The 55,954-nt window shown below is 70.6% G+C and carries 58 protein-coding genes (1 of these 58 only partly in view); 30 read left to right on the top strand and 28 right to left on the bottom strand.

From position 1 onward, the window contains the following. From KCH48_RS29430 to KCH48_RS29460, 7 genes are all read right to left on the bottom strand, one after another. Positions 1-174: the start of a nucleobase:cation symporter-2 family protein gene (locus KCH48_RS29430; RefSeq protein ID WP_246886067.1), read on the bottom strand. 1,209 nt of this gene lie to the left of the window's left edge; 174 of the gene's 1,383 nt are visible here — the first part of the coding sequence; it begins with the start codon at positions 172-174; its stop codon lies beyond the left edge, outside the window. A 13-nt stretch (positions 175-187) separates the two neighbouring features. Next, positions 188-1,186 carry an isopenicillin N synthase family oxygenase gene (locus KCH48_RS29435; protein ID WP_246886068.1) on the bottom strand — a complete coding sequence of 333 codons (999 nt, stop codon included), beginning with the start codon at positions 1,184-1,186 and terminating at the stop codon, positions 188-190. 332 nt (positions 1,187-1,518) lie between these two features. Continuing rightward, on the bottom strand, positions 1,519-2,142 hold the full coding sequence (locus tag KCH48_RS29440; RefSeq protein WP_210577936.1) for a TetR/AcrR family transcriptional regulator: 624 nt from the start codon (positions 2,140-2,142) through the stop codon (positions 1,519-1,521). A gap of 17 nt (positions 2,143-2,159) precedes the next feature. Next, positions 2,160-2,840, bottom strand: coding sequence for a response regulator transcription factor (locus tag KCH48_RS29445; protein WP_210577937.1), 681 nt, complete (start codon positions 2,838-2,840; stop codon positions 2,160-2,162). 87 nt (positions 2,841-2,927) lie between these two features. Next, positions 2,928-4,634 (bottom strand): sensor histidine kinase, encoded by a 1,707-nt coding sequence (locus KCH48_RS29450; RefSeq protein ID WP_374104725.1) that lies wholly within the window; start codon positions 4,632-4,634, stop codon positions 2,928-2,930. A gap of 227 nt (positions 4,635-4,861) precedes the next feature. After that, on the bottom strand, positions 4,862-6,550 hold the full coding sequence (locus KCH48_RS29455) for a bifunctional 3'-5' exonuclease/DNA polymerase (RefSeq protein ID WP_210577938.1): 1,689 nt from the start codon (positions 6,548-6,550) through the stop codon (positions 4,862-4,864). Positions 6,551-6,616: 66 nt separating this feature from the next. After that, complete coding sequence (locus tag KCH48_RS29460; RefSeq protein WP_210577939.1) at positions 6,617-7,384, bottom strand: Clp protease N-terminal domain-containing protein; 768 nt, start codon at positions 7,382-7,384, stop codon at positions 6,617-6,619. Positions 7,385-7,477: 93 nt separating this feature from the next. Here KCH48_RS29460 and KCH48_RS29465 point away from each other — a divergent pair, with 93 nt between their 5' ends. Then, complete coding sequence (locus KCH48_RS29465) at positions 7,478-8,578, top strand: DUF2786 domain-containing protein (RefSeq protein ID WP_307840979.1); 1,101 nt, start codon at positions 7,478-7,480, stop codon at positions 8,576-8,578. Positions 8,579-8,583: 5 nt separating this feature from the next. Here the strand turns inward: KCH48_RS29465 and KCH48_RS29470 are convergent, their stop codons facing one another. From KCH48_RS29470 to rpmB, 4 genes are all read right to left on the bottom strand, one after another. Further along, positions 8,584-9,126 carry a DUF4232 domain-containing protein gene (locus KCH48_RS29470; RefSeq protein WP_210577941.1) on the bottom strand — a complete coding sequence of 181 codons (543 nt, stop codon included), beginning with the start codon at positions 9,124-9,126 and terminating at the stop codon, positions 8,584-8,586. A gap of 95 nt (positions 9,127-9,221) precedes the next feature. Beyond that, positions 9,222-9,698 (bottom strand): hypothetical protein, encoded by a 477-nt coding sequence (locus tag KCH48_RS29475; protein WP_210577942.1) that lies wholly within the window; start codon positions 9,696-9,698, stop codon positions 9,222-9,224. Between the two features lie 73 nt (positions 9,699-9,771). Next, entirely contained in the window at positions 9,772-10,077 is a 306-nt protein-coding gene (gene rpsN, locus KCH48_RS29480) for a 30S ribosomal protein S14 (RefSeq protein WP_210577943.1), read from the bottom strand. Beyond that, positions 10,077-10,313: a 50S ribosomal protein L28 gene (gene rpmB, locus KCH48_RS29485; protein ID WP_210577944.1), complete on the bottom strand. Its 237-nt coding sequence runs from the start codon at positions 10,311-10,313 to the stop codon at positions 10,077-10,079. Before rpmB ends, rpsN begins: the two co-directional genes overlap by 1 nt. A gap of 62 nt (positions 10,314-10,375) precedes the next feature. On the opposite strand from rpmB, the gene rpmG reads away from it, so the two are divergent. From rpmG to KCH48_RS29510, 5 genes are all read left to right on the top strand, one after another. Beyond that, complete coding sequence (gene rpmG / locus KCH48_RS29490) at positions 10,376-10,540, top strand: 50S ribosomal protein L33 (RefSeq protein WP_003999141.1); 165 nt, start codon at positions 10,376-10,378, stop codon at positions 10,538-10,540. An 8-nt stretch (positions 10,541-10,548) separates the two neighbouring features. Beyond that, positions 10,549-10,797: a type B 50S ribosomal protein L31 gene (locus tag KCH48_RS29495; RefSeq protein ID WP_210577945.1), complete on the top strand. Its 249-nt coding sequence runs from the start codon at positions 10,549-10,551 to the stop codon at positions 10,795-10,797. Then, on the top strand, positions 10,797-12,008 hold the full coding sequence (locus KCH48_RS29500) for a GTP-binding protein (protein ID WP_210577946.1): 1,212 nt from the start codon (positions 10,797-10,799) through the stop codon (positions 12,006-12,008). Before KCH48_RS29495 ends, KCH48_RS29500 begins: the two co-directional genes overlap by 1 nt. Positions 12,009-12,014: 6 nt before the next feature. After that, on the top strand, positions 12,015-12,248 hold the full coding sequence (rpsR, locus tag KCH48_RS29505) for a 30S ribosomal protein S18 (protein WP_210577947.1): 234 nt from the start codon (positions 12,015-12,017) through the stop codon (positions 12,246-12,248). Between the two features lie 353 nt (positions 12,249-12,601). After that, on the top strand, positions 12,602-12,868 hold the full coding sequence (locus tag KCH48_RS29510) for a DUF397 domain-containing protein (protein ID WP_210577948.1): 267 nt from the start codon (positions 12,602-12,604) through the stop codon (positions 12,866-12,868). A gap of 116 nt (positions 12,869-12,984) precedes the next feature. On the opposite strand, the gene KCH48_RS29515 is transcribed toward KCH48_RS29510, so the two are convergent. Further along, a complete protein-coding gene (locus KCH48_RS29515) occupies positions 12,985-13,467 on the bottom strand; it encodes an ATP-binding protein (protein ID WP_246886070.1) in 483 nt (160 codons plus the stop codon). Between the two features lie 358 nt (positions 13,468-13,825). On the opposite strand from KCH48_RS29515, the gene KCH48_RS29520 reads away from it, so the two are divergent. The 5 genes from KCH48_RS29520 (at position 13,826) to KCH48_RS29540 (ending at position 18,671) form a co-directional block, all read left to right on the top strand. Next, positions 13,826-14,650, top strand: a complete 825-nt coding sequence (locus KCH48_RS29520) for a helix-turn-helix transcriptional regulator (protein ID WP_210578028.1) — start codon at positions 13,826-13,828, stop codon at positions 14,648-14,650. An 89-nt stretch (positions 14,651-14,739) separates the two neighbouring features. Further along, positions 14,740-16,200, top strand: a complete 1,461-nt coding sequence (locus KCH48_RS29525; protein WP_210577950.1) for an aldehyde dehydrogenase family protein — start codon at positions 14,740-14,742, stop codon at positions 16,198-16,200. 47 nt (positions 16,201-16,247) lie between these two features. Continuing rightward, the gene (locus KCH48_RS29530) at positions 16,248-16,889 is read left to right on the top strand and encodes a PadR family transcriptional regulator (protein WP_210577951.1); all 642 of its coding nucleotides are present in this window, start codon (positions 16,248-16,250) and stop codon (positions 16,887-16,889) included. A 73-nt stretch (positions 16,890-16,962) separates the two neighbouring features. Further along, a complete protein-coding gene (locus KCH48_RS29535; RefSeq protein WP_210577952.1) occupies positions 16,963-17,913 on the top strand; it encodes an ATP-binding cassette domain-containing protein in 951 nt (316 codons plus the stop codon). Then, entirely contained in the window at positions 17,910-18,671 is a 762-nt protein-coding gene (locus KCH48_RS29540; RefSeq protein ID WP_210577953.1) for an ABC transporter permease, read from the top strand. The genes KCH48_RS29535 and KCH48_RS29540 overlap by 4 nt, the downstream gene beginning before the upstream one ends. Positions 18,672-18,780: 109 nt before the next feature. Here KCH48_RS29540 and KCH48_RS29545 read toward each other — a convergent pair whose 3' ends face one another. Both KCH48_RS29545 and KCH48_RS29550 read right to left on the bottom strand, forming a co-directional pair. Further along, positions 18,781-20,175 (bottom strand): glutamate decarboxylase, encoded by a 1,395-nt coding sequence (locus KCH48_RS29545; protein WP_210577954.1) that lies wholly within the window; start codon positions 20,173-20,175, stop codon positions 18,781-18,783. Between the two features lie 41 nt (positions 20,176-20,216). After that, a complete protein-coding gene (locus tag KCH48_RS29550) occupies positions 20,217-20,831 on the bottom strand; it encodes a Uma2 family endonuclease (protein WP_210577955.1) in 615 nt (204 codons plus the stop codon). 183 nt (positions 20,832-21,014) lie between these two features. On the opposite strand from KCH48_RS29550, the gene KCH48_RS29555 reads away from it, so the two are divergent. Further along, positions 21,015-21,776, top strand: a complete 762-nt coding sequence (locus tag KCH48_RS29555) for a MerR family transcriptional regulator (protein ID WP_210577956.1) — start codon at positions 21,015-21,017, stop codon at positions 21,774-21,776. 21 nt (positions 21,777-21,797) lie between these two features. On the opposite strand, the gene KCH48_RS29560 is transcribed toward KCH48_RS29555, so the two are convergent. Continuing rightward, the gene (locus KCH48_RS29560) at positions 21,798-22,163 is read right to left on the bottom strand and encodes a YbjQ family protein (RefSeq protein WP_210577957.1); all 366 of its coding nucleotides are present in this window, start codon (positions 22,161-22,163) and stop codon (positions 21,798-21,800) included. Between the two features lie 137 nt (positions 22,164-22,300). On the opposite strand from KCH48_RS29560, the gene KCH48_RS29565 reads away from it, so the two are divergent. Then, positions 22,301-23,152 (top strand): DedA family protein, encoded by an 852-nt coding sequence (locus tag KCH48_RS29565; protein ID WP_210577958.1) that lies wholly within the window; start codon positions 22,301-22,303, stop codon positions 23,150-23,152. A 106-nt stretch (positions 23,153-23,258) separates the two neighbouring features. Here KCH48_RS29565 and KCH48_RS29570 read toward each other — a convergent pair whose 3' ends face one another. Continuing rightward, the gene (locus KCH48_RS29570; protein WP_210577959.1) at positions 23,259-24,926 is read right to left on the bottom strand and encodes a threonine/serine exporter ThrE family protein; all 1,668 of its coding nucleotides are present in this window, start codon (positions 24,924-24,926) and stop codon (positions 23,259-23,261) included. 100 nt (positions 24,927-25,026) lie between these two features. Then, the gene (locus tag KCH48_RS29575) at positions 25,027-25,518 is read right to left on the bottom strand and encodes an inorganic diphosphatase (RefSeq protein ID WP_210578029.1); all 492 of its coding nucleotides are present in this window, start codon (positions 25,516-25,518) and stop codon (positions 25,027-25,029) included. Positions 25,519-25,597: 79 nt separating this feature from the next. Between KCH48_RS29575 and dacB the strand changes: the two genes are divergently transcribed. The 6 genes from dacB (at position 25,598) to folE (ending at position 33,246) form a co-directional block, all read left to right on the top strand. Continuing rightward, a complete protein-coding gene (gene dacB / locus KCH48_RS29580) occupies positions 25,598-27,214 on the top strand; it encodes a D-alanyl-D-alanine carboxypeptidase/D-alanyl-D-alanine-endopeptidase (RefSeq protein ID WP_307840981.1) in 1,617 nt (538 codons plus the stop codon). 63 nt (positions 27,215-27,277) lie between these two features. Further along, positions 27,278-28,402: a zinc-dependent metalloprotease gene (locus KCH48_RS29585; RefSeq protein WP_210577960.1), complete on the top strand. Its 1,125-nt coding sequence runs from the start codon at positions 27,278-27,280 to the stop codon at positions 28,400-28,402. A 210-nt stretch (positions 28,403-28,612) separates the two neighbouring features. Continuing rightward, positions 28,613-29,689 (top strand): tRNA lysidine(34) synthetase TilS, encoded by a 1,077-nt coding sequence (gene tilS / locus KCH48_RS29590; protein ID WP_210577961.1) that lies wholly within the window; start codon positions 28,613-28,615, stop codon positions 29,687-29,689. 50 nt (positions 29,690-29,739) lie between these two features. Next, positions 29,740-30,300 carry a hypoxanthine phosphoribosyltransferase gene (hpt, locus tag KCH48_RS29595; RefSeq protein WP_210578031.1) on the top strand — a complete coding sequence of 187 codons (561 nt, stop codon included), beginning with the start codon at positions 29,740-29,742 and terminating at the stop codon, positions 30,298-30,300. A 184-nt stretch (positions 30,301-30,484) separates the two neighbouring features. Continuing rightward, positions 30,485-32,521, top strand: a complete 2,037-nt coding sequence (ftsH, locus tag KCH48_RS29600) for an ATP-dependent zinc metalloprotease FtsH (RefSeq protein WP_210578032.1) — start codon at positions 30,485-30,487, stop codon at positions 32,519-32,521. A gap of 119 nt (positions 32,522-32,640) precedes the next feature. Next, complete coding sequence (folE, locus tag KCH48_RS29605) at positions 32,641-33,246, top strand: GTP cyclohydrolase I FolE (protein ID WP_210577962.1); 606 nt, start codon at positions 32,641-32,643, stop codon at positions 33,244-33,246. Between the two features lie 9 nt (positions 33,247-33,255). Here folE and KCH48_RS29610 read toward each other — a convergent pair whose 3' ends face one another. From KCH48_RS29610 to KCH48_RS29635, 6 genes are all read right to left on the bottom strand, one after another. Beyond that, positions 33,256-33,747, bottom strand: a complete 492-nt coding sequence (locus KCH48_RS29610; protein ID WP_210577963.1) for a DUF3180 domain-containing protein — start codon at positions 33,745-33,747, stop codon at positions 33,256-33,258. Positions 33,748-33,836: 89 nt separating this feature from the next. Next, entirely contained in the window at positions 33,837-34,448 is a 612-nt protein-coding gene (gene folK / locus KCH48_RS29615) for a 2-amino-4-hydroxy-6-hydroxymethyldihydropteridine diphosphokinase (protein WP_210577964.1), read from the bottom strand. Beyond that, positions 34,445-34,804 (bottom strand): dihydroneopterin aldolase, encoded by a 360-nt coding sequence (folB, locus tag KCH48_RS29620; RefSeq protein WP_210577965.1) that lies wholly within the window; start codon positions 34,802-34,804, stop codon positions 34,445-34,447. The genes folK and folB overlap by 4 nt, the downstream gene beginning before the upstream one ends. 258 nt (positions 34,805-35,062) lie before the next feature. Continuing rightward, the gene (locus tag KCH48_RS29625; protein ID WP_210577966.1) at positions 35,063-35,566 is read right to left on the bottom strand and encodes a nuclear transport factor 2 family protein; all 504 of its coding nucleotides are present in this window, start codon (positions 35,564-35,566) and stop codon (positions 35,063-35,065) included. Further along, the gene (gene folP / locus KCH48_RS29630; protein WP_210577967.1) at positions 35,563-36,465 is read right to left on the bottom strand and encodes a dihydropteroate synthase; all 903 of its coding nucleotides are present in this window, start codon (positions 36,463-36,465) and stop codon (positions 35,563-35,565) included. Before folP ends, KCH48_RS29625 begins: the two co-directional genes overlap by 4 nt. A gap of 91 nt (positions 36,466-36,556) precedes the next feature. Beyond that, a complete protein-coding gene (locus KCH48_RS29635; protein ID WP_210577968.1) occupies positions 36,557-38,368 on the bottom strand; it encodes a phosphatidylglycerol lysyltransferase domain-containing protein in 1,812 nt (603 codons plus the stop codon). Positions 38,369-38,600: 232 nt separating this feature from the next. Between KCH48_RS29635 and KCH48_RS29640 the strand changes: the two genes are divergently transcribed. Continuing rightward, positions 38,601-39,728, top strand: coding sequence for an esterase family protein (locus KCH48_RS29640; RefSeq protein ID WP_210577969.1), 1,128 nt, complete (start codon positions 38,601-38,603; stop codon positions 39,726-39,728). A gap of 97 nt (positions 39,729-39,825) precedes the next feature. Then, positions 39,826-41,109: a hypothetical protein gene (locus KCH48_RS29645; RefSeq protein ID WP_210577970.1), complete on the top strand. Its 1,284-nt coding sequence runs from the start codon at positions 39,826-39,828 to the stop codon at positions 41,107-41,109. A gap of 22 nt (positions 41,110-41,131) precedes the next feature. Here KCH48_RS29645 and KCH48_RS29650 read toward each other — a convergent pair whose 3' ends face one another. Together KCH48_RS29650 and KCH48_RS29655 are read right to left on the bottom strand one after the other, a co-directional pair. After that, positions 41,132-42,460, bottom strand: a complete 1,329-nt coding sequence (locus tag KCH48_RS29650) for a PH domain-containing protein (protein ID WP_210577971.1) — start codon at positions 42,458-42,460, stop codon at positions 41,132-41,134. Beyond that, the gene (locus tag KCH48_RS29655; protein ID WP_210577972.1) at positions 42,457-42,960 is read right to left on the bottom strand and encodes a PH domain-containing protein; all 504 of its coding nucleotides are present in this window, start codon (positions 42,958-42,960) and stop codon (positions 42,457-42,459) included. The genes KCH48_RS29650 and KCH48_RS29655 overlap by 4 nt, the downstream gene beginning before the upstream one ends. A 31-nt stretch (positions 42,961-42,991) precedes the next feature. Between KCH48_RS29655 and KCH48_RS29660 the strand changes: the two genes are divergently transcribed. Continuing rightward, positions 42,992-44,143, top strand: a complete 1,152-nt coding sequence (locus KCH48_RS29660) for an NADH-quinone oxidoreductase subunit D (protein WP_210577973.1) — start codon at positions 42,992-42,994, stop codon at positions 44,141-44,143. A 7-nt stretch (positions 44,144-44,150) separates the two neighbouring features. Here KCH48_RS29660 and KCH48_RS29665 read toward each other — a convergent pair whose 3' ends face one another. After that, the gene (locus KCH48_RS29665) at positions 44,151-45,176 is read right to left on the bottom strand and encodes an SAM-dependent methyltransferase (protein ID WP_210577974.1); all 1,026 of its coding nucleotides are present in this window, start codon (positions 45,174-45,176) and stop codon (positions 44,151-44,153) included. Positions 45,177-45,294: 118 nt separating this feature from the next. On the opposite strand from KCH48_RS29665, the gene KCH48_RS29670 reads away from it, so the two are divergent. Together KCH48_RS29670 and KCH48_RS29675 are read left to right on the top strand one after the other, a co-directional pair. After that, a complete protein-coding gene (locus KCH48_RS29670) occupies positions 45,295-46,509 on the top strand; it encodes a sensor histidine kinase (RefSeq protein ID WP_210577975.1) in 1,215 nt (404 codons plus the stop codon). Positions 46,510-46,640: 131 nt separating this feature from the next. Further along, positions 46,641-47,315: a response regulator transcription factor gene (locus KCH48_RS29675; protein WP_210577976.1), complete on the top strand. Its 675-nt coding sequence runs from the start codon at positions 46,641-46,643 to the stop codon at positions 47,313-47,315. Between the two features lie 51 nt (positions 47,316-47,366). Here the strand turns inward: KCH48_RS29675 and KCH48_RS29680 are convergent, their stop codons facing one another. Further along, positions 47,367-48,467 (bottom strand): DUF5937 family protein, encoded by a 1,101-nt coding sequence (locus KCH48_RS29680; protein WP_210577977.1) that lies wholly within the window; start codon positions 48,465-48,467, stop codon positions 47,367-47,369. Between the two features lie 157 nt (positions 48,468-48,624). Here KCH48_RS29680 and KCH48_RS29685 point away from each other — a divergent pair, with 157 nt between their 5' ends. After that, entirely contained in the window at positions 48,625-48,840 is a 216-nt protein-coding gene (locus KCH48_RS29685) for a hypothetical protein (RefSeq protein WP_210577978.1), read from the top strand. Here the strand turns inward: KCH48_RS29685 and KCH48_RS29690 are convergent. After that, on the bottom strand, positions 48,830-50,026 hold the full coding sequence (locus KCH48_RS29690; protein ID WP_210577979.1) for a low specificity L-threonine aldolase: 1,197 nt from the start codon (positions 50,024-50,026) through the stop codon (positions 48,830-48,832). The two genes, KCH48_RS29685 and KCH48_RS29690, sit on opposite strands and share 11 nt — an antisense overlap. Before the next feature lie 158 nt (positions 50,027-50,184). On the opposite strand from KCH48_RS29690, the gene KCH48_RS29695 reads away from it, so the two are divergent. The 5 genes from KCH48_RS29695 to KCH48_RS29715 are packed head-to-tail and all read left to right on the top strand — an operon-like array spanning position 50,185 to position 55,623. Then, on the top strand, positions 50,185-51,114 hold the full coding sequence (locus KCH48_RS29695) for a Rossmann-like and DUF2520 domain-containing protein (protein ID WP_210577980.1): 930 nt from the start codon (positions 50,185-50,187) through the stop codon (positions 51,112-51,114). Further along, positions 51,111-52,112, top strand: a complete 1,002-nt coding sequence (gene panC / locus KCH48_RS29700; protein WP_210577981.1) for a pantoate--beta-alanine ligase — start codon at positions 51,111-51,113, stop codon at positions 52,110-52,112. Before KCH48_RS29695 ends, panC begins: the two co-directional genes overlap by 4 nt. After that, the gene (locus KCH48_RS29705) at positions 52,109-53,839 is read left to right on the top strand and encodes an L-aspartate oxidase (protein WP_210577982.1); all 1,731 of its coding nucleotides are present in this window, start codon (positions 52,109-52,111) and stop codon (positions 53,837-53,839) included. The genes panC and KCH48_RS29705 overlap by 4 nt, the downstream gene beginning before the upstream one ends. Positions 53,840-53,844: 5 nt before the next feature. Beyond that, a complete protein-coding gene (gene nadC / locus KCH48_RS29710; protein ID WP_210578033.1) occupies positions 53,845-54,822 on the top strand; it encodes a carboxylating nicotinate-nucleotide diphosphorylase in 978 nt (325 codons plus the stop codon). A 3-nt stretch (positions 54,823-54,825) separates the two neighbouring features. After that, complete coding sequence (locus KCH48_RS29715; RefSeq protein ID WP_210577983.1) at positions 54,826-55,623, top strand: type III pantothenate kinase; 798 nt, start codon at positions 54,826-54,828, stop codon at positions 55,621-55,623. The last annotated feature ends 331 nt before the right edge of the window (positions 55,624-55,954 follow it).

Consider the following 55,954-nt stretch of genomic DNA (forward strand, 5'->3'; position numbering starts at 1 on the left):
GCCCGCGACCAGCAGGTCGGCGTTGATGAGCAGGGCGATGGTCGCGGCATCGAGCCCGGCGGCCGCGCCGAAGACGAGCGGCACCGTGACACAGCCCGTGTACATCACCAGAACGTGTTGGAGCCCCAGCACCGCGAGCCGCCCGAACGGCGCCCGCTGCTTCGCTGACATCATCACAACAACCCCTCTAGCGTGCGAAGTTGGCAGCGATGCGCTGCTGGATGTACTGCTCCGCCGTGATCGGCGGATACCGGCCGTCCGGACCCTCGATCACCACGTCACGGTCGGCCTGGGCGAAGAAGGCGATGCTGTAGCGGGCGCCCCGGTCGTCGCCGGGGCCCGGGGACTTGACCCGGTGGAAGTTGGACGGCAGCCGGTCGTCGCTCCACCGCATCAGCATGTCGCCGATGTTGCAGGTGATGGCGTCGGCCGAGGGCACCACGGGAGTCCACTCCTGGGCCTCGGCCTCCTTGCCCGGGCACACCTGCAGCCCGCCCTGCCCGTCCCGCTGGAAGAGCAGCGTCAGGCAGTCGAAGTCGGTGTGCGCACCGGCCCGCCACACGTTCGGGTCGTACTCGGCGTCCTCGGGGAGCGCGAAGTAGTGCAGCATCCGCAGGGTGGACTGGTAGTGCTCGCTCCGCGGGTCGTGGGCGCGCGCGAAGAAGTCGCTGTCGAAGCCCAGCTTGTCGGCGAAGCAGGACAGGACCCGCATCGCCACCTCGCGGCAGCGAGCCTCGAAGCCGAGGGCGCGCGGCCGGAATTCGGGCAGGACGTCGTCGGGCCAGAGCCCCTCCATGTGCGGGCGGGTGACCTGGTACGACTCCTTCTGGTCCGGTGTCCCGACGGACGGCCTGACCTGGGTCATGGACTCCCAGCCGGAGTTGAGGCCCTTCTTCAGCCCGTGCCGGGCCTTGTGGGCCTCGGGCAGCGCGAAGAACCCCTCGGCGTTCGTGAACGCCTCGTCCACCAGGGCCTGATCGATGCCGTGGTTGACCAGCTGGAAGAACCCGATGTCCGTGGCCGCCGCCCACAGCTCCTCGGTGATCTCGGCCTTGCGGGCCTCGAAGTCGGAGAGGTCGATGCGGCGGATCTCCCGCGCCGTGGTCTCGGTTCCGGCCCCGCCCATGCGGGTTTCCTTGTCGAGTTCGGCGAGGCCGTACGTCGTCATGTCAGTCATGTCAGTCATCGCGGCAAGTACTCCTGCGTACGTCGGAGTGGTGTTCTCCGAAGTCCTACGAGGTGCAGTCACCGCCCCTGCACCCCCACCGCGGACACACAGAGGTCCGCGGGCACGGTCGGCCTCGGACCCGTTCGTGGGTCCGGCGCCGTGGACTGGCATACGCCCCGTCGACCGGGGCCATGCGCGATGGAGCCAGCGTGACGGCGACGTGTTTCGTCCGGGGGACCAGTTCTGTTACTGCGACAGCACGTCCACGAGGAACGCCACGGGAGGGCGGGCACTACGCCTCTCACACACTGGAAGGCACGCGTAGGCCCCGTCGAAACTCCGCCCCGCCGTCAGCTCGTAGGCAAGGTCATGAGCTCCAGTCGGCCACCGGCGAGCGCGACGACAGCGGAGACCAGAGCCCGCAGACAGGTGAGCTCGGCCTCCTCGTCGGGCAGTGAGAGATGCTGCACAGCGAGGCCGTCGAAGCCGGCCAGGAAGAACCGGGCGATGATCTCCGCCGGCTGGGCGAGCCGGTGACCGCTGCGCTCGGCCGCCTCGGTCACCAGCCTCGTCGTCACCGCCGCCACCTCGCGGGAGTGGCCCTCAAGGGTCTCCTGCAGCCGAGGTGTCCGGAGCGCGAACATGGACAGTTCGGTGAGCAGCTGGTGCGTGGCGGGCTGCTCGCGCACGGTCTGCCACAGGGCGGCGGCGAATGCCGCGACCGTCTCCTCGAAGCCGGCGTCCGCTTGCGCCGCCCCTTCGACCTGTGCGACCAGATCATGGGTGAGCTGCTCCATGACGGCCCGGTACAGATCTTCCTTCGTACCGAAGGTGTAGTGCACCGTTGCCTGGGCCACGCCCAGCTCGGCCGCGATGGCGCGGGTGCTTCCGGCAGCCACGCCCTCCCTCGTCATGAGGTCGATGGCGGCCTTGATCAGCTGCGGGCGGCGCTCTGCCGCGGAAACGTGAGCCATGGAGGCATCATAACGACTTAGTCCAATGAGTAAGTCGTTCGATCAAGTGGGCCCAACCCCGCATCCCGCGCCAGCAGCGCCGCCTGTACCCGGTTCTCGCACTGCAGCTTCGTCAGGATCCGGCTGACGTACGTCTTCACTGTCGCCTCGCTGACATGGATCCGCTGACCCGCGTCGGCGTTCGAGAGTCCCTCGCCGAGGAGCGCGAGGACCTCCAACTCCCGTTCGCTGAGCGACTGCAGGCGTCGCCGTGCCTCCTCCGCGCGTGCCGCCGCCGGGCCCGAGGCGAGTGAGTCGACGACGTGGCGGGTGGCGCCGGGGGAGAGGTATGCGTCCCCGGCCGCCGCAGCCCGTACCGCTTGGATCAGCTCGCCCGGTGCCGAGTCCTTCAGAAGGAATCCCGCGCCGCCGTGGCTCAGTGCGCGCAGGACGTTCTCGCGTTCGCCGAACGTCGTGAGGATCAGCGGGCGTACGGACGGCGCGACCCGCCGTAGCTCGGCCAGGGCACTCAGCCCGTCCAGCACCGGCATCTGGATGTCGAGCAGGGCCACGTCGACGGCGTGGGCCCGGACCAGGTCGACCGCCTCGCGGCCGTTGCCGGCCTCCGCCACGACGTCGATGTCGTCGGCGGAGGTGAGGATCATCCTGATGCCCGCCCGGATGAGCGGTTCGTCATCCGCGACGAGGACCCTGATCACAGCTCTCCCGCAAGGCATTCGGTAGGGACGGGACGTGAGGACGCCCCACGCCCCCACCTTACTCACGCCCCAAGAGCCGCCGTACGCCTACGACTTGACCGTGTACGACTGCTTCTCGATCAGCTTCCCGTCCCTGAAGCAGAACCGGAAGAGCGGCTCGTCGTCCAGGTTGTCCGGTATCTCCGTCGACAGGAGGACCAGGCAGTCCGCGCCCTTCGGCCTCGCGGGCCCCTTGTCGCGCAGGCCGTCGGTCAGGAACGACTCGCCGTCCGGCAGCTTGCCTCGTACGGCGGTCTCGGTGTCGCCGACCTTCACGGACTTGTAGACGGACGGTTCGATCATGGCCTTGTCGCTCTCGTCCCACAGTTTGGCGATGCCCCAGACGGCGAGCGCCCCGAGACCGACGATGATCACGAGTGCGGCGCCGCACCCGATCGCGATGCCCTTCTTCTTGCTTCCCATGGCGAGGTCGAGCTCCTTCTGCTTCTCCGGCGGGCCGGACCAGTCGATGACCGCTCCACCGTCGCCGGGCCGCGCCCCCTCGCTCTGCCCCCGGAAGTCGTTCGTCGCTTCGACGAACGTCGTCACTTGCGCCACCGAACCCGCCCGCTCCGCGCTCCCGTACGGCAGCACGCCCGCGACCCGGAACCCCCCGCCCGCCGCCGGCCCGGCATGCACCATGCCGCCGACCAGCCGGGCCCGTTCCTGCAGCCCGGTCAGCCCCTGCCCGCCGCTCACCACGAGCCGCCGCCCGCCATCCCCCGCCGCGGGCACCGGCCCGTTGGCGACCTCGACCACCAGCGAGTCCGGCTCGTACCGCAGCTCTACGACGATCGGGGCGCCCGGCGCGTGCTTCAGCGCGTTGGTCAGCGCCTCCTGCACGATCCGGTACGCCGCATGGTCCGCGGCGGGTGCCGGCGACCGCTCCTCGCCCGCCCGCCGCAGCGCTACGTCCGCCCCCGCGCCCCGCGACGCCTCCACCAGGCCGTCGATCCCCGCCACACCCCGGGCCGCGGGCGCCGTCTCGCTCTCGTGCTCCTGCGTGTGCGTACCGTCGCGCAGGATGCCGACGGCCTCACGCAGCTCGTGCATCGCCGCCACGGACGCGTCGCGCAGCACCCCGACGGCCTCGCGCTGCCGGTCCGTCAGCTTCCGGTCGACCTCCAGCGCGCCGGTGTGCACGGCGATCAGCGCCAGCTGGTGGCCGAGGCTGTCGTGCATGTCCTGGGCTATCCGCTGGCGCTCCCGCAGGCGGGCATGGGAGGCGATGATCTCGCGTTCCCGCAGCAGTTGGGCGTTGTGCTCGTGCAACGCGTGCATGAGGGTGCGGCGTTGGGTGCGGTAGCGGGCGGCGAGGCCGGGCACGACGGTCATCGCCAGGAACGTGAGCGTGCTGAACAGCAGCGTCGGCACCGCGGAGAGGACGGATGCGCCCTGGGAGACGGTCAGCGCCGCATAGAGGACGTACGACACCGTGAACGCCGCCAGCGCCCGCCGCGGTGCCTTGATCCTCGGGCCCGCCGACCAACCCGCGACCGTCAACAGGGCCCAGAAACCGACGAGTACACCGGCGAGCGCGCCCGCGAGGACGAGCACGCTCGCCGGGAACACCCGCCGCAGCAGGGACATCGCGGCGGCGCCCAGCGCCACGGCGACCGTCGCCGCCGGGCCGTCGTCCAGTACGCCCATCGTCGCCGACAGGGCCAGCACCAGGGCGAGGACCGTCTCGCCGACGATCCGCCGTCGGGACCACATCCCCGGCACGACCAGTCGTTTCCAGCCGTCACGGGCCATCGTCGTCACATTCACACGGCAAAGGTAGGTGTCGACGACCTTGCCCACAGCATCCCTTCGTCGCACCCGCGTCCGACGAAAGTCGCACCGCCGTCCGCTGCCCGGACTCCAGCCAATTGGCCGTCGGTTGTCTGCGGGTTCGTCGTGGCTGGTCGCGCCCACGCGGCGGAGCCGCATATCGACACAGCCCCGCGTCCCTGACGCGGCGCGATACCGCCCCGCGCTGATTACTTCGCGTCCGCATAACACTCCACCACCGCCGTCGTGAACGGAAACCGCACCGGCGTCTCACCGAACGTCAGCCGGCCCGCGAGGTCCGATGCCTCCCGGATCGCCGCCACGACCGTTTCGGCCTCCTCCTCGGGACAGTGGACGATCACCTCGTCGTGCTGGAAGAAGACCAGTTCCGCGGCCATGCCCGCGCAGGCCTGTCGGAGGGCGGCGAGGAGCAGCAGGGTCCAGTCGGCGGCGCTGCCCTGGACGACGAAGTTGCGGGCGAAGCGGCCGCGGGCGCGGGCGTTGGTGGAGGCGTAGCCCGGCACCCAGGCGTCGTCGCCGGGCGGTGCGTCGGCCGGATCGTCCTGCGGAATCCCCGCCTCCTCCGCGTCGCTCGCTCCGGCCGCCGGCGGACACGTACGCCCGAGCCAGGTCCGTACGAGCCGCCCCTCCTCGCCCTCCCGCGCCGCGTCGTCGACGTACGCCACCGCCTTGGGGAAGCGGCGTCTGAGGGCGGCGAGGTTCTTCAGGCCGTCGCCGGACGTCTGCCCGTACACCGCTCCGAGGACGGCGAGCTTGGCCTGGGCGCGGTCTCCGGAGAAGGCGCGGTCGGAGACGGACTGGTACAGGTCGGTCTCCCTGCCCGCCACCTCCATCAGCCCGGGGTCGCGGGAGATGGCCGCGAGGACGCGCGGCTCCATCTGGTCGGCGTCGGCGACGACCAGCCGCCAGCCGGGGTCGGCGACCACCGCGCGCCGGATGATCTTGGGGATCTGCAACGCGCCCCCGCCGTTGGTCACCCAGCGGCCGGTGACGGTCCCGCCCGCGAGGAACTCGGGCCGGAACCGGCCGTCCCGGACCCAGTCCTGCAGCCAGGACCAGCCGTGCGCCACCCAGATGCGGTACAGCTTCTTGTACTCGATCAGTGGCTTCACGGCCGGGTGGTCGACGGACTCGATCTCCCAGCGGCGGGTCGATCTGACCTTGATCCCGGCCTGCGCGAAGGCCTTGATCACGTCGGCCGGCAGATCGGGCCGCACCCGGCGCCCGAACGCGGCCGACACCTCGTCCGCCAGCTCCGCCAGCCGCCGCGGCTCCCCGCCGCCCGCATACCGCTCGCCGAGCAGTTCGTGCAGCACCCGGCGGTGGACGTCGGCGCTCCAGGGCAGACCCGCCCGGTTCATCTCGGCGGCGACCAGCATCCCCGCCGACTCGGCGGCCGTCAGCAGCCGCATCCGCCCCGGATGCGCCGCCCGGTCGTGCCGGCGCTGCTGCTCGGCGTAGACCTCGATGAGATCGGCCAGCGGTACGTGCGCGGACTGGGGCTCGAAGAGGGGTGACTGGGCGGCGGGTTCGGCCGAGCGCTGGGGCGGATCCGGCGGTACCGGGCCGCGGCGCAGCCGGGCCAGGGCGGCGGCCGCCGAGCGGGGTTCGCCGGACCGCCCCTCGTGGCCGAGCAGGAGGGTCTCGGCGTCCTCGATGTCGTAGCACCGCTCGACTCGCACCCCCGTGGCGAGCAGACGCGGATAGACCTCGGCGGTGGAACGCCAGACCCAGCGCGTGACCTCCGGCCGGCCGCGCACCGCCGCGGCCAGGTCCGGCTCCCGCACGACCGGTCCGGCGGGCAGCCCGTCCGGGCCGAGGGGGGCGAGCTCGGCGCCACCGTCCTCGGCCGGAGCGAGCGCCCACCGATCGGTCATGCTGCGAGTGTGGCACCCGGGTCTGACAACGCCCTCAGCCTCGCGTTTTCCCGACTAGGAGCCTGACTAGGAGCCCTTCTCGGAGGACTCCTCGGCGGCTTTCTTGGTGGTCTCCTCCCCACTCTTCAGGAACTGGGAGAGCAGCCCGACGATGTACTCCTCCATCGCCTGCTTGGTGAGTCCGAGGCCGGACAGGACACCCGTGCCGTTCTCAAACTCCAGCAGGGCCAGCAGGATGTGCTCGGTGCCGATGTAGTTGTGGCCGAGGCGCAGGGCCTCGCGGAAGGTGAGCTCCAGGACCTTCTTGGCGTCGGAGCCGTAGGGGACGAGGTCGGGGACCTTGTCCGCGGCGGGCGGCAGCGCGGCAGTGGCGGCCTGGCGCACGGAGTCCAGCGGGATGCCGTGCGCCGTGATCGCCTTCGCGGCCAGACCGTCCGGGTCGGCCAGCAGACCGAGCACCAGGTGCGCGGGGCGGCCCTCGGGGTTGCGGGCCGCGACGGCCTCGTTGTGGGCGGCCATCACCGCGTTGCGGGCACGCGCCGTGTAGCGGCCGAAGCCCGCCTGCGGGTCGAAGTCGGCCGACTCCTTCGGTACGAAGCGCTTCTGCGCGGCCTGCCGGGTGACGCCCATGCTCCTGCCGATGTCCGTCCAGGAGGCGCCCGATCGCCGGGCCTGGTCCACGAAGTGGCCGATCAGATGGTCGGCCACCTCCCCGAGGTGATCACCGGCGATCACCGCGTCCTGGAGCTGGTCGAGGGGCTCGTCGTGGACCTTCTTGATGGCCTCGATGAGTTCGTCGAGACGTACGGATGACGTGGTCGGGTTCGTCGACATGTGTCAACCGTAGGTTGCGCCCCTCAGGGTGTCAACCCCGGGTTGACACCCTGTGTGCGTCCACGCGCGCGTGCCCCATGGCACGATCGCCGGGTGAGCAGCAGCACCGTCGAACGCGCCTTCCAGGCCGCCCTGTACGGCGACACCGACACCGCCCTCGACACCGGCGCGTCCCTCCTCGCCGCCGACCCGAGCGCGGACGCCGAACTCGCCCGCCGCGGCCGGGAGTTCGTGGCGACGGCCTGGCGACGCGGCTGGCAGCCCGCCGACGTCGTACGGATCGTGCGGCGCGAGCTGGACGACGTACACGTACGCCTCGTATCGGCCCTCATCCGCGCGCAGATGTCGTACGACCGACCGCGCGGCCCCCGCTGGACCGCGCAGCTCGACGAACTGACCGCCGAAGCCCCGCCCGCCACCGACCGCTTCTCGCACGCGACAGCCGTCCTGGAGCTGTACCGGCTGCTGCTGCGCCTGCCCGCGCTGGAGCCCCTGGACGAGCCGGCCGGCAGGCACCCCAAGTCCGAGTCCCGCATGCTCACCCGCATCCGCGCCCTGCTGGCGAAGGCGGAGGCGACCGGCTTCCCGGAGGAGGCGGAGGCGCTCAGCGCCAAGGCGCAGGAGCTGATGGCGCGGCACAGCATCGACGAGGCGCTGCTGGCGGGCCGGGCGTCCACCGGGGACGTGCCCGGCGCCTGCCGGATCGGGGTCGAGCCGCCGTACGAGCAGGCCAAGGCGGTGCTGCTGGACGCGGTCGCCACCGCCAACCACTGCCGGGCCGTGTGGAACGAACCCCTCGGCTTCTCCACCGTGGTCGGCTTCGAACCCGACCTGGAGGCCGTCGAACTCCTCTACACCTCACTGCTGGTGCAGGCGCAGACCGCGATGACGAAGGCGGAGGCCGCCCAGCGCGCGGGCGGACGCAGGCGGACCAAGACCTTCCGGCAGTCCTTCCTCGCGGCCTACGCCCACCGTGTCGGCACCCGCCTCGCAGCCGCCGCCGAGACCCAGGTGACCGGCGATCTGCTCCCGGTCCTCGCCTCCCGTGAACTCGCCGTCACCGGCCGCCTGGACCGCATGTTCCCGGAGACGACCACGACCCGGCTGCGCGGGGTCACGGACGCGGCGGGCTGGACGGAAGGGGCTGAGGCGGCGGACCGGGCGCAGGTCGGCCGCCGGAAGCCGCTGCGCTGAGCCTCTCAGTCGCCCGTCTGCTGGAACCCGCTGAGCGAGGCGTCCGGCACGTCACCGCTCTTGAGGGCGACATCGCCGTACTCCCAAGGGAAATCGCGAGGGCTGGTGTCGCCGGGCAGGTAGATCTTCAGCGTCTTCGCGGCGAGGCTCTTCGCCCCGCCTTCCTCGCCCCGCACATAGGTGAGCGTGAAGGACACCTCGGCGTCCTTGGCGAGCGTGAGTTTCTGGGGCTTCGCGGCCTTGTCCACGGGGACCTTGCCGACGGTGTCTCCGGTGTCCACGCTGGCGGCGGGCAGGCCGTCCACGGTGCACTCGGCGTCGCGGTTGATGACCGTGACGGCGAGGTTGCCGGTGTCTCCGACGGCGGGTGCGCTGTTGGCGGGCCCCAGGTGCATGGCGACGTTGTGCATCTTGCACGGCTCACCGGGTTTTGTGCTCTGCGTGACTTCCCGCTCCTCGGCGCTGCTGTTGCTGCTGCCGCCGCTGTCGCAGGCGGTCAGCAGCAGGGCCGCGGCGAGGGCGGTGACGGCGAGAGGTGTGGCGCGCATGGGCTTCCTCGGGGGCGTGGGCGGTCGCGTGCATGGATCATCACGCATGAGGGTGGACCGCGGTTGCGGACCCCCGCTCACCGAGGTGCCGGTGATCAGCCCAGGCTCGCCGTGGGCAGCCCCGAAGGCAGCTGCCCGCCCTCCGCCTTGATGTACGTCTCCGCGCCGAGCCCGTCCTCCCACGTCACCTTGAGCGTCTTCCCGTCGACCGAGTCGACCATCCCCGTCGCCCGGTCCTTGCTGCCGTCGGTGCACTTGAGGTGGATCATCCGCATGCCGGACTCCTCGCCCGCGGTCCCGCTGCACACGGTCCCGCCGGTCGCGAAGAGCCCGGCCTCCGTACCGGTGACGACCAGCGCGACGGCCTTGCCGTCGGTCGTGGCGAGCCAGCTGCCCGCCAGATCGCCGGACGCGGACGCCGACCCGCCGGTGCCACCGCCCGTGTCCGCCGTCTCGGTCGAGGAGGCGGAGGCGCTGGGGCTCGGCGCGGAGTCGTCGTCCGAGCCGCCACCGCAGGCGGTCAGCACCAGCGCGCTCACCACGCCGGCGACCGCGAGTCGCACGTTCGTCACCGAAGTCACTGCTGGCTCCCAAGCTCTGGCCGGAAGGTTCGCAGCAAGCTACCAGTACTTGCCAGTAGGGGACTTACCAGGAGGACTTCCGGACCCCCGGCAGGTACCCCGCGTGCGCCTGTCCACGCAGGTTCACCCGGGACAGCCCGAAGGCGCGGAAGTAGCCGCGGGGCCGCCCGTCGACGCTGTCGCGGTTGCGTACGCGGGTGGCGCTGGCGTCGCGCGGCTGCCGGCGCAACTCCTCCTGGGCGGCGAGGCGTTCGGCCTCCGTCGAGGACGGCCGGCGGATGATCTCCTTCAGCTCGGCCCGGCGCTCGGCGTACCGCGCGACGATCACCTGCCGCTTCTCGTTCTTCGCGATCTTGCTCTTCTTCGCCATCAGACCTTCACTCCCCGGGCGCGGATCCGGGCCACGGCCGCCTCGATGCCGATCGTGTCGATGGTCTTGATGCCCTTCGTGCTCAGCTTCAGCCGGACGTAACGGCCCTCGCTGGGCAGCCAGTAGCGCTTGGACTGGATGTTCGGGTCGAAGCGGCGGGAGGTCCGCCGGTGCGAGTGGGAGATCGTGTTGCCGAAGCCCGGCTGGGCCCCGGTCAGCATGCAGTGGGCGGACAAGGGTGACGCACCTCTCTCGACGGTGTTGTGTAAATGGAATTCATTTTCAGTAAGATACCAGCATGGCACGCAACGAACTCCGACCGGTCATCAAGCTCCGGTCCACGGCGGGGACCGGCTACACCTACGTGACCCGCAAGAACCGCCGCAACGACCCGGACCGTATGACCCTGCGCAAGTACGACCCGGTCGTCGGCCGTCACGTCGACTTCCGAGAGGAGCGCTGAACCACCCCATGCGCAAGGAAATCCACCCCGAGTACGGCCCCGTCGTCTTCCGTGACCGTGCCGCGAACTACGCCTTCCTCACTCGCTCCACGATGACCAGCGAGAAGACCGTCGAGTGGGAGGACGGCAACACCTACCCGGTCGTCGACGTCGAGATCTCGAACGTCAGCCACCCCTTCTACACCGGCACCGCCCGCGTCCTGGACACCGCAGGCCGCGTCGAGCGCTTCGAGCGCCGGTACGGAAAGCAGGGCTGATGCTCTCCGTCGTCATCGTCGGCGGGCTGCATGCCGACGCCCGCAAGGAGACCGTGGAGCGGTTGCTCACCGACGTGCCCGGCAGCGTCGTACTCCATCACGACCTGGCGACAGCCGTCGCCGGCACGGTCGTGCGGACCGTGCGCGACGCCACCGGCATCCTGTCCGCCGGTGAGGCCCCGCTGGTCAACGACTGCGCGTGCTGCGCGCTGCGGGAAGACCTGGTGCCCGAACTGCTGCGCCTGCGCGACGCCGGAACGGTCCGGCTCGCGATCGTCGAGCTGTGGGACTCCGTCGAGCCCAAGGCCATGGCCGAGGTGGTCACCGGCGGCGGGCTCACCGTCACCGGCGTGATCACCGCGGTCGACCCGGCGCTCCTGCTGCCGTATCTCGGCAACGGCGACGACCTGGCGGAGGGCGGCCTCGCCGCGGCGGCCACCGACCAGCGCACGGTCGCCGACACCTTCGCGCGACAGCTGGAGTACGCCCCCGTCCTCGCCCTCGTCGACTCCCCGGAGGCCGACGACGAGGACCGCGAGCTGCTCGCCCAGCTGCACCCGACGGCCCGTCAGGTCCCGGTCGGCCACGGTGACCTGGCGGGCGCTCAGGGCGATCTCGCGCCGGACGCGGCCGACGACGGCCTGACGGTGCCCGCCCCGCGCCGCGGGCCACTGACGCCGCTCGCGCAGGCGGCCCTGGCCGGCTTCGATGTCGAGTCTGCCGCCGCCGCCCAGCACCCCGCGTGCGCGCTGCTGCCCGCCGACGCGGACGCGCACGGCGTCTCCACGCTGGTCTGGCACCGCCGCCGGCCCTTCCACCCGGAGCGGCTGTATGCGGCGCTGGAGGACCTGACCTGCGCGGCGGCCCGCAGCCGTGGCCGGTTCTGGCTCGCCGACAAGCCGGACACGCTGCTGCACTGGGACGCGGCGGGCGGCGCGCTGTGCGTGGAGAGCGCGGGCCCCTGGCTCGCCGCGCTGCCGGACGCGGCCTGGGAGATGGTGCCGCCGGTGCGCCGCGCCGCCGCCGCGATGGACTGGCATCCGGAGCACGGCGACTGCTGCCAGCACCTGGTCTTCACGTCCCCCGGCCTCGACCGCGACGGACTTCAGGAGCTGCTGGAGTCCTGCCTGCTCACCGACGCCGAGTACGCCGCCGGGCGCGACGCCTGGAAGCGGCTGCCGCCCGCCTTCGACACCCTCCTGGAGGTCTGACCCCCCATGGCCCGCAAGCCCGAACGCAAGCCCGCCAAGAACCGCCCCAACCCGCTGGACCAGGCCAAGGTCGAGTACATCGACTACAAGGACACCGACCTGCTGCGGAAGTTCATCTCCGACCGCGGCAAGATCCGCAGCCGCCGCGTCACCCGAGTCTCCGCCCAGCAGCAGCGCCTGCTGGCCCGCGCGATCAAGAACGCGCGCGAGATGGCACTGCTGCCTTACGTGAGCCGCTGAGGCTTCGCGCTCCCCTCAGGACACCGCCGGGCCGTGGTGACACCCGGCGCCGACGCGGGGCCTGCTCTCCCCGGCAGGCCCCGTTCTGCTCGTGCATTGGCACGATCCCCCGGCCGATGGAACAGGAATGGCGTGGAACGCGTCTGTTCCTAGGACACGAGGAATCCGATCCGGTCCCCGGGGCAGACGCTGGAGAGCTTCGGCAAAGGGGCCGCCCAAGCTGTAACCGCAGGACCACCGCGCGTGCACGTGCATCTGCCCATGCATCTGCACAGGAACACGGTTATGATCCGGGTCAAGTTGACCACTGCATCAATGGCCTCACCAGCCAGTGCACCACCGGGGAGCGACCTGTGGACCACGACGTGTACGACGTTGCCGACGCGTCCGGCGTGTACAACGGCATGGCCGCCGCCCAACTGCGGGTGGCCTGGCAGAAGAGCAGGCACAGCAACTCGCAGGGCTCCTGCGTGGAGTTCGCGCGGCTGCCCGGCGGCGAGGTCGCCGTGCGCAACTCGCGCTTCCCGGACGGTCCCGCACTCGTCTACACGCGTGCGGAGATCGAGGCGATGCTGCTGGGCATCAAGGACGGCGAGTTCGACCACTTGATAGCGGGCTGAGACCCGGTCCAGGCAGCGGACCGGGAACCGGCCGGCCAGGCGGAAACTGACCGTGCTCGTCCCCTGGCTTTGCGTAACGCGCGTAGAACCGCGGCCCCAGAAAGGGCCGCGGCGGATCACTCGGCCGCGCTCGGCGCCGACAGCAGGAACAGCGCCCAGACGACCTTGCCGCCCATGGTGCCGGCCAGCGGATGCCAGCCCCAGCTGTCGCTGAACGAGTCCACCAGGAACAGGCCGCGGCCGGACTCCGCCGAGAAGTCGTCCGAATCGCGCGCGACCGGGCTGTCGTCACTGGGATCACGCACCGCGCACACCAGCCGCTCGGTCCAGCGCATCAGATGCAGCCGCACGGGCGGTATCTGCTCCGTGACGCAGGCGGGCCCCGGCAGCGCGTGACGCAGGGAGTTGGTGACCAGTTCGGAGACGACCAGGCACACGTCGTCGAAGCGGTCGCTCAGTTCCCACTGGTCGAGCGTTCTGCGGGTGAACTGCCGCGCCTCGCGCACCGCTTCGTAGCGGGCGGGCAGGGCACAGGAGGCGGCGTTGGACACGGCCGCGGGATCCAGCGGCGGAAGGCCCTGCCGTAACGGCTCGAGCATGGTCGATCCATTCGTCCCCATGCGAGGCACTCCCGGGAATCGCGGTCGTTGCGATGCAGATGCAGCGGTGGCGCGGGACCATGGTTTCGGATGCGCCAACCAGATGCAAGGGCAGATGCACGTGCACGCGACCGAATTGGACCCTCCCGTACCGCTTCTTGGTCATTTTTTCTGCCCACTTCCCTCCTCTTGGTGGCCCCTCACCCCTTGAACCCGAGTGGAATCTTTGGCTTCTTTCCATCTCTGTAATCGGACGAGTACTGCTCGGAGTGTTTTAGTGGCAGACTTCGGGCCCTGAAGACGGTTGGGGAGGCTGGCGAACGTGAGCGCGGGAGAGCCCGGATCGGTGGTGCGGCGGATGCTGCTCGGCTCGCAACTCAGGCGACTGCGTGAGACGCGTGGCATCACGCGCGAGGCCGCGGGGTATTCCATCCGTGCCTCCGAGTCGAAGATCAGCCGGATGGAGCTGGGCCGGGTGAGCTTCAAGACGCGGGACGTCGAGGATCTGCTGACGCTGTACGGCATCACGGACGAGTCGGAGCGCACCTCGCTGCTCTCACTCGCCAGGGAGGCCAACGTGGCGGGCTGGTGGCACAGTTACTCGGACGTCCTGCCGAGCTGGTTCCCCACCTATGTGGGCCTGGAGGGCGCGTGTTCCCTCATCCGCGCCTACGAGGTGCAGTTCGTGCACGGACTGCTGCAGACCGAGGCATACGCCCGCGCGGTCGTCCGGCGCGGCATGAAGGGCGCGAGCGAGGCGGACGTGGAGCGGCGGGTGGCGCTGCGCCTGGAGCGGCAGAAGTACCTCGTCGACGAGAGCGGCCCCGAGTTCCACATCGTCCTCGACGAGGCCGCCCTGCGCCGGCCGTACGGCGACCGCGAGGTGATGCGCGGTCAGCTCCAGCACCTCATCGAGGTCTCCGAGCGGCCCAACGTACGACTGCAGATCATGCCGTTCAGCTTCGGCGGCCACTCCGGCGAGTCCGGCGCGTTCACGATCCTGTCCTTCCCGGAGTCCGACCTGTCGGACGTCGTCTACCTGGAGCAGCTCACCAGCGCGCTGTACCTCGACAAGCACGAGGACGTGGCCCAGTACGAGAAGGCGCTGAAGGAACTTCAGCAGGACAGCCCGGGGCCCGGCGAGAGCCGCGATCTTCTCCGGGGTCTCCTTCAACTCTCTTGAAACACAAGTACGATGACTTGTGATCAGACCGTGAAGTCGATCGACGGTGATGGCAGTCGATCGGTGTCTGCTAGGGATTGAGGGATCACATGTCGTCCTACTTCACCGACCTGGCTCAGCAGTACATCGACGGTGAGTGGCGCTCGGGCACAGGCTCCTGGGACATCATCGACTTCAACCCGTACGACGGCGAGAAGCTGGCGTCGATCACCATAGCCACGGTCGACGAGGTCGACGAGGCGTACCAGGCGGCGGCCCGCGCCCAGAAGAAGTGGGCCGCGACCAACCCGTACGCGCGCCGTGCGGTCTTCGAGAAGGCTCTTCGCGTGATCGAGGAGCGCGAGCAGGAGATCACCGAGGTGATCATCGCGGAGCTCGGCGGCACCCATCTGAAGGCCGGCTTCGAGCTCCACCTCGCCAAGGAGTTCCTGCGCGAGGCGATCCAGCTGGCGCTGCGCCCCGAGGGCAAGATCATCCCGTCTCCGGTGGACGGCAAGGAGAACCGCGTCTACCGCGTGCCGGTCGGCGTCGTGGGCGTGATCAGCCCCTTCAACTTCCCCTTCCTACTGTCCCTGAAGTCCGTCGCCCCCGCCCTGGCGCTGGGCAACGCCGTCGTCCTCAAGCCGCACCAGAACACCCCGATCTGCGGTGGCTCCCTGGTCGCGAAGATCCTCGAGGACGCGGGCCTGCCGGCCGGTCTGCTGAACGTCGTCATCACGGACATCGCGGAGATCGGCGACGCCTTCATCGAGCACCCGATCCCGAAGGTCATCTCCTTCACCGGCTCCGACAAGGTCGGCCGCCACGTCGCCACCGTCTGCGCCGCGAACTTCAAGCGCTCGGTCCTCGAACTGGGCGGCAACAGCGCGCTGGTGGTGCTCGACGACGCCGACATCGACTACGCGGTCGACGCGGCGGTCTTCAGCCGGTACGTCCATCAGGGCCAGGTCTGCATGGCCGCGAACCGTGTGCTGGTGGACCGCTCGGTCGCCGACGAGTTCACCGAGAAGTTCGTCGCCAAGGTCAGGACCCTCAAGGTCGGCGACCCCAGCGACCCGCAGACCGTCATCGGCCCGGTCATCAACTCCTCCCAGGCGGACGCCCTTTCGGCCACCGTCGAGCAGGCGATCGCCGAGGGCGCGACGGCCCTGGTGCACGGCACGACCACGGACAACCTGGTCGAGCCGTCCGTCCTGACCGGCCTCCCCGCCGACTCGGCCCTCCTCAGGCAGGAGGTCTTCGGCCCGGTCGCCTTCCTCGTCCCCTTCGACGGCGAGGCCGAGGCCGTCCGCCTCGTCAACGACACGCCGTACGGCCTCAGCGGCGCCGTGCACACCGGCAACATCGAGCGCGGCGTGAACTTCGCCAAGCAGATCGACACCGGCATGTTCCACGTGAACGACGGCACCGTCCACGACGAGCCGATCGTCCCCTTCGGCGGCGAGAAGAACTCCGGCCTCGGCCGCCTCAACGGCGAGACCATGCTGGACTCGTTCACCACCCTGAAGTGGATCTCGGTACAGCACGGGCGGAGCGGGTTTCCGTTCTAGGACGCCGGGCCACGGGGCACCTCGACGAACGGCCTAACCTGGACCGCATGTCAGCGATCCGTCTCCTCGTGCTCGGTGCGGTCCGTCAGCACGGGCGGGCCCATGGGTACCAGGTGCGCAACGACCTGGAGTACTGGGGCGCGCACGAGTGGTCCAACGCCAAGCCCGGCTCGATCTACCACGCCCTGAAGCAGATGGCGAAGCAAGGCCTGCTCATCGCGCACGAGATCGCCCCGTCCACGGCGGGCGGGCCACCGCGCACGGAGTACGAGATCACCGAGGCCGGCGAAGAGGAGTGTTTCCGGCTGGTGCGCGAGGCGCTGACCTCGTACGACCAGAAGATGGACATGAAGTCCGCGGCCATCGGCTTCATCGTCGAGCTGCCGCGCGCCGAGGCTGTGGCACTTCTGAAGGAGCGGATCCGCGGGATCGAACAGTGGCGCTCCTCCGTCACCGAGCACTACGTCCCCGAGGACGGCCCGGAGCAACTCGGCCACATCGGCGAGATCATGAACCTCTGGATCCACACCGCCGACGCCGAGGCCGAGTGGACCCAGGGGCTGATCGCCCGGATCGAGGGCGGCGCCTACACCTTCGCCGGGGAGGGCGAGCCGTTCGTCGGTGTCCTCGCCGAGGGCCAGGAGAACCCGTACGCGACGCAGCAGCCGCATCCCGAGGACCATCGTTAATCAAGTTTGACTAATCGAGTCCGGGGTATTACCTTCGAGGTGGTAGTCAAGTTTGACTAGCGAGGGAGTCCCAGTGGCCGACACGGCGATCATCGTCGAAGGCGCACACAAGAAGTACGGCGACAAGAAGGCACTGGACGGGCTCGACCTGGCGGTCGCGCGCGGCACGGTGCACGGAGTGCTCGGCCCGAACGGCGCCGGCAAGACGACCCTGGTCCGCATTCTGTCCACCCTGCTGCGCCCCGACAGCGGCCGCATCGAGGTGGCGGGACACGACGTGCTGACCGAGGCCCAGGCGGTCCGCTTCCGCATCGGCCTGCTCGGCCAGCACGCGGCGCTCGACGAGGAACTCGGCGGCCACCAGAACCTGGAGATGTTCGGCCGCCTCTACCACCTCGGCGCCCGCCACGCGCGCGTGCGGGCCGGCGAGCTCCTGGAGCGCTTCGGCCTCGCGGACACCGGACGCAAGGCGGTCAAGCAGTACAGCGGAGGCATGCGGCGCCGCCTCGACCTGGCCGCCTCCCTGATCACCGACCCGGAGGTGCTCTTCCTGGACGAACCCACGACCGGTCTCGACCCACGCGGCCGAGCCGAGGTGTGGGCCGCGGTCCGCTCACTGGTCGGCGGCGGTACGACGGTCCTGCTCACCACGCAGTACCTGGAGGAGGCCGATCAACTGGCCGACCGTATCTCGGTCGTCGACTTGGGCCGGGTCATCGCCGACGGCACGGCGGACGAGCTGAAGCGGCTGATCGGCGGCGACCGCATCGACGTCGTCCTGCGCGACGCGGGACAGCTGGGAGCGGCCGTGGCCCTGCTGCCCGTACCGAAGGACGACATCTCCGTCGACCCCGACCGCCGGCTGCTCAGCGCCCCGGTCACCGACCGGATGGCGGCGCTCTCCGGGGTCGTACGGGCCCTGGAGTCGGCCGGGATCGTGGCCGAGGACGTCGCGCTGCGGCGCCCGACGCTGGACGAAGTCTTCCTGCATCTGACGGCGGACCGAGCGAAGGAGGCCGTATGACCACATACGCACTGACCGACTCCTGGACCATGACCCGCCGTGAACTCGCCCACTGGGCACGGCAACCGGTCCAGGTGATCGTCGGGCTGGTCTTCCCCGTGATGCTGCTGGTGATGTTCGGCTATCTCGTCGGTGGCGGCCGGGGCGTGCGCGGCGACTACATCGACTATCTGATGCCCGGCATGCTCGCGCTCACCATGGCCTTCGGCCTGGAGGGCACGATGCTCGCCGTCACCCAGGATCTCAACAAGGGGGTCATCGACCGCTTCCGTTCGATGCCGATGACCAACGGGGCGGTCCTGGTGGGCCGTTCGACCGCCGACATGTTCCAGTCGGCGGTCGGCCTGGCGGTGATGATCGGCGTCGGCTACGCACTCGGCTGGCGGGCGAACGGCTCGGTGGGAGGCTTCCTGGGCGCGGTCGGCCTGTTGCTGCTGTTCCGGTTCGCGATGCTGTGGATCGGCATCCACCTGGCGATGGTGGCGGGGAAGCCGGAGATGCTGGTGGCCGTCCAGATCCTGATCTGGCCGGTCGGCTTCCTCTCTAACGCCTTCGCCATCCCCGACTCCATGCCCGACTGGCTGGGCACGGTCGTCGAGTGGAACCCGATGTCCCAGACGGCGACCGCGGTACGGGACCTGTTCGGCGGCCCCGGCGGCGAACAGGGCCACGTCTGGGCAGCGGTCGTATGGCCACTGATCCTGCTGGCGGTGTTCTTCCCGCTGGCGGTACGGCGGTTCGGGCGGCTGAGTCGCTGAGCGGGACTGGTGGGAGCCGGTGGCGCACAGCGCCCCGTAAGGGGCGCGGGGAACTGCGCGACCAGCCCCCGCCGGCCCGCAGTGATCGAACCGCACTCCAGCGAACCGCTCAGTGGTGGAACCCGGTGGCCATCTCCCGGTCCCGCGTCAGCGGACCCGGCTGCCGGCGCAGCTCCGGCACCAGGCGGCCCAGGTCCTCGACGAACAGCTCGGCGAGATCCGCCGAGAAGCCGTTGCGGCAGACGACCCGCAGCACGGACAGGTCCTCGCGGTTCGGCGGGAAGGTGTACGCCGGGACCAGCCAGCCCCGCTCGCGCAGCCGCCGGGAGACGTCGAAGACGTCGTACGACGTCACGTTCGGGCCGGTCGTGAAGGCGAAGACGGGCAACTCGTCGCCGTGGGTCAGCAGCCGGAAGTCACTGAGCGCGGCGATCCGTTCGGCGAGGCCCCGGGCCACGTCCCGGGTGGACTGCTGCACCGCCCGGTAACCTTCGCGGCCCAGCCGCAGGAACGTGTAGTACTGCGCGACCACTTGGGCGCCGGGGCGGGAGAAGTTGAGCGCGAAGGTGGGCATGTCGCCGCCCAAGTAGTCGACGCGGAAGACGAGTTCCTCGGGCAGCTCGGCGGGGGAGCGCCACAGGGCCCAGCCGACGCCCGGGTAGACGAGCCCGTACTTGTGGCCCGAGGTGTTGATCGACGCCACGCGCGGGAGGCGGAAGTCCCACACCAGGTCCTCGTCGAGGAAGGGCGCGACCATCGCGCCGGACGCGCCGTCGACATGCACCGGGATGTCGAGGCCGGTGCGCGCCTGGAGGTCGTCCAGGGCGGCGCACAGGTCCGCGATCGGCTCGTACGAACCGTCGAAGGTGGAGCCGAGGACGCCGACGGCCCCGATGGTGTTCTCGTCGCACAGCTCGGCGGCGGCCTGTGGATCGAGGTGGAACCGCTCGCCGTCCATGGGGACCTGGCGGGCTTCCACCTCCCAGAAAGCGCAGAACTTGTCCCAGCAGACCTGGACGTTGACGCCCATCACGAGATTCGGCCGGCCGCCCTGATTCCGTTTGCTCCAACGCCGCTTCAGCGCCATCCCCGCGAGCATGCACGCCTCGCTCGAACCGGTCGTGGAACAGCCCACGGCCGCCGCCGGATCGGGCGCGTTCCACAGGTCGGCGAGCATCGCCACACAGCGCCGCTCCAGCTCGGCGGTGCGCGGGTACTCGTCCTTGTCGATCATGTTCTTGTCCCGGCACTCCGCCATCAGGATGTCGGCCTGTGGCTCCATCCAGGTGGTGACGAAGGTGGCGAGGTTGAGCCGCGAGTTGCCGTCCAGCATCAGCTCGTCGTGAACGAGTTGGTACGCCGTCGTGGGCGCCATGGGGTGGTCCGGGAGCCGGTGCTTGGGCGGCGCCTGGGTCATACCGGCGACCGGGTTGGCCTCGCCGTAGAGGGGATTGACGGAGAGGGGGCGCTCGTCGGGTTCGGCTGGGCCTTTGTGGAGGGGCATTCTGCGAGGGTACGGACGGATCGGGCGTATCGCCTGGCGGGTCAGTCCTCGATCAGGGACCGCAGGTCGATCTCGACGGGGAAGGGGACGATGGTGCTGAGTTTGCCGGTGTGGACGGGGCGGTCTGGCCGGGGGACCATCATTCCGCTGTCTGTTTCGATCCAGAGTTGGTGCACGACCGGAATGTCGTTCTCGCCGCGCTCGACCCGCCAGTAGTGGGCGATTCCGGCTTCGGCGTACATGGCGGGCTTCAGGAAGCGATCCTCCTTGCGCGAACCGGGTGAGACCACCTCGATGGCAAGGACCACGGACGCGACGGGTGTGCACTCCATGGTGCGGACGTCGATCTCGGTCCTGTCGTACACGATGACGTCCGGCCTGGGGACGTTGTGCTCATCCAACTGGATCGGACGCTCGGCTTCGGCACCGTACGGCGGGCGCTTGGCCAGTTCCAGCGCCATGTACAGCCGATTCCGCACTCGGTCGTGCCACCACTTCGGCGCCCCACGTACCACGATCTTCCCATCCACGAGTTCCCAGTCGAACGGGACGTCCAGCTCCTTGACCTGGTCCCATGTCCAGCCCTCTTCGGGCGGGAACATCCAGTTCTCAGGAGTGGCCCGCGTGTGCTGCTCGGTGTGTGCCTCTGCGGCCATGACTGCTCCCATGGGGAAGATCGTGTGTGGTGGCGCTCGTATCTGTTCCCGCTACGACGGTAGCGCCACCCGTCCGAGTGAAGCCGCATCGTTCCTGCATATGGGTGCGAGCGGATCGGGGCTTGCACCTCACGTCGCGTGAGGGCTCAGCCTGAAGTGCGTACCCAGAAGGGAGCGGAAACCGTGAGCTACTCGGTGGGCCAGGTGGCCGGATTCGCCGGCGTGACCGTGCGCACGCTGCACCACTACGACGACATCGGCCTGCTCGTCCCGAGCGAGCGCAGCCACGCGGGGCACCGGCGTTACAGCGACGCCGACCTCGACCGGCTGCAGCAGATCCTGTTCTACCGCGAACTCGGCTTCCCGCTCGACGAGGTCGCCGCCCTGCTCGACGACCCGGAGACGGACCCGCGCGCACACCTGCGCCGCCAGCACGAACTGCTGACCGCCCGGATCGAGAAGCTGCGGAAAATGGCGGCGGCCGTGGAACACGCCATGGAGGCACGCAAGATGGGCATCAATCTCACGCCCGAGGAGAAGTTCGAGGTGTTCGGGGACAAGGATCCCGAGCAGTACGCCGAGGAGGCGGAACAGCGCTGGGGCGGCACGGAGGCGTACGCCGAGTCACAGCGCCGCGCCGCGAGCTACACCAAGGAGGACTGGAAGCGCATGCAGGCCGAGGTGGCCGACTGGGGCGAGCGCTATGACGCCCTGATGGCCGCCGACGAGCCGCCGACCGGCGAGCGGGCCATGGACATGGCCGAGGAGCACCGGCGGCACATCACCCGGTGGTTCTACGAGTGCACGTACGAACTCCACATGGGACTGGCCGAGATGTACGTCTCCGACGAGCGCTTCAAGGCGTTCTACGACTCCATGCGCCCCGGCCTCGCCGAACACCTCAGGGACGCGATCACGGCGAACGCGGCCCGGCAGACCTCGTAACCCCCTGGCCCGGGCGTCGACCTACTCCCGGGCCAGGACCACCGCCGTCCCGTACGCGCACACCTCCGTGCCGACGTCCGCGGCCTCCGTCACATCGAAGCGGAACGCCAGCACTCCGTTGGCTCCACGCGCGCGTGCCTGCTCGACGAGCCGCTCCATGGCCTGGTTCCGGGTCTGGACCAGCGTCTTCGTCAGCCCTCGGAGCTCGCCGCCGATCATCGACTTCAGCCCGGCGCCGATCTGACTGCCCAGGTGCCGCGACCGCACGGTCAGCCCGAAGACCTCGCCCAGAACCTCCTGGACGCGATATCCGGGGATGTCGTTCGTCGTCACGACCAATACGTCCGGCTGGGGCCCCTGGCCGCCGCCGTAATCCTCGATGCCCATGACCCACAGCTTCGCCTCACTGACCGCACAGTGCATCCTGGAGACACCGGTGGAACCTGGGACGGACGTTTTGCGTTGATAGCTTTGTCCGGCCGCACCGGCCACCGCACTTCCCAACCCCTCAGGAGCCCGGAACCGTGACGACGCTTGCCCTCGGACCGAGCTGGCTGGATCCGAACACGCTGCTGGACAACTTCGGGATGTGGGGCCTGCTCCTCATCGTCTTCGCGGAGTCGGGTCTGCTGATCGGCTTCTTCCTGCCGGGTGACTCCCTGCTGTTCACGGCCGGTCTGCTGATCACGTCGAAGCAGCTGGACTTCCCCCTGTGGGGCGCCATCGCCCTGATCTGCGTCGCCGCGATCCTCGGCGACCAGGCGGGCTATATGTTCGGCAAGAAGGTCGGCCCGTCGCTGTTCACGCGCCCGGACTCCCGCTTCTTCAAGCAGGAGAACGTGACCAAGGCCCACGACTTCTTCGAGAAGTACGGCCCCAAGTCCCTGGTCCTGGCCCGCTTCGTGCCCATCGTGCGTACCTTCACGCCGATCATCGCCGGCGTCAGTGGCATGCGGTACCGCTCGTTCCTGATCTTCAACATCGTCGGCGGCATCCTGTGGGGCGCCGGCGTGACCGCGCTCGGCGCGTGGCTCGGCGACATCGACTTCGTCAAGAAGAACATCGAAGCGATCCTCATCCTGATCGTCTTCATCTCCGTGGTCCCGATCATCATCGAGTTCCTCCGGGCCCGCTCCAAGAACAAGAAGACCCCGCCCCAGCAGCCGCAGCCCCCCCAGCCCCAGGTCATGGACGACGCCACGACCCAACTCCGCCGCATCTCCCCGACCGACCAGGGCCAGCAGCAGTACGGCGACCAGCAGTACGGCGACTACTACCACCAGCCCCAGCAGTCGTACGCCCCGCCGCAGTACCCCCAGCAGCAGTACCCCCAGCAGCAGTACCCGTACAACGAGGACGGCTACCCGCGGAACTGAGGGTGCGTGCAGCGCCCCATCAGGGGCGCGGGGAACTGCGCGACAAGCCACAACGAGCCCGCAGCCGCAGACGGACAGAAGCCCCGAGCTCATAGGCGCCCGGCGCTCAGAACCCCCGCGTCCTCTTGGCCGCCCGCCGCCCCGCCCCAGCCCCGCCGGGAATCCGCAGGAACAGCCGAGAGATCTCCGACCCCAGATTGACCCCAATGGCGATGGCCATCGCCAACGACGCGGCCTTGGCCAACGAAACCAACCCCTCGTCAATCTGGTTCTGCGCGATCGACAACAACCCGAAATACGTCGCCGACCCCGGCAACAGGGGCCCGATCGCCGCGGTCGTGAAGGGCAACGCGGAAGCGAACCGATACCGCGACAGCAACTGCCCGAACAGCCCCACCAACCCCGCCGCCACGGCCGTAGAAGCGACCGGCGACAGATCGCCCGGGTAGTGCATCGCGCCGTACACGGTCCAGGCGACACCCCCATTGAGGGTCACCCACAGCACCGTGGACCGCTCCTGCTGCAACAGCACCGCGAACGTCAGCGCCAACAACATCGACGCACCGATCTGCCACAGCGGCCGGTTCGTGTCCCCCAGCGCCGCGTCCGGATTCAGCTCCGCACCCAGCTTCACCCCGAAGTAGAGGATAAGGAGCACCCCGACCACGATGCCCACGAAGAAGTACATGACCTCCAGCAGCCGCGCCGCCGCGGTGATGTAGAACCCGGTCAGCCCGTCCTGCACGCCCGCCACCAGCGCCCGCCCCGGCAGCAGCGCGAACAGCCCACCGGTGATGACGGCGGACGCCTTCACGTCCACGTGGGCGACGGTCAGCGCGACCCCGATCGCGGCCGGAGGCATCGCGGCGACGGTGAACTGATAGAACTCCGGCAGCCCACGCCCCGCGCACAGCCACGCCAGCCGGTCGCCGAGCATCGCGCCGAGCATGGCCGCGACGAACACGATCAGATCACCGCCGACGAGCACGGAGGCGGCCCCCGCGAGCAGCCCGCTGGCCAGGGTCAGCACCCAGGTGGGATACGGGTGCCGGTTGCGTCGGATCTCGGCGAGCCGCCGGTACGCCTCCTCCAGGGAGATCGAGATCTCCGGATCGCTGAGGTCGTCCACGAGGTGGAACACGGCCGCGAGCCGCGTGTAGTCGGTGGCCCGGCGCCGCACGGTCCGGGAGGCCGTCACCGGATCGTCGACGAGGGAGGGCTGGTAGGAGATCGCCAGCAGCGTGAAGGTGACGTTCGGCTCGCAGCGGTCGAGCCCGTAGGACCGGCAGACCGCGAACATCGCCGTCTCGACGTCCTCCGCGCCCTCACCGCCCGCCAGCAGCAACTCGCCGATACGCAGGGTCAGGTCGAGCACGCGGGGGACGGCCCGGCCCTCGTCCTCCGTCTTGTGCACCGCCTCCGGCGCGGGCCGCTCGGCCACCGGCAGACGCAGCATCGTGCGCATCCGGTCCTGCCAGGGCAGGTCCTTCGTCAGGCTGACGACAGGGATGCCGCTCGGCGGCGTGAACGCGGGCGGCGCCTGCCGCGCGCGGTACATCTTCGGCGTACTGAACGCCGACCCCTCCGGCTCGTCGAACGCCGCCGGATGCACCTCCAGCCCGTCCGGCACCGCGAACTCGGACGTCGTCTCCGACTCGCCGCCGGTCCTGGGCGCGGCCAGCCCCTGAGGGATCGCGAACTCCGACGTGACCTCGGAGTCGTAGACAGTCCTCGCTTCGTCCGACCTCGGCTTGCGGTCCTCCGCGTCCGTCACTGCGTAGCGCTCCCTGAACGACCCGTATCGCAGCCCTCAGTATGCGCACACATACGCGAAGGGGCCGCACGCACGTGCGGCCCCTTCGGTGACGGCAGAATCAGTGACCGCCCGAGTCCTTGAAGCGCTTGTACGACCGCTCGATCTCGGCCTCGGCCTCGGTACGGCCCACCCAGTCGGCGCCCTCGACGGACTTGCCGGGCTCCAGGTCCTTGTAGACCTCGAAGAAGTGCTGGATCTCCAGGCGGTCGAACTCCGACACGTGGTGGATGTCACGCAGGTGCTCCACCCGCGGGTCGTGCGCGGGCACGCACAGCAGCTTGTCGTCGCCGCCGGCCTCGTCGGTCATCCGGAACATGCCGATCGCGCGGCACTGGATCAGGCAACCGGGGAAGGTCGGCTCGTCCAGGATGACCAGCGCGTCCAGCGGGTCGCCGTCCTCGCCGAGGGTGTTCTCGACGAAGCCGTAGTCGGCCGGGTAGCTGGTCGAAGTGAAGAGTCGACGGTCCAGGCGGATCCGACCGGTCTCGTGGTCCACCTCGTACTTGTTCCGCGAACCCTTCGGAATCTCGATCGTGACGTCGAACTCCACCGGTGGCTCCTCCATGATCAACACATAGTTCTGGTGGTTAAGTGTCCCTCACGCAGGTGTGTGATCGCGAAAGGGGCTGGTGGTCGTGCCAGAGCAGAGGCCGTGGCGGGTCGCGAAACCGCATGTGGTGCGGATCGCGAACGCCGTACGACCGCGTCTCGCACGAGCAGCGGACGCCGTACGACCGCGCGTCGAACAGGCCACGGCAGCCGTGCGGCCGCGGATCACGCGGCTGGCCCGGGCCGCGAAACCGCAGGTCGCGCGGGGTACGGGGCTGAAGACCTGGCAGTACACCACCGGTGCCGCCATCGCCGGACTGGCCCTGGCCGCCTCTGTGGTGACCGCGGCCGGCCCCTGGGACTCCTCCGGTCAGCGTACGGCCGAGCGGGACCGGGCAGCCGCTCAGGAGTCCACGGGTGGCGCAGATCACGGTCGTCATTCCGGTACGGCGGCCAGGGCGCCCCGGCCCGCCCCCAGCGCCGCGTCCGTCCTCACCGGCCTCGGCGGTACCGCCAACACGGTGAAGTCCGCGCCGAACAGCGGGGCCCTCGCCGACGTCCTGGACCCCCTCCTGAACGACGCCGCACTCGGCCGGCACACCGCCGCGGTCGTCGACCTCGCCACCGGCAAGCAGCTGTACGCCTCCGGCGCCGGCGAAGCGCTGACCCCCGCCTCCACCACGAAGATCGCCACCGCGGTCGCCGCCCTCTCCGCGATGGGCGCCGACCACCGCCTCACCACCCGCGCAGCCCTCGAACCCGACACCAAGGAACTCGTCCTCGTCGGCGGCGGCGACCCCACCCTCACGGCCCGCGAGGACGCCGAGGGCTGGGCCAGCCTGCGCACTCTGGCCGACAAGACGGCCGCGGCCCTGAAGAAGCGCGGGCTGCGCGAGGTGACGCTCTCCTACGACACCACGCTGTACGCCGGTCCCGAACGCCACACCATCGGCGAGAACCCCAACCTCGCCCTCGTCACCGCCCTGATGGCCGACGAGGCCCGCACGGACGACTCGACGAGCGGCCAGGTCAAGCGGGTGCAGGACCCGGCGGCGGACGCGACCCGCACGTTCGCGGACCTCCTGAAGGATCACGGCATCAAGACGACCGCGCCGGGCCCCTCCAAGGCGACGGGCCGCGCCGACACCCTCGCCACGGTGCAGTCGCCCCCGCTGTCCGCCCTGGTGGAACGCATGCTGACCAACAGCGACAACGACATCGCCGAGGCCCTGGCCCGCCAGACCGCCGTCGCCACGGGCGAGGAAGCGAGCTTCGACGGCGCGGGCAGGGCGATCCAGGCCCGGTTGAAGAAGCTCGGACTCCCCGTGGCGGGTGCGCACTTCAAGGACGGCAGCGGCCTGAGCCGCGACGACCGCATCACCGCCGGCCTCCTCACCGGCCTCCTGTCCAAGTCCGCCGACCCCGCCCACCCCGAACTCCGCCCCGCCCTCACCGGCCTCCCCGTGGCAGGCTTCACCGGCACCCTGACCAGCCGCTACACCGACGGCGCGGCAGGCATCGTACGAGCCAAGACCGGCACCCTGACCGGCGTCAACGCCCTGGCGGGAACGGTGGTGGACCAGGACGGGCACCTGCTGGCGTTCGCGTTCCTGGCGTCGGACACGACCGATCCGGAGGCGGCGCAGAAGGCACTGGACACAGCGGCGACGGCGCTGGCGAGTTGCGGTTGCCGCTGACCCGGCCCCGGTCCGAGCCCGCACGGCCTGCCCCAAGTGGGAACGCTCACGTACCGTTGACGCATGACGAGCATCGGTGGTGCCGAGATGGTCGACTGGAATCTCGCGGTGGCGACCGCGACCCGGCTCGTAAGGCCGGGCCCCGAGGTGAGCCGCGACGAGGCCAGGGCCGTCGTCGCAGAGCTGCGCCGGCATGCCAAAGCCTCCGAGCAACACGTCCGGGGCTTCACCCGAATGGGCACGGAAGGCGCCCATGACACCCCCGTCCTCGTCGTCGACCGCCCCGGCTGGGTCCGGGCGAACGTCGCCGGGTTCCGGGAGATCCTCAAGCCGCTGCTCGACAAGATGCAGGAGCGGCGCAGCAGCACCCCCGGCGGAGCGGTCCTCGGCGCCGTCGGCGGCAAGGTCACCGGCGTCGAACTGGGCATGCTGCTGTCCTTCCTGTCCTCCCGCGTCCTCGGCCAGTACGAGACCTTCGCCCCGGCCACCCGCGAACTCCCGGCGGGGGAGAACGGCGGCGGCAGGCTGCTGCTCGTCGCGCCGAACATCGTGCACGTGGAACGCGAACTCGACGTACAGCCGCACGACTTCCGGCTCTGGGTGTGCCTGCACGAGGAGACGCACCGCACGCAGTTCACGGCCGTGCCCTGGCTGCGGGACCACCTGGAGGGCGAAATCCAGTCGTTCTTGGGGGAGACCGACGTCGACCCCATGACCGTCCTGGAGCGCGTCCGGGAAGCCGCGCAGTCCCTCGCGGGCGGACGCCCCGAGGGCGAGGAGGACGACGGCGGCCGCTCCCTCGTGGAGATCGTGCAGACCCCGGCCCAGCGGGAGATCCTCGGCCGCCTCACCGCCGTGATGTCCCTGCTGGAGGGACACGCCGACTTCGTCATGGACGGCGTCGGCCCGGCCGTCGTGCCGTCCGTCGCCGAGATCCGCGAGAAATTCCAGCAGCGCCGCGCCAAGGGCGCCTCCCGACTGGACATGGCCCTGCGCAAGCTGCTGGGCCTGGACGCCAAACTCAGGCAGTACCGGGACGGCGAACGCTTCGTACGCGCCGTCGTCGACGAGGTCGGCATGGACGGCTTCAACCGCGTATGGACTTCCCCGAACACACTGCCGACCAAGGTGGAGATCGCCAAACCGGCGGACTGGATCGCGCGGGTGCATCGCAAGGCCGAGTCGTGAATCAGCGCGGTCCGTGGTGCAAGGGAGCCGTGCGTGGTGAAGGGAATTCGGCCGACGACGGGTGAACGCCCCTCCAATCACCCGTCCGAGGGACCGTGAGCCGTGGGTAGGCGTGCGATGCTCGGGGAACGGCCCGGCTCTGTCACCATCTACACACTCTGAGTGACCGAACCGAGCTCACCCCCGAAAACTTCATGAAGGGAACCGGACATGGGTCCCCATCCTGCGGTCGCGGCGATACGCCTGGCGGTTCGCCGCGTCCTCCACGACATCCTCAACGAACACAGCCACCCCACCACCGAGGCCGCGCACGAGCGCCCGTCCTCGCCGCTCGTGCTCGTGGCGTGCTCCGGCGGCGCCGACTCCATGGCCCTCGCCTCCGCCCTCGCCTTCGAGGCCCCCAAACTCGGCATCCGCGCGGGCGGCGTCACCGTCGACCACGGCCTGCAGCCCGGCTCCGAAGTGCGCGCAGCGGAAGTCGTCCTGCGCCTCACCGAACTCGGCCTGGACCCGGTCGAGTCCGTCGCCGTGCGCGTCGGCCAAAAGGCAAGGGTGGCGCATAGCGCCTCCTATAGGGGTGGTGGGGGGCGACGGGAGGGAGGGCCCGAAGCCGCCGCCCGCGACGCCCGGTACGCCGCCCTCGACGCCGTCGCCGTCCGCCACGGCGCCGATGCCGTCCTGCTCGGCCACACCCGCGACGACCAGGCCGAAACCGTCCTCCTCGGCCTCGCCCGCGGCTCCGGCATCCGCTCACTGTCCGGAATGGCCGCTGTCTCCGGGGCCGACGGCCGTTACCGCCGGCCCTTCCTCCACCTCGACCGGCAGACCGCCCGCAAGGCCTGCATGGTCCAGTCCCTCCCCGTCTGGGACGACCCGCACAACGCCGACCCGGCCTACACCCGCTCCCGGCTGCGCCACGAGGGCCTGCCCGCCCTGGAGAAGGCGCTCGGCAAAGGCGTCGTCGAAGCCCTCGCCCGCACCGCCCAGCTCTCCCGCGACGACGCCGACGCCCTCGACGCCTGGGCCGGCCAGGCCGAGGCCGCCGTCCGGGACGCGGCGGGCCGCCTGGAGTGCGCGAAGCTCTACGCCCTGCCGCCCGCCGTACGCCGCCGGATCCTGCGCCGCGCCGCCATCGAGGCAGGCGCCCCCGCCGGTTCGCTCTTCGCCCGCCACATCGAGGAAGTCGACAAGCTGATCACCGGCTGGCGCGGCCAGGGGGCCATCAATCTCCCCGGCAAAGTCGTCGCCCAGCGGCAGGGTGGCAGACTGGTGATTCGGCAAGGCTGAATCCTCGCCCTCCTTCCGGGGGGTGGGCGCCGGTGGGACGACCGAAAGTGATGCGGGTGGACGCGAAAGACATGGGTGCCGACCTCAAGTCGGTACTCATCACCAAGGAAGAGATCGACGCCAAGCTGGTCGAGCTGGCCGCGAAGATCGACGCGGAGTACGCGGGCAAGGACCTGCTGATCGTCGGCGTCCTCAAGGGCGCGGTGATGGTCATGGCGGACCTGGCGCGTGCGCTGTCCACCCCGCTCACGATGGACTGGATGGCCGTCTCCTCGTACGGCGCGGGCACCCAGTCCTCCGGTGTCGTACGGATCCTCAAGGACCTCGACACCGACATCAAGGGCAAGCACGTCCTCATCGTCGAGGACATCATCGACTCCGGCCTGACCCTGTCCTGGCTGATCTCCAACCTCGGCTCCCGCGAGCCCGAGTCCCTGAAGATCTGCACCCTGCTCCGCAAGCCCGAAGCCGCCAAGGTCGCCATCGACGTCGAGTGGGTCGGCTTCGACATCCCCAACGAATTCGTCGTCGGCTACGGCCTCGACTACGCCGAGAAGTACCGCAATCTCCCGTTCGTGGGTACGCTCGCGCCTCACGTCTACGGCGGCTGAGCCACTCGGGCCAAGCCCTGTAAGACGATCGGGAACCCCAGCGGGTTCAGCGGCGTTGGAGCATGCAGACGGGATTGCCTGCGGCCCTGTGCGGCTTCGGCCCACAATGCTGGGGTACCGTCAGAAGAACTGTCTTATCAAACTCACTATGGCAGGAGGGACGGGGCGGCACCGCTCCGTATGGATGGACGTGAAGCGATACTTCCGTGGGCCGGTCATGTGGATCGTGCTGGCCGTCCTTGCCGTGGTCGTGTTGATGCAGGTCGTCGGCTCGTCCGGCGGCTACAAGACGGTGGACACCGGCCAGGTCGTCCAGGCGATCAATGAGAACAAGGTCGAAGCGGCCAAGCTGACCACCGGCGACGAGCAGACCATCAAGGTCACACTCAAGGACGGCCAGAAGATCGAGGGCAGCTCGAAGATTCAGGCCAGCTATATCGGCGACCAGGGCGTGACCATCGCCGGCACGCTGCAGCAGAAATACCAGGACAAGCAGATCACGGACGGCTACACAGTCTCGCCGTCCAAGCAGAACCCCTTCGTCGGGATCCTGCTCTCCCTGCTCCCCTTCGTCCTCATCGTGGTCGTTTTCCTGTTCCTGATGAATCAGATGCAGGGCGGCGGCTCCCGAGTGATGAACTTCGGGAAGTCCAAGGCGAAGCTCATCACCAAGGACACCCCGAAGACGACGTTCTCGGACGTCGCAGGCTCGGACGAGGCCGTCGAGGAGCTCCAGGAGATCAAGGAATTCCTCCAGGAGCCGGCGAAGTTCCAGGCCGTGGGCGCCAAGATCCCCAAGGGCGTACTGCTCTACGGGCCTCCTGGCACCGGCAAGACCCTGCTCGCGCGCGCCGTAGCGGGCGAGGCGGGCGTGCCCTTCTACTCGATCTCCGGTTCCGACTTCGTCGAGATGTTCGTCGGTGTCGGTGCCTCCCGAGTCCGTGACCTGTTCGAGCAGGCCAAGGCGAACGCCCCGGCGATCGTCTTCGTCGACGAGATCGACGCGGTCGGCCGCCACCGCGGCGCCGGCCTCGGCGGCGGTCACGACGAGCGCGAGCAGACCCTCAACCAGCTGCTCGTCGAGATGGACGGCTTCGACGTCAAGGGCGGCGTGATCCTCATCGCCGCGACGAACCGGCCCGACATCCTCGACCCGGCCCTTCTGCGCCCCGGCCGCTTCGACCGCCAGATCGCGGTCGACCGCCCGGACATGCAGGGCCGTCTGGAGATCCTCAAGGTTCACCAGAAGGGCAAGCCGGTCGCTCCGGACGTGGACCTGTCGGCGGTCGCGCGCCGTACGCCGGGCTTCACGGGTGCGGATCTGTCGAACGTGCTGAACGAAGCCGCGCTCCTCACCGCGCGCGGCGACAAGAAGCTGATCGACAACCACTTCCTGGACGAGGCCATCGACCGCGTCGTGGCGGGCCCGCAGAAGCGGACCCGGATCATGTCGGACAAGGAAAAGAAGATCACCGCGTACCACGAGGGCGGCCACGCCCTGGTCGCGGCGGCTTCCCCGAACTCCGATCCGGTCCACAAGATCACGATCCTGTCGAGAGGCCGGGCCCTCGGCTACACGATGGTCCTGCCGGAGGAGGACAAGTACTCCACCACCCGCAACGAGATGCTGGACCAGCTGGCTTACATGCTGGGCGGCCGGGCGGCGGAGGAACTGGTCTTCCACGACCCGACGACGGGCGCTGCGAACGACATCGAGAAGGCCACCGCAACGGCCCGCGCGATGGTCACGCAGTACGGCATGACCGAGCGTCTCGGCGCCATCAAGTTCGGCGGCGACAACACCGAGCCGTTCCTCGGACGTGAGATGGCTCACCAGCGCGACTACTCGGAAGAGGTCGCCGCGCTGGTCGACGAAGAGGTCAAGAAGCTCATCGAGACCGCGCACAACGAGGCCTGGGAGATCCTGGTCGAGAACCGCGACGTCCTGGACAACCTGGTCCTCGCGCTGCTCGAGAAGGAGACGCTGAACAAGGAGCAGATCGCCGAGATCTTCGCTCCCATCGTCAAGCGCCCGCCGCGCCCTGCCTGGACCGGCTCGTCGCGTCGCACCCCGTCCACCCGCCCGCCGGTGCTCTCCCCCAAGGAGCTGGCACTGACGAACGGAGCCAACGGAGCGACCCCGGCGATCACCACCGCCAAGGCCACCACCTCGGCGGAGCCCGTCCCGGAACCGGCCCCCGAGGAGCGTCCGGAAGGCTGACCCTCCCGGCCTCGGTGGTCTCACCAGGCCCGGAATGATTGCCGCGCCCCCCTGGTTTTAGCCTGGGGGGCGCGGCATCTTCGTATGCCTGTGCAAGACATCTAGGAACGAGGCACGACATGACCGACCCCGTGACGCTGGACGGCGAGGGCTTCATCGGCGAATTCGACGAGAAGCGCGCCGAGAACGCCGTGCGCGAACTGCTGATCGCGGTCGGCGAGGACCCGGACCGGGAGGGGCTCAGGGAGACGCCGGGGCGGGTGGCTCGGGCCTATCACGAGCTTCTGGCCGGGCTGCGGCAGGAGCCCGAGGACGTGCTGACGACGACGTTCGATCTGGGGCATGACGAGATGGTCCTGGTGAAGGACATCGAGATCGTCAGCCTCTGTGAGCATCACCTGCTGCCGTTCCATGGCGTGGCTCACGTCGGCTACATCCCGGCCGAGACCGGCAAGATCACCGGCCTGTCGAAGCTTGCGCGTCTCGTCGAGGTGTTCGCCCGCCGCCCTCAGGTGCAGGAACGACTCACCACGCAGATCGCCGACTCGCTCATGCGGATTCTCGAGGCGCGGGGAGCGATCGTCGTCATCGAGGCCGAGCACATGTGCATGTCGGTGCGCGGCATTCGTAAGCCGGGCGCCAAGACGACCACGTCGGCGGTGCGGGGGCAGTTGCGGGATGCGACGACCCGTGCCGAGGCGATGAGCCTGATACTGGCGCGCTGACCGTCACGCTTACGCCGCTGAGGCTGCTCCTGGCGTGTGGTGGTCGTCGTCGTCCTCCGGGAGCTTGCAGACCCGCTCCAGGAAGATGGCCGCCGCTATGACGGCGATACCGGCCACGACCGAGAAGCCGGCGTAGATGGCCTGGTCGCGGCGGGCGGGGATGTCGAGGGATTCCAGGAGGAAGACGCCGGCGCCGCCGTACATACCGGCGACGAGGGCGGCGACCAGGGCGCTGGCCTGGCCGAAGACGACCGCTCGGGCCGCCATGAGGGGGTCGACGCCCTTGGCCTCGGGGCGGCGCTCGCGCTGGGCCTTGAGGCGGGCGCGCAGCGAGAGCGCCGTGGCGAGGAGGACCGCGGCGATCACGGCCAGCACGATGGGCGCGGCCAGCGGGACGCTGGGGAGCGTCCCGATCGAGTTCCAGAGGCGGGCGCCCGCCCAGGACAGGACGCCGGCGACGGCGAAAACGCCCGCCAGCAACCTGATGCGCAGCTCTCTCACGGTGTCCCTTCAGCTCCCGGGATCGGTGCCGGCCCCGCGGTCGAGGTGACCCGGCCGGTCCGACCCTGTGGTCGTGTCGACCTTAACGACTATTCAGGCAGATGGAGTTCCAGGTCCTTGCGGGCGGTGACGCCTTCTCGGGTGACGTGGTCGAGGAGGTCGGCGACCGCGCCGCGGCCGGGGAGCTGTGCGCCCGGCTCCAGGTCGTACCAGGGGGCCAGGACGAAGGCGCGTTCATGGGCGCGCGGGTGGGGGAGGGTGAGCTGGGGGTCGTCGGAGACGACTTCGGCGTACGCGACGATGTCGACGTCGAGGGTGCGTGCGCCCCAGTGCTCGTCCCGGACGCGGTGGAAGGCCTCCTCGACCGCGTGCGCCCGCTCCAGGAGGGAGGACGGGGGGAGGGTCGTCTTCAGGACCACGACCGCGTTGAAGTACGAGGGCTGGCTGCCGGGCTCCACGCCCCATGGCTCCGTCTCGTACACCGGCGAGACCGCCTTGATGCGGACGCCGGGGGTGTCCTCCAGGGCGTCGATGGCGCCCTGGAGGGTCTCCAGGCGGTTGCCGAGGTTGGCGCCGAGGGAGATCACGGCCTGTTTCGGATTCTGCAGGGTGGTGTCGGCGGCGTCGACCTTCTCGACGACGGAGGCGGGTACCGGCTGTACGGTCGGGTCGCTGTGACCCTCGGTGAACGATGCGGTCATACTCGGCTCCGGGTGATGGTGACGGTCACGTCGTCGAAGGGGACCGTGATCGGCGCGTCCGGTTTGTGGACGCAGACCTCGGCCTCCTGAACCCCTTCGTGCTTCAGACAGACCTGGGCGATGCGCTCGGCGAGCGTTTCGATGAGGTTGACGGGCTCGCCCTCGACGACGGCCACGACCTCCTCGGCCACGATGCCGTAGTGCACGGTCTTCGCCAGGTCGTCGTCGGCGGCGGCCGGTCGGGTGTTCAGGCCCAGGACGAGGTCCACGATGAACGTCTGGCCCTCTTCACGCTCCCTGGGGAACACACCGTGGTGCCCGCGGGCCTTGAGGCCGCGCAGCGCGACACGATCCACGCGAATCACTCCTGCAATCGTCGGTGACGGCCGATGTGCACCGGGTGCGGGCGGCGCACCGGCCTCGAACGAATCTACCTGCGGACACTGACAGGGCCGGGCCACGGGGGTCCGTGCCCGAGTCGGGCTCGCAGCTTTCATCGTGTGTTTCCCCGGGGGAACCCGGCGGCTCACGGGTTGGTAGCCGCCCATACCCGGGGCTCGGTGATTCCAACCACTTCTCGATTCCCCTTGGTCCCTCAAGGTGCGCCTACCCACTCAGGCGGGTGTGTCGTCGCCTTCCTCCTCGTCGGTTTCGGCCAGAACCGGGGAGGCGTGGTGCGACCAGAGCTTCCAGCCGACGGGCGTACGGCGGAACACGTTCGTGGCGACGACGAGCTGTCCGACCAGCGGGCCGAGTTCCTCGCTGCCCTCGGGGGCGGGGCCGCCGCTGAGGATGTTCTCGGTGCAGGTCACCAGGGCGGTGTCGCCGGTGACGGAGACATGCACATCGGTGAGGAAGAACTGGATGTAGTCGGTGTTCGCCATGATCAGCGCGTACGAGCGCAGGACCTCGCCGCGGCCGGTCAGTACCGGCCAGCCGGGGTGCACGCAGGAGATCACGCCGGAGTCCGCCGGGTCGTGGTAGGTCTCGTCGACGCCGAGGTCGGACGGGGTGAGCCAGAGCGAGGACAGCTCTTCGAAGTCGCCGCGTTCCATCGCTTCGTAGAAGGCGGTGTTGGCGAGCTCGACCTGCTCGACGTCGGTGTGGGGGGCGCTCACCGGGCTCCTTCGGCGCCGCGCGCTCCTTCTGCGCCGGGGGTGCGCGCTCCCTCCACGGCGCGCGCGACTCGTACGGCGTCCGCCGTAGCGCGCACCTCGTGCACGCGGACCGCCCATGCGCCGGCGTGCGCCGCGAGTGCGGAGACGGCTGCCGTGGCGGCGTCGCGCTCGCGTGCGGGCGGGGGTGCGCCCTCCGGTCCCGCCAGGACGCGGCCGAGGAAGCGCTTGCGGGAGGCGGCGACGAGCAGGGGATGGCCGAGGGAGTGCAGGCGGTCGAGGTGGGCGAGGAGGATCAGATCGTGTTCGGCGTCCTTGGAGAAGCCGAGGCCGGGGTCGACGACGATGCGGTCGGGGGCGATGCCGCCCGCCAGGACGGCGTCCACGCGCGCGTGGAGCTCGTCGAGGACTTCGCTGACGACATCGGCGTAGACGCCCTTGACGGTGCTGCCCTCCAGGAAGCCGCGCCAGTGCATGACGACGAAGGGGGCGTCCGCTTCCGCGACGACGGGGATCATCGCGGGGTCGGCGAGGCCGCCGCTGACGTCGTTGACGAGGGCGGCGCCGGCCGCGAGGGACTGCTGGGCGACACAGGCGCGCATGGTGTCCACGGAGACGGTGACGCCCTCGGAGGCGAGCTCGCGTACGACGGGGATGACACGCCTGAGTTCCTCCGCCTCGTCGACCCGGGTGGCGCCGGGGCGGGTGGACTCGCCGCCGACGTCGATGAGGTCCGCTCCCTCGGTGACCAGGGCGAGGCCGTGCTTCACGGCGGCCGTCGTGTCGAACCAGCGGCCGCCGTCGGAGAAGGAATCGGGAGTGACGTTCACGACTCCCATGACCGCGCAGCGGTCCCACTCGGGAAGACCGGCGACGTGCCCGCGTCCGCTCTGCTTGCTCATACGTTCAGCCTAGGCCCCTGGTCGGGCCGCCGAGCTCCGGCGGCCCGAGCACGAGCCCCGGGCTCGGCGGGCGGGGCCTCGCTCGGGCTGTCTAAGCCGCGCGGACGTCTCCCTCCCCGACCGCGTGGGCGCACGGGCGTGAGGTGGTCGTGCGGCGGCGCAGGAAGCGGGGGAGGGGGAGGGCCAGGTTGACGAAACCTTCCGCCTGCATGGCGGCGAAGCCGATGCGCGGGAGGTCGGCGGAGGCGCGGTAGACGACGAAGCGGGGCTCCCAGCGGGGCCGGAACTTCGCGTTGAACTTGTACAGGGACTCGATCTGGAACCAGCGGGAGAGAAAGACCAGCAGGCCCCGCCAGGCGCGCAGCACCGGTCCCGCGCCGATCTTCTCGCCGCGTGCCAGCGCCGAGCGGAACATGGCGAAGTTGAGCGACACGCGCGCGATGCCGAACTTCGGGGCCGCCTCGAGGGCCGCCACGATCAGCAGTTCGTTCATGCCGGGGTCGGCCGAGCGGTCGCGCCGCATCAGGTCCAGGGACACCCCGTCCGTGCCCCAGGGCACGAAGTGCAGGATCGCTTTCAGATCGCCGTACTCACCCGGCTCGTCGTCGGCCTTGTGGGCGGTGGCGATGAGGCAGTCGCCGTCGGACGCGTCGCCGATGCGGCCGAGGGCCATGGAGAAACCGCGTTCGGTGTCGGTGCCGCGCCAGTCGTCGGCGGCGCGGCGGATGCGGTCCAGCTCGGTCTCGCCGAGGTCACGCACGCGTCGTACCCGGGTCTCGTAACCGGCGCGCTCGATGCGCTTGACCATCTGACGCACATTGCGCATCGCACGGCCGGTGAGGGAGAAATCCGGGACGTCCACCACCGCCTCGTCGCCCAGTTCGAGGGCGTCGAGGCCGGTCTCACGGGTCCAGACCTCGCCGCCGGTCTCGGAGCAGCCCATGACGGCGGGCGTCCAGGAGTGCGCCTTGGCCTCGTCCATGAACCGTTCGATGGCGCCCGGCCAGGCCTCCACGTCACCGATCGGATCGCCGCTCGCCAGCATCACGCCGGACACGACGCGGTACGTCACCGCCGCCTTGCCGCTGGGGGAGAACACCACCGCCTTGTCGCGGCGCAGGGCGAAGTGGCCGAGGGAGTCGCGGCCGCCATGCTTGTCCAGGAGGGCGCGCAGCCGGGCCTCGTCCTCGTCGGTGAGGCGTGCGGCCGGGTGTTCGGGGCGGAAGGCGAGGTAGATGGTCGTGACGGCGGTAAGCAGGCCGAGGGCGCCCAGGCACATGGCGACCGTCCACGACGTGGTGCCCCGGTAGTCGACCGGGCCCTCGAAGCCGAACAGGCCGTACAGGACGTGCGTGAGGCGGTCGGCGAGGCTCGGGTCGCCGACCAGGGTCTTGGGATGGGCGCTGACGACGAGCAGCCCGAGGAGGAGCGAACCGGCGCCCATGAGGACGAAGTTGGCGAGCGCACGCCATCGGCTGCGCGGGTCGGGCAGGGCCCTGAACTGGTCGCGGTGGCGCACCAGCGGCGCCAGCAGCGCCAGCGAGATCACCACGCCGACCACGGAGTGGCGGTACGTGAACTGCGCTAGCGCGCCGAACGGCAGCAGGACGACGGCGGCCCGCCAGGCCCGGCGCTTGCAGCGCCTCAGGCCGTGCGCGAGCAGCAGCAACAGCACGCCCGCGCTGAGCGAGAGTGCCGCCGCGAACGGGCCGAACGAGCCGGGCAGCACCTCGGCGAGCGTGTGCATACGGCTGTGCCTGAACCGTGGGAAGACGCCCGCGGCGATGTCCAGCAGGCCCACGAGGGCACACGCTCTGGCGACGAGGACGGGAACGGCTTCGGGGCGCGGGCCGCGCAGCACGTGCCGTACCCGGCGTGTTCGCTGCGGAACCCCACCCGACATTTCCACATCTGTCCTGACAGACATCGCATCCCGTAGTTCTGCGAGAGAGCTTGGATCCGGTACCGATTCGGGCATCCGGCGACATTGCGCCCTCTAGGACGGTGTCTCGGAGGGAGAGGTTCACTCGTCTTCTCAAAGCTGTTGAAAAGGCCGGGGAAAGCCCCGGACAAGCCCCTGCGAAGACGTGCGGGGGCGAGCGGGAGAGCGCAGGCAGGGAACGGGGAACGGGTTCATGGGTCTCACGAGCGACACGGTGCTGGCGCTGGCGCTCTGCACCGCCGTCCTGCTGTTCGCCGGCACGGTGTGGCTGTGGCCGCGGCTGGCCCGGCGGACCTGGCGTGCCGTCAGCGGCCGCGTCGCCCTGCTCCTCGCCGTCCAGCTGACGCTCTTCGCCTCGGCCGGCCTCGCCGCCAACCAGGCCTTCGGGTTCTACGCCAGCTGGGCGGACCTGCTGGGACAGGAGACCGACGAGGGCGTGGTCGTCGACCACACGCCCGGCGGCCTCGAGGGCGACCCGCTGCGCGTCGTCGACACGGAGAGCGTTCCGGGGGCGGGCAGCCCTGATGCGCGCGCCGGGGGCCGGATCCATGAGGTCGAGATCCTCGGTCGTACGACACGCATCGCCACGCGCGCGTACGTGTACTTGCCGCCGGAGTACTTCCAGGCGCGATACCGCACGCGCACATTCCCCGCGGCCGTCGTCCTCACCGGCTATCCGGGCACCGCCAAGGCGCTCGTGGACAAGCTCGACTATCCGCACACCGCCCGTGGGCTCGCCAGGGAAGGCCGTATGCGGCCGATGATCCTGGTGATGATGCGGCCTACCGTCGCACCGCCACGGGACACCGAGTGCGTGGACATCCCCGGCGGGCCGCAGACGGAGTCGTTTTTCGCCAAAGATCTGCCGGAAGCCGTGGGCGGGCACTACAGGGTGGGCGGAAAACCGGGGAGTTGGGGCATCATCGGCGACTCGACGGGCGGCTACTGCGCACTCAAGCTCGCCATGCACCACCCCCGGGTCTATGCCGCCGGGGCGGGCCTGTCCGCGTACTACAGGGCGCCGATCGACCCCACCACGGGCGACCTCTTCCACGGCGACAAGACGCTGCGGAACCGCGCCGACCTGTTCTGGTACCTCAAGAACATGCCCGCGCCCGACACTTCACTGCTCGTCAGCAGCAGCAAGATCGGTGAATCCAACTACAAGGACACGCTGAAGTTCATAGCGGGCGCCAAGGCGACGAACCGGACGCGGATCTCGTCGATCATCCTGGAAAGCGGCGGGCACAACTTCAACACCTGGCGGCGGGAGATTCCGGCGACACTGGAGTGGATCAGCGGGCGATTGGGCGACCGGTGAACCCGAAACCCCCTTGAGCCGTATGAATGACACGGGATGGCTGTGTTTTTATGGGGCGGGCCACCAAGATTCGCCTACGCGCGGTAAGTTTCTGGCCATGCCACGTGGACGTCACCGCCATTCCCCGCCTCTGCACAGGGTCCTGCCTCCGTCGGCGATCGCAGGAGTCTCGGCCGTCTGCGCGCTCGGCCCCTGGGTGTTCTCGGAAACCACGGTGCTTCGCGGTCTTGCCGCGGCCGCCGCGGCGACGGCGGTCATCGGCGCGGTCGTGCTGCGCCGTTGGGACATCCAGGCGGGCAAGCAGGTCGCCGACCTCACGCGCGCGCGTGCGAGCGACGAGTGGCGGCACGAGGAGCGCGTCGCCGAACTCGAGACGGACCTTGAGGAGTCCCGCGAACTGCGCGTCAAGCTGGAGCAGCGGCTGCGCGCGAAGCGTGCGGAGCTCGCCGGACTGCGCAACGAGCACGCGGCGTTGCTGCGCCGGTACGCCACCGCGGAGACCGAGCGTGCGACCGCCCTGGAGGGCCGCCGCCTGCTGGAGATAGAGGCCGCGCCGGCCCGTGCGCTGCCGCCCGTGCCGTCGCAGGCGTCCGCTCCCGAGGAGGAGACCGACGCGGTGGCTGCCTCGGACGAATCCGCTGAATCCGCCGTGCCGGTGGAGGCCGCCGAGGACGAACAGACGGGACAGGCGGAGCAGGCGGAGCAGGTCGAGGCTGCGGCTCCCGCGGTCTTCTCTCCGGAGGGGTCGAAGCTCTTCCTGCGCGCCAAGGTGGCGTTGGCGAAGCTCGACACGGACTTCGACACGGACAGTGCGCCCAAGGGGGACGCCGACGCCGTGTCCAAGGGTGATGCCGACGGCGACGACGACGCTCCCAAGGGTTCCCCCGACGATGACGGTTCGCCCAAGGGCGGCGCTCCGGGCGGGCAGGAGCCGGTGAAGGCCGGTGCCGGGGAGGCCGCGCAGGAGGACGAAGCGCAGGGGAAGCCCGAGGCGGTCGACGGGCACGAGCGCGCGGCCGCCACCTCGATGGGCAAGTCGACTCCGTCCGGGCAGCAGCCCTCCGGGCACTTCACGGTGCCGACCGCGGTGGCCGTCGTACCGGCGTCGCCCGTGCGGCGTCCGGCGGTCGAGGGCGGTTTCGACTTCTTCGGTACGAAGACGGAGTCGGAGTCGGAGGCCGCCGCGCTGGAAGCCGTGCAGAACGAGGACCTCGCCGATGTCGTCGGCCAGGAGGCGCTCGCGCTCCACAAGGCGGAGACCGAGGCGGAGTTCAAGCCGGCCGGCGCGGAGTCGCGCGGTGTCGGGCAGGTCATCGACCTGACGGCGCACGACGAGACGGAGCAGATCGACGTGCAGGGGCTGCGCAGCGCGGTTTCCTGAAGTCGCCCACCGGCCGGGCGGCTCAGGTCATCCACCGGTCCGGCAGCGCGTCCCTGCGTCCCGTCCGTGACCGCTCCGCCTGCCCGCGCAGCAGCTCCGCCGCCTCCTCAGCGTCCCGCAGCCGCGCTGTGACGGTCTTGTTGGCCCCCGTGTCCACATGCACGTCCGCAAGCCGCCAGACGCGCTTCCAGGGCCCCTGAGACAGCCGTACGCTCTGCACCTTCGCGTGCGGTACGAGCGCCAGGCTCCGGCGCAGGAGCCCGTGCCGGGAGGCGAAGACCGTGTCGGTGACCGCGATGCCGTAGCCGCGCCACCACAGCGGCAGGCACCGGCCGGCGCGGCGCGGCGGCCGGGACAGGGACGGCGGCACCGTCACCCCGGGCAGCACGCGCGCGATGACGGCCTCGGCGATCTCACGCGGGGCGACCGGCAGCAGCAGGGAGTTCGAGGACCCGGCGACATCCAGCTCGACCCGCACCCAGCCCCGCCTCCGCCACAGCAGCGGCTCCACGATCCGTACGGTCTGCACCCGCCCCGGCGGCACCGTCTCGTGGACGCGGTCCAGCAGGCCGCGGTCGATACGCAGCCCGTCCGGGGACTCGGCGACCGTCCAGTCGTACTCCGCGACGAACCGTCCCACGCTGCTCGCGCCCGCCCCGCCCAGCAGCGGCAGGGCGACTGCGAGGACCGTCCACACGCTGTGGGTGGCGAGCCATATCAGCGGCGGTACGACGAGCGCGGCGGCGAGGGTGCCCCAGGTCGCGCCGGTCAGGACGAGGGAGACGGCGAGTACTCCCGGGGGCGTGCGCAGCAGCTCCTGCGCCGGTGCTTCCCCGACTTCGTGCGCCGTCTCGGGCGCGAAACCCGCCGCGCGCGCGAGCAGTTCGGCACGCAGCGTGCGCGCCTCGTCCGCGCCCAGGAAGGCCAGCTCGTCCTTCTTGTCCGTGCCGACGACGTCGAGTTTGAGCTTGGCGACGCCCGCGACCCGCGCGAGCAGCGGCTGGGTGACGTCGACGGCCTGGATGCGTTCGAGCCGGATGTGCGCGGCGCGCCGGAACAACAGGCCGGTACGGATGCGCAGTTCGGTGTCGGTCACCGCGAAGTGCGTGAACCACCAAGTGAGGAAGCCGTACAGGGCGGCGGCCGGGACGATCACGGCGAGCGCGATCAGCAGTGTGGTCGTGGTCAGCCTGGTCAGCTGGCGCTGCGTCTGGTCGGGGTCGTGCAACGCCCACCCGATGATCACGGCGACCGGCGCCCACGCCCGCCGCAGCGGTGTCACGGGATGCAGCCGCCGCTCGGTGACGGGTTGCTTCTCCCGTACGGCGCCGTCGACGCCCGGCGCCGTCACAGCCCCGCCGATCGTGCCTCGCCCAGCTCGGTGAGCCGGTCGCGCAGCCGTTCCGCCTCGACCGGATCGAGCCCCGGAATCGTCGCGTCGGTCGCGGCGGCCGCGGTGTGCAGTTGCACGCTGGCCAGCCCGAAGTGCCGTTCGACGGGCCCGGAGGTGACCTCGACCAGCTGCATCCGCCCGTACGGGACGACGGTCAGTTCACGCCACAGCACGCCCCTGCTGATCAGCAGGTCGTCGGCGCGCTCGGCGTACCGCCAGGAGCGCCAGTTGCGCTCGACCATCACCCAGCCCCACAGCAGCAGGGCCAGCGGCAGCAGCGCGAACGCGGCCCACGCGGGACCCGCGAACAGCCCGGGCAGCACACCGGTGGCCGCCGTCAGCAGCCCCATCCACACCACCAGCAACAGCCTGCGCATCCGCAGCAGCCCGGGCGGCAGCCCGATCCACGTCGGCTCGACCCCCGCCGCCTCCGGGTTCTCCCGGCTCCCCGTCTCCATACGGCAAGCGTACGTAGGGGAGACTGGGGCCATGACTCCTACGACGGAGACCACGGTCGGTATCGGCGGTGCCGCGGAGAGCACCGACATGGTGCTCAACATCGGGCCCCAGCACCCGTCCACGCACGGCGTGCTGCGGCTGCGGCTCACCCTCGACGGCGAGCGCATCACAAGCGCGGAGCCCGTGATCGGCTATATGCACCGCGGCGCGGAGAAGCTCTTCGAGGCGCGCGACTACCGCCAGATCATCATGCTCGCCAACCGCCACGACTGGCTGTCGGCCTTCTCGAACGAGCTGGGCGTGGTCCTCGCCGTGGAGCGCATGCTCGGCATGGAGGTGCCCCCGCGCGCGGTGTGGACGCGCACGCTGCTCGCGGAGCTGAACCGGGTGCTCAACCACCTGATGTTCCTGGGCTCGTATCCGCTGGAGCTGGGCGGGATCACTCCGATCTTCTACGCCTTCACCGAGCGCGAGGAACTCCAGCACGTCATGGAGGAGGTCTCCGGCGGGCGGATGCACTACATGTTCAACCGGGTCGGCGGCCTCAAGGAGGACCTGCCCGCGGGATGGACCACGCGCGCGCGTGCCTCCGTCGCGGCCCTGCGCTCCCGTATGGACCGCTTCGACGACCTGGTCCTCGGCAACGAGATCTTCCGCGGGCGCACCCGCGGGGTGGGCGTCCTCGCGCCGGAGACCGTCCACGCGTACGGCGTGAGCGGGCCGATCGCGCGCGGCTCCGGCGTCGACTTCGATCTGCGGCGCGACGAGCCGTACCTCGCGTACGGCGAACTCGAGGAAACCCTCCAGGTCGTCACCCGGAAGGAAGGCGACTGCCTCGCCCGCTTCGAGTGCCTCCTGGCGCAGACCCACAACTCCCTGGACCTCGCCGACGCCTGCCTGGACCGGCTTGCCGAGCTGCCGCCCGGCCCGATCAACCAGCGGCTCCCCAAGGTCCTCAAGGCGCCCGAGGGCCACACGTACGCCTGGACCGAGAACCCGCTCGGCATCAACGGCTACTACCTCGTCAGCAAGGGCGAGAAGACGCCGTACCGGATGAAGCTGCGGTCGGCGTCGTTCAACAACATCCAGGCGCTGGTGGAGCTGCTGCCGGGGACGCTGGTGGCGGACATGGTGGCGATCCTGGGGTCGCTGTTCTTCGTGGTCGGGGACATCGACAAGTAGGTGCCCTCTAGGTGAGCGGGTTGGGAATTCCAACCGGCTGCACCAGCCATCCGAAGTCGCCGAGGCCGCCGACCGCTGTGAGTTCGGCGCCCTCTCCCGCGTTCGCGAGGGCGCGCACATAGGCCGCGGGGTGTGTGGTCGCCAGCGCGAGCGGGGGCCGGGCGCCTGCGATGCCCAAGGCGCGCAGGGCTTCGCGCTGGCGCACGAGGAGTGCGCGGGGAAGTGTGTCGAGGGGCGCGCCGGGGAGTGCGTCGAGCGGCGCGCACGCGTCCAGCGCCACGTGTGCCGTTATGTCGCAGGACCCGTCCGGCACAGGCCGTGTCTCGTGCCCTTCGCGGAAGCCGGTGAGCGTGCCGAACGGCGGGCGGGCGTCCGCCGTGTGCATGTAGTCCACGGCGACCGCGAGCCCCCGGTCGAGCGTCGCGACCGCCGCAGCCCAGGCCTCGTCGCGGGGCAGCCCGATCTCGGCGCGCAGCCCCTCCTCGGCCGGCAGCGGCCACCACCGGCTGAGCCACTCCGCCTCCGCGCCGAAGACGCGCTCACCGAGCAGCTCGGCCCCGTCCTCCCGGACGAGCACCAGCCGCGGTACGCCCGCGGAGTCGACCTGGGCCACCTCAACGGGCACGTTGTCCAGCCACTCGTTGGCGAACAGCAGCCCGGTCGCGCCCTGCGGGGGCGCGCTGAGCCACTCGACGCGGTGGTCGAGGCCCGCGGGGCGGTCGGCGACCTCGACGGCGTACGCGCGCGTGCGGGCGGCCACGCCGGCGGGCAGCGCGGCCAGCACGCCGGTGACCAGCTCCCCGCGCCCCGCCCCCATGTCGACGAAGTCGAGCGTCTCGGGCCCGCCCAGCGCCTCGTCGACCAGGCAGAGCAGCCGGGCCACGGCCCCGGCGAAGAGCGGCGACGCGTGCACGGACGTACGGAAGTGGCCGGCCGGGCCCTCGGGCCTGCGGTAGAAGCCGTCCGGCCCGTACAGGGCGGCCTCGGCCGCCGCCCGCCAACCGCGCCAGTGCCCCGCTGTCTCGTCCGTCACGCCGTCAGGTTAAGCGCACAGGGGAACGGAGCCTCCACCTTGCGGAGTACGCGGGCCCGATGCGGATCGGCCCTCCGGTTGACCCCTGCACGCATCTTGCTTCCCTACGCTGGGTTACGTGCAGCTCCTCTACGACTTCCTCCGCAGGCACCCGACATGGGTGGACGCCTTCTGGGCCGTCCTCCTCTTCGGGATCTCCGTGGTGAGCGAAGCCGTCCGGCAGGAGGGCGGGCAGTCGGCTCCGGGCACCGACTCCGAGGCGGTCATCGTCCCGGTCCTCCTCCTGTTGTGCCTGGTCGTCGCGTTGCGCAGGCGTATGCCGGAGAAGATGCTGCTGCTCGCCATCGGCGTGGGAGTGGCGCAGCTGGCGCTGAACGTGGCGACGACACCCGCCAACTTCGCCTTCCTGGTGATCACCTACACCGTGGCCGCGACCGGCGCCCGCTGGGCCTCCCGGCTCGCGCTGGCCGTGGGTCTGACCGCGGCGCCGCTGGCGCAGGTGCGCTGGCCGGAGAGGGATTCGAGCGTCCTGGGCAGCATCGCCCTGATGATCTTCATGACGGTGCCCTTCGCTCTCGCCTGGGTGCTCGGCGACTCGATCCGCACCCGCCGCGCCTACTACGAGCAGCTCGAGGAGCGGGCCACCCGGCTCGAGAAGGAGCGCGAGGCGCAGGCCAAGGTCGCGGTCGCCGCCGAGCGCGCCCGGATCGCACGCGAGCTGCACGACGTCGTCGCGCACAACGTGTCGGTGATGGTGGTCCAGGCCGACGGCGCGGCCTACGTCCTCGACTCCGCGCCCGACCAGGCCAAGAAGGCCCTGGAGACGATCTCCTCCACCGGCCGCCAGGCCCTCGCCGAGATGCGCCGCCTGCTGGGCGTGCTGCGCACCGGCGAGCACCAGGAGAGCGGCGAGTACGTCCCGCAGCCCGACGTCGAGCAGATCGACGAGCTGATCGAGCAGTGCCGCACCTCCGGCCTGCCCGTCGACTTCAAGGTCGAGGGCACCCCACGGCCGCTGCCCAGCGGCGTCGAGCTCACCGCGTACCGCATCGTGCAGGAGGCGCTCACCAACACCCGCAAGCACGGCGGGCCCAACGCGGGCGCCAGCGTGCGCCTGGTCTACTTCGACGACGGCCTCGGTCTGCTGGTCGAGGACGACGGCAAGGGGGCCCCGCACGAGCTGTACGAAGAGGGCGGCACCGACGGCCAGGGGCACGGGCTGATCGGGATGCGCGAGCGGGTGGGTATGGTCGGCGGCACCCTGGACGCGGGCCCGCGCCCGGGCGGCGGCTTCCGCATCAGTGTGCTGCTCCCGCTCAAGCCAGCGCACTGACGTCGACGCACGCCCCCTGCTGACACCTGTCACGCCCCCGCGAGGCAGATGCAGACGCAGGCGCAGACCCGACGAGACTTCAGACGAGACAGACGCGACAGACGAGACCGACGAGAACGGAAGAGGCCCCGATGACGACGATCCGCGTGATGCTCGTCGACGACCAGGTGCTGCTGCGCACCGGGTTCCGGATGGTGCTGGCCGCCCAGCCGGACATGGAGGTCGTCGCGGAGGCGGGCGACGGTGTCGAGGCGCTTCAGGTGGTGCGCTCCACCCCCGTCGACGTGGTGCTGATGGACGTACGCATGCCGAAGCTCGACGGCGTCGAGGCCACGCGCCGTATCTGCGCCGAGCCCGATCCGCCGAAGGTGCTGATCCTGACCACCTTCGACCTCGACGAGTACGCCTTCTCGGGGCTGAAGGCGGGCGCGTCCGGCTTCATGCTCAAGGACGTGCCGCCCGGGGAGCTGCTGACCGCCATCCGGTCCGTGCACAGCGGCGACGCCGTCGTGGCCCCCTCGACGACCCGGCGCCTGCTCGACCGGTTCGCGCCGATGCTGCCCAGCGTCGGCAAGGAGCCGCAGCACAAGGCACTGGAGCGGCTCACCGACCGCGAGCGCGAGGTCATGGTGCTGGTCGCTCAAGGGCTCTCCAACGGCGAGATCGCTGCCCGGCTGGTGCTGTCCGAGGCGACCGTCAAGACGCACGTGGGCCGCATCCTGACCAAGCTGGGTCTGCGGGACCGGGTCCAGGTGGTGGTCCTGGCGTACGAGACGGGGCTGGTGCGAGCCGGCGGACACGGCTGACCGGGCGTGCGCGGGCGTCGGTAGGGTCGCCCCGACTGATGCGTCCGGCGGTTACCTGAGCAGGGCCTCCAGGAAGTCGCTGCCGAGCCGGGCCATCGCCGTGACGTCGAGCTGGTACAGGACGTACCGCCCGCGCCGTCGGGTGGTGATCAGGCCCGCCTTCTTCAGCACGCTGAGGTGCCGGGATATCTCGGGGGCCGTCATGCCGTGGATCTGCGCGAGTTCGCTCGTGGTGTACGTGGTGCGGGCCAGGTTCCGGCACAGCTGTATGCGGACCGGGTGGGACAGTGCGGTCATCCGCAGGGTCAGCTGCTCGACCGAGGGTGGCGCGGTGAGCTCCGGGGAGCCGACCGGGTAGTGCAGGACCGGCTGCCAGCCGTGCCGGTGCAGTACCTGGAGATGCGGCCAGCCCAGGCTCGTCGGCACGAGCAGCAGGCTCCGGTCGCAGATGTGGCTGTGGCGGAGCTTGTCGATGGTGATGCGTCCGGCGGCCTCGTCGAGCACCACCGCCGGGGAGACCGCGGCCAGCGCCTGGCCCAGCCCTTTGTGCCGCAGCAGATCGGTCTTGTGGCGGGCGTCGGCCGTGAGCTGATGGCGCAGCCGGGACCAGGTGTCCGCGAAGAACGCCTCGTCGCAGTCCTGAAGGAACTGCCGCAGCCAGGCCCGGATCCGCGGCGGATCGTCCAACAGCCGTCGGCTGAACCGCAACTGCTGCGGCCCGCGCGCGGCGGCCAGCTCCAGGGCCCGGCGGCGCAACTCCGGGTCGGCGAGCACGGGCGGGCCCTGAACCTCGTACGGCAGGGCACAGGTGAACTCCAGCGCCGCGTCCACGAACTGCTCGTCCGTCAGTTTGTCCAGCAGGTCCAGTTCCTCGGCGATCGTCGCGCCGGGCAGCGTGGCCCCGCCCGGGACACCCGCATACGGCAGGAACAGGTCGGCGAACGTCGTCCGCCACAGGAAGTCGGCCTCGCACATCCGGTCCGCCAGATGCGAGTCGAGCCGGGCGGTCACGCTCGTCACCCAGCCCTGCAGGCCCGGATGGTGCCCCGGCTCGGACAGCGCGTGCAGCGCCATGCCGAGCTCGGCCAGGGGCGAGGGGACGACGGCGACCCTCTCCGGCCGCAGCCCCGCGATGTCGATGCTCACGCTCATGCCCTCATGGTGCACCCCGCCACTGACAACGCGGTCTCCGATTGACGGCGGCCGTCAATCGACGCGACGTCACAGCGGCGGCGACGCAACCTGGGACATCCGGGGCAGCCGCGGAGCCCGATTCCCACGTCCCGAGAACCCGAGAAGGCGATCCGCCATGAGCATCACCCAGTACCACGTCCTCGACACCTACCGCGCCCGGCAACTCGGCGAGCCCGACCCGCCCGCGCCCGGCGCGCACGACTGGCAGGTCATCCGCGAACTGGGCGACCACCGGCGCTTCCGCGCGGTCCTCGTGGGCCGTCCGGCCCACGGCCGGCTACGGCAGGCCCTGGGCCGTTGGCTGCGTCGGCGCCCGCGCTCTACCCGCTGACCCGCGCGATCAGCCGGGCGGCGAAGTCGGCGACCGCAGCCTTCACGTCCTCGGCCGTCCACTCCAGGCCCGCGGCCCGTACGTCGATCTCTGTGACGGCGAGCCCCGGGCCGGAGGCTTCCCAGGGCCGGGCGAAGAGCAGGGTCCTGGTCTCCTCGGCGTGCCGGACCGCGACGTCGGCGACGACATCGGCGTCGTACGGCAGCCAGACCTGGAACTCGTTGGTGTGCGGTTCCTCGGGGTGGACGCGCGTCCAGGGGACCCCGGCCGCCGCGAAGCCCTCGCGCAGCGCGGCGGCCACCACGCGCGCGTGCCGCACGTACTCGGGAAGCCGGGGCAGTTCGCGCTCCAGCCCGGCGAGGGCCGACAGCACGGTCGGGAACTGCTGGAAGACGGTGCCGCCGTACCGGTGCCGCCAGGCCTTGGCCTCGTCCACCAGCGTCCTGGGGCCGGCGAGGGCGGCCCCGCCGAAGGCGTTGAGGGACTTGTAGAACGACACGTAGACGCTGTCCGCCAGGCTCGCGATCTCGTTCAGAGGACGGCCGAAGTGGAGGGTGGTCTCCCACAGGCGCGCGCCGTCGAAGTGCACCACCGCGTCGCGTTCCCGCGCCGCCTCGACGATCTCGGTGAGCTCCTCCCAGGAGGGCAGCACGAAACCGGCCTCCCTGAGGGGCAGTTCGAGCATCAGCGTCCCGAAGGGCTCCTCGAAGTCGCGCACCTCGGCGGCGGTCGGCAGCCGGGGCTCGCTCGTCACCCGGACCGGGCGCAGGCCGCTGACCTCGCGCAACGCATTGCGCTCATGGACCTCGGGGTGGGCGAGCGCGTGCAGGGCCACCACGGGGCTGCCGGTGCGGCCCGCCCAGCAGCGCAGGGCGACCTGCTGCGCCATCGTGCCCGTCGGGAAGAACGCGGCGGCCTCCATGCCGAGCAGACCGGCGACCTTCTCCTCCAGGGCCTCGACGACGCCGGTGCCGTACATGTCCACCGTCTGATCCAGGTCGTACACCTCTGCGGCGGCCTCCAGGACCGCCAGGCGCTCCCGGAGCGTGCTGAGCACGCTGGTGCGCGCGAACACGCGCTCCGCGCCCCGGTAGGCGCTGATGCGCCGCTCACGGCGTCGCTTGCGCCGCTCGTCGTCCGACTCGGGTGTGACGTGTCGCGTGCCCTGCTCCGACGTATCGCTCATGCGACGGATCATGCCGGTCGGCGATTCATGCGGGCACCCACTTTTCCGCGGCCGCCCACAGCCTGTGGACAACCGGACGCCCCGGCAACCGATCGCGTTAACATGACGAGAAATCGTCCGGTACCCAGAGCGGACTGGAACGGGAAGGCCTCCGTCGCGTGAGTACAGTCCAACAGCCAGACCCTAAGGACCGCCCCGCGCGGCTCACCGTCGGCGTCGTCGGCGCCGGTCGCGTGGGACCCGCGCTGGCCGCGTCCCTCCAACTCGCCGGACACCGCCCGGTAGCCGTCTCCGGAGTCTCCGACGCCTCCAGGAAGCGGGCCGCGCTGCTGCTGCCCGACGTGCCGCTCGTACCGCCCGCCGACGTCCTCGAGCGCGCCGACCTCGTCCTGCTCACCGTGCCGGACGACGCCCTGCCCGCGCTCGTGGAGGGCCTCGCCGAGACCGGCGCCGTGCGGCCGGGGCAACTGCTCGTGCACACCTCCGGGCGGTACGGCGCGAAGGTCCTGGACCCCGCTCTGCGTGCCGGAGCGCTGCCGCTGGCCCTGCACCCCGCGATGACCTTCACCGGCACTCCTGTGGACGTCCAGCGCCTCGCTGGGTGCTCCTTCGGCGTGACCGCACCCGATGAACTGCGGCTGGCCGCCGAGGCCCTCGTCATCGAGATGGGCGGCGAGCCCGAGTGGATCGCCGAGGAGAACCGGCCGCTCTACCACGCGGCCCTCGCGCTGGGCGCCAACCACCTGGTCACGCTGGTCGCCCAGTCCATGGAGTTGCTGCGCGCGGCCGGCGTCGGGGCCCCGGACCGGATGCTCGGCCCGCTGCTCGGCGCCGCGCTCGACAACGCCCTGCGCTCCGGCGACGCCGCCCTCACCGGGCCCGTCGCGCGCGGGGACGCCGGTACGGTCGCCGCGCACGTCAGCGAGTTGCGCAGGCACGCCCCCCAGGCCGTCGCCGGCTATCTGGCGATGGCGCGCGCGACCGCCGACCGGGCGCTCGCCCACGGTCTGCTGAAGCCGGAGCTGGCAGAGGACCTGCTGGGGGTACTCGCCGACGGGACCAACGGGACCGAAGGGGACGCCCGATGACCACCGCCCTGCTGCGCACCTCCGCCGAGCTGCACGCACGCGCGCGTGCAGGCCGTCGCGCCGTCGTGATGACCATGGGCGCCCTGCACGAGGGCCACGCCACCCTGGTCCGCACCGCGCGCGAGATCGCCGGCCCGGACGGCGAGGTCGTCGTCACCGTCTTCGTCAACCCGCTGCAGTTCGGCAAGGGCGAGGACCTCGACCGCTACCCGCGCACCCTGGACGCCGACCTCAAGCTCGCCGAACAGTCGGGCGCGGACGCCGTGTTCGCCCCCTCCGTGGACGAGGTCTACCCCGGCGGCGAACCCCAGGTCCGCATCAGCGCCGGACCCATGGGCGAACGCCTGGAGGGCGCCTCCCGCCCCGGCCACTTCGACGGCATGCTCACCGTCGTCGCCAAGCTGCTGCACCTCACCCGCCCCGACATCGCCCTGTACGGCCAGAAGGACGCCCAGCAACTCGCCCTGATCCGCCGGATGGTGCGGGACCTGAACTTCGGCGTCGAGATCGTCGGCGTTCCGACCGTGCGCGAGGACGACGGCCTGGCCCTGTCCAGCCGCAACCGCTATCTGTCACGCCAGGAACGGCGCACGGCCCTCGCCCTGTCCCAGGCGCTGTTCGCGGGTCTCGACCGGCACGCGGCGCAGGAGGCGCTGCGCGCGCGGGCTCGCGAAGTGCCCGCCACGCGCGCGCGTGCCGAGGCGCTCAGCGCCATAGGGGAGTCCCGCGCGGCGGCCGACGCGCACGCGGTCGCCAAAGCGGTACCGGGTGGCCCGTCGGCCGTCCGCGCCGCCGCCCGCCTGGTCCTCGACGAGGCGGCCCGCCTCAACCCGCCGCTCCAACTGGACTATCTGGCCCTGGTCGACCCGTCCGACTTCACCGAGGTCGCGGACGACTTCACCGGGGACGCCGTCCTCGCCGTCGCCGCCCGGGTCGGGACGACCCGGCTGATCGACAACATCCCCCTCACGTTCGGAACCTTCGGAGCCGCCTCGTGACCAGCACCGGCATACGCCTGCACGCCCCGGCCCCAGGCTGGTCCATCTCCGCGGACGTGGTGGTCGTCGGATCCGGCGTCGCCGGCCTCACCGCGGCCCTGCGCTGCGAGGCGGCCGGCCTCACGACGGTCGTCGTCACCAAGGCCCGCCTCGACGACGGCTCCACCCGCTGGGCACAGGGCGGCATCGCCGCGGCCCTGGGCGAGGGCGACACCCCAGAGCAGCACCAGGACGACACGCTCGTGGCGGGCGCGGGCCTGTGTGACGAGGAGGCCGTACGGATCCTCGTCACCGAGGGCCCGGACGCCGTACGGCGGCTCATCGAGACGGGCGCCCACTTCGACGAGTCCTCCGAGGGAGAGCTGGAGCTCACCCGCGAGGGCGGCCACCACCGCCGCCGTATCGCGCACGCCGGGGGCGACGCGACCGGCGCGGAGATCTCCCGGGCGCTGGTCGAGGCGGTACGCGCGCGTGGGCTTCGTACGATCGAGAACGCGCTGGTACTCGACCTGCTGACGGACGCGGACGGCCGTACGGCGGGCGTCTCCCTGCACGTCATGGGCGAGGGCCAGCACGACGGCGTGGGCGCCGTGCACGCCCCCGCGGTCGTCCTCGCGACCGGCGGCATGGGGCAGGTCTTCTCAGCGACGACGAACCCGTCCGTGTCGACCGGCGACGGCGTGGCGCTCGCCCTGCGCGCGGGCGCGGAGGTCTCCGACCTCGAGTTCGTGCAGTTCCACCCCACCGTGCTGTTCCTCGGCCCGGACGCGGAGGGCCAGCAGCCCCTCGTCTCCGAGGCGGTACGCGGTGAGGGCGCCCACCTGGTCGACGCCGGCGGCGTGCGCTTCATGACCGGACAGCACGAGCTGGCCGAACTGGCGCCCCGGGACATCGTCGCCAAGGGCATCATGCGCCGCATGCAGGAGCAGGACGCCGAGCACATGTACCTCGACGCCCGGCACTTCGGCGCCGACATGTGGGAGCACCGCTTCCCGACGATCCTCGCCGCCTGCCGCGCCCACGGCATCGACCCCGTCCACGAGCCCATCCCGATCGCCCCGGCCGCCCACTACGCCTCCGGCGGCGTCCGCACGGACTCCCAGGGCCGTACGACCGTTCCCGGGCTGTACGCGTGCGGCGAGGTCGCCTGCACCGGCGTGCACGGCGCGAACCGGCTCGCGTCCAACTCCCTCCTGGAGGGCCTGGTCTACGCCGAGCGCATCGCCGAGGACATCGCGGCGAGCCACGCCGAAAACGGCCTCCACGCGCGCGTGCCGCACCCGGTGCCGTACCCCGAGGTCCCCGAACACCCCCTGCTGGAGCCCGAGACCCGGTTCGCGATCCAGCGGGTCATGACCGAGGGCGCGGGCGTCCTGCGCTCCGCCGACTCCCTCGCCAAGGCCGCCGAACAGCTCCAGCAGCTGCACGCCGACGCCCGTGACGCCCTCCACGAGAACGGCAAGACGGCCGAGGCCGGCGTCGACACCTGGGAGGCCACCAACCTCCTGTGCGTGGCCCGCGTCCTGGTCGCCGCCGCCCGGCAGCGCGAGGAGACCCGTGGCTGCCACTGGCGCGAGGACTACGCCGAGCGCGACGACGCAGCATGGCGGCGCCACATCGTCGTACGGCTGAATCCGGACCGCACACTCGCCGTACACCCCACCGATACCGCAGACTTCCCCCCGACCCGGCAGCACCATCCGGCGCAGCGTCCCCAGGAGCAGTGACAGCAGTGGATACCCCCGACCTTCCCCTCGCACAGGACGACGGCTGCGGCGACGGCTGCGCCTGCGGTGCGGACACCGGCGACGAGTACCTGGAGTGCGGGCTCGATCCCGCACTCGCCGAGCTCCTGGCCGAGGCCGGACTCGACCCCGTGGAGGTCGAGGACATCGCGAACGTGGCCATCCAGGAGGACCTCGACCACGGGGTGGACGTGACGACGGTCGCGACCATCCCCGAGGACGCCGTCGCCACCGCCGACTTCACCGCGCGCGAGGCGGGCGTCGTGGCGGGCCTCCGGGTCGCCGAAGCGGTGCTCTCCGTAGTCTGCGAGGACGAGTTCGCCGTCGAGCGGCACGTGGACGACGGCGACCGGGTGGAGGCCGGGCAGAAGCTCCTGTCGGTCACCACGCGTACACGTGACCTGCTGACGGCCGAGCGCAGCGCGCTGAACCTCCTGTGCCGCCTGTCGGGCATCGCGACCGCCACGCGCGCGTGGGCGGACGTTCTGGAGGGCACGAAGGCGAAGGTCCGCGACACCCGGAAGACGACGCCGGGGCTCCGGTCGCTGGAGAAGTACGCGGTGCGGTGCGGCGGCGGCGTGAACCACCGGATGTCGCTGTCCGACGCGGCTCTGGTCAAGGACAACCACGTGGTCGCCGCGGGCGGTGTCGCGCAGGCCTTCAAGGCCGTACGGGAGGCCTTCCCGGACGTACCGATCGAGGTCGAGGTCGACACCCTGGACCAGCTGCGCGACGTCGTGGACGCCGGCGCCGATCTGATCCTGCTGGACAACTTCACGCCGGGCGAATGCGAGGAGGCGGTGGCCCTGGTGCACGGCCGGGCCGCCCTGGAGGCCTCCGGGCGCCTCACCCTGGAGAACGCGAAGGCGTACGCGGACACCGGCGTGGACTACCTCGCCGTCGGAGCGCTGACCCACTCCTCGCCGATCCTGGACATCGGCCTCGACCTCCGTGAGGCGGAGTAAGTCATGCTCCTCACGATCGACGTCGGCAACACCCACACCGTCCTCGGCCTGTTCGACGGCGAGGACATCGTCGAGCACTGGCGGATCTCCACGGACGCACGCCGTACGGCCGACGAGCTGGCGGTCCTGCTGCAGGGCCTCATGGGCATGCATCCGCTCCTCGGGGACGAGCTGGGCGACGGCATTGACGGGATCGCGATCTGCGCGACCGTGCCGAGCGTGCTGCACGAGCTGCGTGAGGTGACGCGGCGGTACTACGGCGATGTGCCGGCCGTACTGGTCGAGCCGGGCGTCAAAACGGGCGTGCCGATCCTCACCGACAACCCCAAGGAGGTCGGCGCGGACCGGATCATCAACGCCGTGGCGGCGGTCGAACTGTACGGCGGGCCCGCGATCGTCGTGGACTTCGGTACGGCGACGACGTTCGACGCGGTCAGCGCGCGCGGGGAGTACATCGGCGGGGTCATCGCGCCCGGTATCGAGATCTCCGTCGAGGCGCTCGGCGTCAAGGGCGCGCAGCTGCGGAAGATCGAGGTGGCGCGGCCGCGGAGCGTGATCGGCAAGAACACGGTCGAGGCGATGCAGTCCGGAATCGTGTACGGGTTCGCCGGGCAGGTGGACGGTGTGGTGCACCGGATGGCGCGGGAGTTGGCCGACGATCCGGATGAGGTGACGGTGATCGCTACGGGTGGGCTGGCGCCGATGGTGCTGGGTGAGTCCTCGGTGATCGATGAGCATGAGCCGTGGCTGACGCTGATCGGACTACGGCTGGTCTACGAGCGGAACGTCTCCCGCATGTGACCCACGTCCGCCCGCCGTGCCCAGATTTTCCTCGCCCCCGCCGTCCCCAGACCCCCGCTCCGGCCTGAACGGCCTCGTCCTCAAACGCCGGACGGGCTAAAAACAGCCCCTCCGGCGTTTGAGGAGCCGGGGGCCCGGGGGCTGGCCCCCGAAACGGGGTCGAAGGGGCGGAGCCCTTTCAGGATGGGAATGGGTAAGGGCGGCGGGGGCGAGAAACGCTGGGCGGACAGCACTGTGCCGACCGGTACTGAGCAGTCATCCGGGTGTGGCTCTCGCGCCACACCCGGGGTATGTGGCCGGGTTTGTCTGATTAGCGCGTATCGTCACCTCA

The organism is Streptomyces sp. GESEQ-4 (assembly GCF_017948455.1).
Lineage (GTDB): Bacteria > Actinomycetota > Actinomycetes > Streptomycetales > Streptomycetaceae > Streptomyces.

Bases quoted from the DNA above. Each gene is read 5' to 3' on its own strand.
- KCH48_RS29435 (WP_246886068.1), bottom strand. From the start codon at position 1,186: ATGACTGACATGACTGACATGACGACGTACGGCCTCGCCGAACTCGAC.
- KCH48_RS29440 (WP_210577936.1), bottom strand. From the start codon at position 2,142: ATGGCTCACGTTTCCGCGGCAGAGCGCCGCCCGCAGCTGATCAAGGCC.
- KCH48_RS29450 (WP_374104725.1), bottom strand. From the start codon at position 4,634: ATGGCCCGTGACGGCTGGAAACGACTGGTCGTGCCGGGGATGTGGTCC.
- KCH48_RS29455 (WP_210577938.1), bottom strand. From the start codon at position 6,550: ATGACCGATCGGTGGGCGCTCGCTCCGGCCGAGGACGGTGGCGCCGAG.
- KCH48_RS29460 (WP_210577939.1), bottom strand. From the start codon at position 7,384: ATGTCGACGAACCCGACCACGTCATCCGTACGTCTCGACGAACTCATC.
- KCH48_RS29470 (WP_210577941.1), bottom strand. From the start codon at position 9,126: ATGCGCGCCACACCTCTCGCCGTCACCGCCCTCGCCGCGGCCCTGCTG.
- rpsN (WP_210577943.1), bottom strand. From the start codon at position 10,077: ATGGCGAAGAAGAGCAAGATCGCGAAGAACGAGAAGCGGCAGGTGATC.
- rpmG (WP_003999141.1), top strand. From the start codon at position 10,376: ATGGCACGCAACGAACTCCGACCGGTCATCAAGCTCCGGTCCACGGCG.
- KCH48_RS29495 (WP_210577945.1), top strand. From the start codon at position 10,549: ATGCGCAAGGAAATCCACCCCGAGTACGGCCCCGTCGTCTTCCGTGAC.
- KCH48_RS29500 (WP_210577946.1), top strand. From the start codon at position 10,797: ATGCTCTCCGTCGTCATCGTCGGCGGGCTGCATGCCGACGCCCGCAAG.
- rpsR (WP_210577947.1), top strand. From the start codon at position 12,015: ATGGCCCGCAAGCCCGAACGCAAGCCCGCCAAGAACCGCCCCAACCCG.
- KCH48_RS29515 (WP_246886070.1), bottom strand. From the start codon at position 13,467: ATGCTCGAGCCGTTACGGCAGGGCCTTCCGCCGCTGGATCCCGCGGCC.
- KCH48_RS29520 (WP_210578028.1), top strand. From the start codon at position 13,826: ATGCTGCTCGGCTCGCAACTCAGGCGACTGCGTGAGACGCGTGGCATC.
- KCH48_RS29525 (WP_210577950.1), top strand. From the start codon at position 14,740: ATGTCGTCCTACTTCACCGACCTGGCTCAGCAGTACATCGACGGTGAG.
- KCH48_RS29530 (WP_210577951.1), top strand. From the start codon at position 16,248: ATGTCAGCGATCCGTCTCCTCGTGCTCGGTGCGGTCCGTCAGCACGGG.
- KCH48_RS29540 (WP_210577953.1), top strand. From the start codon at position 17,910: ATGACCACATACGCACTGACCGACTCCTGGACCATGACCCGCCGTGAA.
- KCH48_RS29545 (WP_210577954.1), bottom strand. From the start codon at position 20,175: ATGCCCCTCCACAAAGGCCCAGCCGAACCCGACGAGCGCCCCCTCTCC.
- KCH48_RS29550 (WP_210577955.1), bottom strand. From the start codon at position 20,831: ATGGCCGCAGAGGCACACACCGAGCAGCACACGCGGGCCACTCCTGAG.
- KCH48_RS29560 (WP_210577957.1), bottom strand. From the start codon at position 22,163: ATGGGCATCGAGGATTACGGCGGCGGCCAGGGGCCCCAGCCGGACGTA.
- KCH48_RS29585 (WP_210577960.1), top strand. From the start codon at position 27,278: ATGACGAGCATCGGTGGTGCCGAGATGGTCGACTGGAATCTCGCGGTG.
- tilS (WP_210577961.1), top strand. From the start codon at position 28,613: ATGGGTCCCCATCCTGCGGTCGCGGCGATACGCCTGGCGGTTCGCCGC.
- hpt (WP_210578031.1), top strand. From the start codon at position 29,740: ATGCGGGTGGACGCGAAAGACATGGGTGCCGACCTCAAGTCGGTACTC.
- ftsH (WP_210578032.1), top strand. From the start codon at position 30,485: ATGGACGTGAAGCGATACTTCCGTGGGCCGGTCATGTGGATCGTGCTG.
- folE (WP_210577962.1), top strand. From the start codon at position 32,641: ATGACCGACCCCGTGACGCTGGACGGCGAGGGCTTCATCGGCGAATTC.
- folK (WP_210577964.1), bottom strand. From the start codon at position 34,448: ATGACCGCATCGTTCACCGAGGGTCACAGCGACCCGACCGTACAGCCG.
- folP (WP_210577967.1), bottom strand. From the start codon at position 36,465: ATGAGCAAGCAGAGCGGACGCGGGCACGTCGCCGGTCTTCCCGAGTGG.
- KCH48_RS29635 (WP_210577968.1), bottom strand. From the start codon at position 38,368: ATGTCGGGTGGGGTTCCGCAGCGAACACGCCGGGTACGGCACGTGCTG.
- KCH48_RS29640 (WP_210577969.1), top strand. From the start codon at position 38,601: ATGGGTCTCACGAGCGACACGGTGCTGGCGCTGGCGCTCTGCACCGCC.
- KCH48_RS29645 (WP_210577970.1), top strand. From the start codon at position 39,826: ATGCCACGTGGACGTCACCGCCATTCCCCGCCTCTGCACAGGGTCCTG.
- KCH48_RS29655 (WP_210577972.1), bottom strand. From the start codon at position 42,960: ATGGAGACGGGGAGCCGGGAGAACCCGGAGGCGGCGGGGGTCGAGCCG.
- KCH48_RS29660 (WP_210577973.1), top strand. From the start codon at position 42,992: ATGACTCCTACGACGGAGACCACGGTCGGTATCGGCGGTGCCGCGGAG.
- KCH48_RS29675 (WP_210577976.1), top strand. From the start codon at position 46,641: ATGACGACGATCCGCGTGATGCTCGTCGACGACCAGGTGCTGCTGCGC.
- KCH48_RS29680 (WP_210577977.1), bottom strand. From the start codon at position 48,467: ATGAGCGTGAGCATCGACATCGCGGGGCTGCGGCCGGAGAGGGTCGCC.
- KCH48_RS29685 (WP_210577978.1), top strand. From the start codon at position 48,625: ATGAGCATCACCCAGTACCACGTCCTCGACACCTACCGCGCCCGGCAA.
- KCH48_RS29690 (WP_210577979.1), bottom strand. From the start codon at position 50,026: ATGAGCGATACGTCGGAGCAGGGCACGCGACACGTCACACCCGAGTCG.
- panC (WP_210577981.1), top strand. From the start codon at position 51,111: ATGACCACCGCCCTGCTGCGCACCTCCGCCGAGCTGCACGCACGCGCG.
- KCH48_RS29715 (WP_210577983.1), top strand. From the start codon at position 54,826: ATGCTCCTCACGATCGACGTCGGCAACACCCACACCGTCCTCGGCCTG.